The sequence below is a fragment of the Amedibacillus sp. YH-ame6 genome, from assembly GCF_053848845.1.
Genome location: NZ_JBSPEZ010000019.1, coordinates 1 through 57,671, shown reverse-complemented (window position 1 = coordinate 57,671; position 57,671 = coordinate 1). Strand labels below are relative to the sequence as shown.

Below are 57,671 nucleotides of genomic sequence, written 5' to 3'. Positions count from 1 at the left end.
AGTTAAATTTCCCAATTCTGTATTTAAACTCTGTAAATTTGTGATTTCGCTAAGATTAGCATCTAGCTGTTCTTGTTGTTTTGCCTTTAAACTATTTCTAGACTCTATTTCTTTGTTCATTGCTTCCATTGTTTCATTGTGTTTCTTAGTTTCTTCACTTTGGTAATTTGATAACAATGATATTACTCCAATGATTCCTGTGATTGCTACAGTAGCAATTCCAATTGGTCCAGACATTCCCCCTATCGCACTTATTACTGAATTTGTTGAATCATTCATCATGACCATAACATTTTTGTATAATGTCATGGATGAATTTATTGTAGAAATACTTCCTGCTACCTTTGTACTTATAGATTCAAAGCTTTTATCAACATTTAAAGAATTAAGACTTTCATTCATCTGTCCAACTGCTTCACTGACTGTTTTAACAGCTAACATAAGGGTCTTTTCTAAATCAGATATGCCCATATTTAAATCTTGTAAATTGTTCTCCATATAAATTCCTCCTATAAAAAAAGCCATTGCTGGCTTATATTTTTTGTTAAACAATTCTATTTATTTTGTTCTATTTACCAAATAATCGTTGCTTATATTTATCTTCTTTTCCTGATAGAAATTTTTTTATATCTTCTCTTTTATTATTATCTTCATACATAATTAATAAACGCTCTGCCGCTACTGTTGAAACATTAGATAGTGAAGTAGATATAGATAAAATTTCACCTCCACATTCTTGTATACCACACACTATTTCGCTTAATTCATCATTTTTCCATATCCCCTTGTAACTAGAAAACACATCTTTCATATCAATTACCTCCTTATTTTCACTTTGATTTTCCTCAACACTAACATTGGTGGAAATGTTCTTTACATTTTTATTTCCTTCCTCATCAAATACAATTTGTTCTACCACAATTTATCAAAATTAAATATTTCATTTCTTAATAAATTGTCTATTGAATGAAAATTTCCATTATCCTCATACACTACATTAAATACACATGAATGACAAGCACTGTCACATGGTATTAAAAAAAATGTTTAATGGTCCCCCCTCCATCTGAATCTTTTCAATTGCCTCTGCAATTTTTTAATCCAACATTTCTGAGTATTCATGCTTTTCCGTTGGGTATTTTTTACAGGTTATAGCCTTGACATAAGATCTTATCATTTTCTTTCCTCCTGATTTTATATTCAAATCTTAGCATACTACTTCTAATCTTACAATCAATTTATCTTCTTTACTTAATTGTTTATTTTTAAAGAGTTATACCCATCTTTAGGTTATTGCTAATTCTAAATTTATCTGCCACACTTTTATAAAGCTGATTAAGCGCTATTTTATTCATATCACTTAATTCCATCTGCATTTGATTAGCTTTCATTTTATCGATTTTTTCATTGATACTTTTAGAAGATTTATCATACCCTTTTACTACACTATCTTCAATTGTAATCTGTTCTCCTAATGCTTTATTCAGGTTAGATACAATAAAAGTGGCTCTATCTTCATAGCCCGCTTTTACTTTACCATTTGCATCGGTTAAATTTCCCAATTCTGTATTTAAACTCTGTAGATTTGAGATTTCACTTAAATTTCCTTGTAACTGTTCCTCTTGTTTACTTCTTAAATCATTTCGAGCACTAATTTCATTATTCATTGCTTCCATTGTTTCATTGTGCTTCTTAGTTTCTTCACTTTGGTAGTTCGATAATAACGAAATTACACCTATGATTCCTGTAATTGCTAAAGTAGCAATTCCGATTGGTCCTGTAAGTGCACTAAATATAGAACCTAGATTTTCTGTTATTTTAGTTACATCAAATACATTTGTACCTAAATTAAATAAGACTCCAGCTGCTGAACCAACCATACTACTTACATTATTAACTATTGATCCAGTTGAGTTCATTGAGCTATTAAACTCAGCTATTGTGTTATTGACACTTACCAATGATTCTTTAATAACAGATGTCATTTCAACCATTGCTTGTTCTATTTGATCCGTATTTACACTAATATTTATCGTTTCTAAATTTGACATACATGTCTCCTTTCATAAAAAAAGTCTACTTTTCTAAGCAAACTTTTATAATTTCAATTTTTTAAAATTGAAAATTTCCTTTCGCAGGCAATTATCTATAGCTTGATAATTTCCATTATCCTCATATAACACATAAAACTGGTATCCAATCATATCTGCAGTAGGTATCAATGAGGAATTTACAATGCTCCCTCCTTTGTTTTGTATCATTTCTATGGCGTATGCAATTTTTGAATCAAGTAAATCTGAATACTCAACTTTATAAATTGCAATAGCTTGCATATATATAGCTTTAGTAAAAGATCTTATCATTCTCTTTCCTCCTGATTTTATATTCAAATCTTAGCATACTACTTCTAATCTTACAATCAATTTGTTTTCTTAAGTTTATTGTTTATTTTTAAAGAACTAAACACATCTTTGGGTTATTTCTAATTCTAAATTTCTCCACCATATATATATAAAACTGATTAAGTACTATTTTATTCGTATTACTTAATTCCTTCTGCATTTGATTAGCTTTCATTTTATCGATTTTTTCATTGATACTTTTAGAAGATTTATCATACCCTTTTACAACACCATCTTCAATTGTAATCTGTTCCCCTAGTGCTTTATTCAGGGTTGATACAATAAAAGCGGCTCTATCTTCATAGCCCGCTTTTACTTTGCCATTTGCATCGGTTAAATTTCCCAATTCTGTATTTAAACTCTGTAGATTTGTGATTTCGCTTAAATTTCCTTGTAACTGTTCCTCTTGTTTACTTCTTAAATCATTTCGAGCACTAATTTCATTATTCATTGCTTCCATTGTTTCATTGTGCTTCTTAGTTTCTTCACTTTGGTAGTTCGATAATAACGAAATTACACCTATGATTCCTGTAATTGCTAAAGTAGCAATTCCGATTGGTCCTGTAAGTGCACTAAATATAGAACCAAGATTTTCTGTTATTTTAGTTACTTCAAATGAGGCAGTACCTAAATTAAATAAAACTCCAGCTGCTGAACCAACCACGCTACTTACATTACTTACTGTATTCCCTGTTGAGTTCATTGAGTTATTTAACTCAGCAATTGTATTATTGACATCTATCAATGATTCTTTAATAATAGATGTCATTTCAACCATTGCTTGTTCTATTTGATTCGTATTTACACTAATATTTATCGTTTCTAAATTTGACATACATGTCTTTTTTATAAAAAAAAGTCTACTTTTCTAAGCAAACTTTTACAATTTCAATTTTTTAAAATTGAATATTTCCTTTCGCAAGCAATTATCTATAGCTTGATAATTTCCATTATCCTCATATAACACATAAAACTGGTATTCCGCCGTAGTTGCAGTAGGTATCAATGAAGAATTTACAATGCTTCCTCCTTTGTTTTGTATCATTTCTATGGCGTATGCAATTTTTGAATCAAGTAAATCTGAACACTCAACTTTTAAACTTGCATTATCCTGCAGCCTTATAGCTTTAGTAAAAGATCTTATCATTCTCTTTCCTCCTGATTTTATATTCAAATTTTAGCATACTACTTTTAATCTTACAATCAATCTGTCTTCTTTACTTAATTGTTTATTTTTAAAGAGCTATACCCATCTTTAGGTTATTGCTAATTCTAAATTTATCTACCACACATTTATAAAGCTGATTAAGTGCTATTTTATTCATATCACTTGATTCCATCTGCATTTGATTAGCTTTCATTTTATCGATTTTTTCATTGATACTTTTAGAAGATTTATCATACCCTTTTACTAAACTATCTTCAATTGTAATCTGTTCCCCTAATGCTTTATTAAGTGTAGATACAATAAAAACAGCTCTATCTTCATAGCCCGCTTTCACTTTACCATTTGCATCGGTTATATTCCCCAACTCTGTATTTAAACTCTGTAGATTTGTGATTTCACTTAAATTTCCTTGTAACTGTTCTTCTTGTTTACTTCCTAAATCATTTCGAGCACTAATTTCATTATTCATGGCTTCCATTGTTTCATTGTGTTTCTTAGTTTCTTCACTTTGGTAATTCGATAACAATGATATTACTCCAATGATTCCTGTAGTTGCTAGTGTTGCTATTCCTATAGGGCCGGTAAGTGCAGTAAATATATTGCTTAAACTACTCGTTAGGTTAGCTACTTCAAATACATTAGTACCTGAAGAAAATAAAGCTCCAGCCGCTACGCCAACCATCCCACTAACTGTATCAACTGTGGATTCCGTTGAGTTCGATGATTAACTAAACATAGCAATTGTATTATTGATGTCTAACAATGATTCTTTAATAACAGATGTCATTTCAACCATTGCTTGTTCTATTTGATCCGTATTTACACTAATATTTATCGTTTCTAAATTAGACATACATGTCTCCTTTCATAAAAAAAGTCTACTTAAATTCAAGTAAACCTTTACAGATTTATTTTAATTGATCAAAATTAAATATTTCATTTCTTAATAAATTATCAATCGATTGGAAATTACCATTATCCTCATACATTACATTAAATACACAATGCCGACAAATCATGTCACATGGTATTAAAACGAAATGTTTGATGGTTCCCCCCTCCATCTGAATTTTTTCAATTGCCTCTGCAATTTTTAAATCTAATATCTCTGAGTATTCATGCTTAACCGTTGGATCTTTTTTACAAATTATAGCCTTGACATAAGATCTTATCATTCTTTTTCCTCCTGATTTTATATTCAAATTTTAGCATACTACTTCTAATCTTACAATCAATTTGTCTTCTTTACTTTATTGTTTATCTTTAAATAACTAAACTAATCTTTGTATTATTGATAATTTTAAATTTTTCTACCATACATTTGTAAAACTTATTAAGTACTATTTTATTTTTTCATATCACTAATTCTTCCTCTTATTTTCTAACATAACATTAGCGTATTTTGCATATATCTCAATCTCACAGTTTTTTTCAAATCTCTCTCTTATCTCTATATTAAAATAATAAAATCCTAGAAAATTACATTAAAATGAATCCCAATTCAAAACAATATTGTATAATTCTAAAGATTAATCAAAAGGAATATATTTATTAAAATCAAAAACTACATCTCTTAAATACGAATTGATTTCTTCAAAACGCCCGTTATCTTCATACATTACAAAAAAATCAAATTTTAAATCTGAATCACTTATTGGAATACAATTTTGGATAACTCCTCCTCTTTCTTGAATGTACTGCAAAGCTTCATTGATTTTATCATTTCTGAAGTTACTACCTGTTTTTTTATATCTGATTTTTCAAAATAAGCTACTACTCTATAAACTCTAACCATATAATACCCTCCTATTTAACTCTATGATAACATATTAGATACCCTGTTCAATTATATGTATTTATAGCTATGATATCAAATAACCAGACTTTGTAATTTCATACTATCTATCATCATTATTTGAAGTTTGGAAATCGTATTACGGTCAATTTAAATATTTCTTTGAGAAACACATCATCATATGATCATGATGCTTTATCATTCCTTCATTTCATTAGGAAGAATCATACCGTTTGCTAAAATAGCTCCGAAGTTGTTTGCTTTATTCTTTTCATTTTGAGTATTCTTTAAACGATAAATACTCTTCATATCTGCATAGAATTGCTTCTGCTCTTTACTCATATTAGAATTAATATGAATACTTCGATACATCATCACTTTCTTGATTTTCGCTTCATCTGGTAATTCGTTAAATAACTGTTTGAATTTCCACCAATGTAAGTATTCAATTTCATTAAGGTCGATTTGATAATAAAGTAAAAAAGCAGTGTAGATCATATATTGATCCTGCTCATATGAAAAGATTTGTTCATTTGAGCCACTGCTTTTTTTGTTTTCATTGTTTTTAAATGATTCGCCACAATTATAGAACCATAGCACTTGTTCCATTGCCTTCATAATATCCTGTGGATAGATAGGATAATATAAAGCTAAGGATTGTACGATTTTATCCATATCGCTTAATGACGATTGTAGCATCATCATTTCAAATTGTATACCAATACGAAAATCTGTATGGATTACATAATCAACCTCTTGAATACTTACCTTATCAGGAAACCTGTTCAGTAAGATGTTCATGATCTACCTCTGGAAGCGCAACTATTTTCTTTTTTGTAAATTCTGTTATTTCTTGAAAAAGAAATGTGATTAATTTCTGATTCTCCTCAAAATCAATGGTACGTCCATCAAAAATCTTGTCATAGGAACCCTTTCCTAGAATGTAGTTTACGCTCTCTCTAACTAAATCACAACTTTTGTACACTACATCGGCGACCTCTTCTTTTGACATATTACCTTTTTTGATTCGTTTTACTAGAAACTCTTGTCCTTTTACAAACTTTTCACTCGCTTTTTTCACGCTTAATGACATTGGATTGAATGTGAAATTCTTTCCGTTAATTTCCAGTTTCAATAATTCCGGTTTATCTTGTTTCTCAAATACAAATTTTCTCATAATATACTCTCCTTTTCTTAGATTTTTGTGAATGTTTTTGTAGTTGGATTGAACTCTCCTTTTTCAGAATCTCCCTTGTATAAAAGAGCTCCTGCAAGTCCGACTGCTTCTCCTCCAACACCTGAACCACTATTGTCCACTTTAATAGCAATATGTTGGCGGTATGCTAACATAGTTCCTTCAGTAGATCCATTTACCCAAGTGTAGACATTGATAATATCCGTTTCACAAGCAACACCTACTTTACGTTCACGACCGATATTCGCAATATAGGTAGCAACTGGATCTCCTTTATCTAATTCAGCTGCGAATGTAAATGTTGGTGCATAGCCGATGACACTTGATGTACCTGTTTTTTGATGAATATAATGAGAATCTTTAGTAACTGGATTCAACGCTTCTGTTAAATCTGTAAATCCTGCACCAATAAGACTCCATACTGGTGTTTCGACGGTACCAGTATTCATATAAGACAATAACTCCTCACGTGTTGCAATTCCTGCTGCTTGAGGCTGTGCCTCTGCTTTTACAATTAAATCTTCGCTCATGTTGTTTTCCTCCTAATGTACTTTTGACATTTTTTTAAAATCAACAGTGAAGATTGCGATATAGTCTTCACTGCCATCCTGATTAACTTTTTCTAATACGGGGTGTTCATGCATCATCATATTTTGATAAACTGTGTTATTAGGGAATATGGGATAGACACTTGATTGCTCAAGGAATAAATTGATGTCTTCTACTAAACGATACGCAGATGATGCATCCTCATTTGCGTCGATGCGAATAGCAACACCAAACAACATTTCTCCAGTATATTCTCCTAAAATATTTTGATGTTTCTTATGTATCTCTTTTACACCTCGAATACATACAGATGGTAGACTATCTTGAAATCGTTCCAATTTGGCTGGGTTATCAATGAAAACATTTTGATTTAGATAATCCTTTATAGTTTCAAGCATAGTTCGTTCTTCTGTTCCTTCTTTTTCATTGCTCATGTTCAGTCCTCCGATGAAAGAATATTGCATATACGATTATGATGGTTCTGTTCATGTTTATACATGGGATTTTGAATATTTTTTATATTCCTCTGGGTTAAAACTCATCATTAGTTCATACGCTTTTAAACGTTGTTCTAATATGGATATTCGCATATGCATCTCCATACATGTTTGATCCTTATATTGAAGTTCATCTTTTGTTGTCTTCAACTTGTTATTAAGTGCTAAGTATTTTTGTATTGAGACATAGCCACCTTCACTTAAATTCACAACATTCAATTTTTCTGATTTTGATACACGTTTGTTATAATGTATTACTTCCTCTTCTAATTGAGTAAGTGTTAAAACTCTATTTTGGTAAATTTCTTTTAAAAATGCAAACATGGGATATCCTTTCTGTATATTATTTCTATACCTAGATGACAGTTTATATCTTCTGACAAAGAGGATAATTACATCGATTTTTTTGAAAAGTACTTTCATGAGAAGTACGGAGGTATTTCCCCTAACTTCTACACTATCAGTTTATCTTATTTTTCAATGTACTGAGTGCAATCTCAAACAATCTTACGAATGATAGTATCAACATGGTATTTTAAATTGCGTTCGCTCATAAACATCTTCATTGACATTTTTGCATAAGATTGTTTATGTACATAAATATCTAGCAATAGCCTCCGATCATTATCACTTTCGATACACTCAAGTCGATTCCCAATATGTACTATAAGTTGTTCATACAAAAACAGTTCTCTCTTTAATCCATCCTCTTTCTCCATCAATTCAATGTAATTAAACTTTCCTTTTCCCAGTTCAAAATTATATCGATTAGACTTTGCTTCGTGCATACTTCGATCTAATTCCAATAACTTATCAGATACCTCACTACGTTTCAATTTGTAATAATTCAGTGATTTTAAATCTCTTTTGAATTGTTCAACAGCTTCTTTTTTTCTTAGCATACATTTTCCTCCATATATCTCTAAGTTGCAATTTTGTCAACGCAAAAAGCATAAACTACATATGCTTAAGGAAGACAAAATTATATAAGATGATAGTTTTACCAGCAATCATCTCCCCATACTCATCTTACGGTCGAGTAATTCTTTTGTCAATCATAAAGTTGCCAAATATACAATATATGTATATTACGTTGCATTCCTGCAACATGCATGCTAAAATAATAGTAAATAAGGAGGGTGTACATGAGTGATGTTAATTTTGGAAAACTCTTCAATGAACTTTGTGATTCATCAGGTAAAACGAATGCAGATATTGCTAGAGGTTTAGGCGTAGATAAAGCCACAGTCGGAAGATGGCGTTCAGGTGAACGTATGCCAAAACTCTCTGCTTTACCTGATATAGCTGATTACTTTAATGTTGATATTCACATGTTTTCAAAAAGTAAATCATCGGAAAATCCCTCTTATACATTTGATAATGCACAAGATGCAGCCTTATTCATATTGAAGAATCCTGTCATGATGAATTATGGAGGTTATAGCATCGATCGAATGAGTGATGAGGAATTGTTAGAGACTGCACAGCAAATTGCAGACTATATGGCATTTGTTGTGCATCAAAAATTGAAAGATAAATAAATTTTATTATTACATCTATCATGTCACAATATGAGATATAATAAATATATACATATTGGAGGTTCTTATGACATTAGATAAAGTATTGAATGTCTATCGACAAATGGAAAATAGGGGTGATGTGTATCAGTTTTTAAAAGACGAGAATATTGATTTGTTGTATCAAGATATGAAAGAACCTAGTAAGTTATTTATGTTTCAGATGCATGCTTTAATCCTGATTAGGAACGGACTTGAACAAGAAGAATATTATATATTACATGAGCTTGGTCATTATCTGATGCATAAAGATATTGTTGGTAGTGCCTATGGGTATGGAAGAGCTGAACTTGAGGCAAATATGTTTGCTTGCATTTATCTTCTACAAGGTAATCTACTTAATGAAAATAGTAGAAGTTCTTTACTGGCTAAAGGAGTACCGCCAAAGGACATCACGATATTTATGGATTCTTTATATCAATACGTATTAATTCATCATGAAGATGATCTTCAAAACATTAAAATGCGAAAAGCATGGAGGGAAAAATGAAAAAGTTATTAACAGCGTGTTTGTGTGCAACTATGTTGCTAGGAGTCGTTGGTTGCGGTGGTAGTGATAAAGAAGAATCTGCCAAGAAAGAATATGTTGCAGAAGCAGATATTAAAAAAGTATATTCAGCACCTGAAGATTATAAAGGAAAATATATCAAGCTAACTGGGCTAATGCTTGGTGGAGTAGAAGAAAGTGAAGATGGCTTTGCTTTCCAAATGTGGCAAGACACTGAAAATTATAAAAACAATACTGTCGTTTATTTAAAAGAAGACCCTAAATTATCAGATAAAGATTATGTTATACTAGAAGGTAAAATTCTAGGAGAATTTGAAGGTGAAAATGCATTTGGATCAGCAGTAACTGCACCTGCAATTCAAGCAGTTTCTGTAAAAAAAGGAGATTATAAATCAGTTATAGCACCAACATTAAAAGAGGTCGCTTTAGAAAATGTATCCTCTACTCAAAACGATGTTACTATCAGTATTAGCAAAGTTGAGTTTGCAAAGAATGAGACAAGAGTTTATATGAAAATTGTAAATAATTCTGGTGCTCAATTTAATTTCTATTCCTTCAACACAAACGCTATCCAAGGTACAAAACAATATGAACATGAACTTAATTTCAAAGCGGATTATCCAGAAATACAATCCGATATTCGCTCTGGAGTTACAGAAGAAGGAGTCTTAGTTTACCCAGTAATGGAACAAACTGATTTCAAAGTTATCGCAAGTGGTTCTAGTGATAATTACGATTTAGACTTCACTGATTTTGAATTCAATGTTACAGTAAAATAACATAGAGGCATTACTTCTTCATGGAGTAATGCTTTTATATTCCTCCGCCACGCTTGTAGAGCATCCTTGGATTCTCATCCTTTCCCCGCATTATACGCAAAGGACAGAAAAAAACCTGTCATTTGACAGGTTGTTTTGTAAATGGTGGTTCCACCAGGAATTGAACCAGGGACACAAGGATTTTCAGTCCTTTGCTCTACCAACTGAGCTATGGAACCATTTGGTTGCGGGGGAAGGATTTGAACCAACGACCTCCGGGTTATGAGCCCGACGAGCTACCAGACTGCTCTACCCCGCGATGTTTGAGAAATTCGATTTTTTTTAAAGAATGGCGGAGGAACTGGGATTCGAACCCAGGCGCCAGTTTCCCGACCTACCGGTTTTCAAGACCGGACCCTTCAACCACTTGGGTATTCCTCCATATTGATTCATAAATGGTGGACCCTGTAGGACTCGAACCTACGACCCACCGGTTATGAGCCGGATGCTCTAACCAACTGAGCTAAGGGTCCAACTTGCGCAAAATTGGTGGCGGGGGCGAGACTCGAACTCGCGACCTTCCGGGTATGAACCGGATGCTCTAGCCAACTAAGCTACCCAGCCGAATGTAAATTTTTTAAATAATAATGGTCGGGATGACAGGATTTGAACCTGCGACCCCTTGATCCCAAATCAAGTGCACTACCAAGCTGTGCTACATCCCGATTTATTATTTCCATGAAACTATAATATGGCGCGCCCAGTAGGAATCGAACCCGCAACCTTTTGATCCGTAGTCAAACGCTCTATCCAGTTGAGCTATGGGCGCATTTACATGCGTTGCACGTTTCATCAGTGCCTTAATATAATACCAAATAATTGTATCTTATGCAAGCCTTTTTTTCTATTTTTTTTAAATAACTTTAATCTTCTTGTTTTTGCTTTATTTCTGCCCTAAAAAGAGCCAGAGAGACAGGAACGCTACATGCGTTCCTGTGCTGTCTGTCGGTCTTTATTTGTCTTAATAACCTTCTGACGTGAGAATTCTTCTCTCTCCTTTTCTTCTAATGCATCGGTAATAAACTTAATGTTGTGTTCAAAATCAGGAATTACGATATTCTTTAAGGCATTTGCACGTTTCTGTGCTTTTCGTATAGCATTTGCCAAACGATACACACTATTCTCTACTTCAGCCAAAATAATTGTCATTTCCTTTACCTTGTAAAAACAACGATACGCATAGTCAAGCTTTGAATTTGCATGTTCTAAACCATACGTTAGTTTTAGTTCTGGTTTATCATAATGAAGTTTTGGTATTTCTACTCCCATAACACTACGATAGCTAATATGAACCCCTGTATCAATAGGAACAGCCTCAACTAAATCACTTACTACTCCTAAGGACATATTTGCCTGTTGTAAGGCATAATACGCTCTTTCATAAGTATGTGTTATTTCATCACGAAGTAATTTAACATCATCTAATAAGCTCATCATTTCGCGTGTTAAGATGTTGCGTTTACGATCCATCAACTCATATCCCATACGGGCTAAATCATTGGACTTCTTTGTCGCAATTAAATTCCCCTTTGTAGGAAACACTTGTTTGTTAGCCATACTTATTTACCTTCTAGGGATAATTCTTTGATAATTGGTCCTGTTTTTAATTGAAAGCGTTCAACTGCTTTTTCATGATCATAGTAAATATTCAACACTTCATCATCCACACGGTCCAACTCACCCTTTGGTAGTACGGATAATAAGTTCCATCCTAAATCCAATGTCTCTTCAATACTTCTATTCACATCCATACCTTGATTTAGGTAATGTTGTTCAAATAAAGATCCAAAAGACATGTATTTCTTATCGATATCACTTAATTCATCTTCCCCAATAACAGAAGCTAAACTTCTTGCGTCTTGCACTTTCGCATAAGCCGCAAACAACTGGTTGGATACATCGTTGTGATCTTTTCTTGTATACCCTTCCCCAATTCCATCTTTCATCAAACGTGATAAGGAAGGAAGAATACCAACTGGAGGATACACCCCCATTTGATTTAAATTACGATCCAATACAATCTGTCCTTCTGTAATATATCCAGTTAAGTCAGGAATTGGATGTGTAATATCATCATTGGGCATCGTTAAGATAGGAATCTGTGTAACGGAACCCTGTGCACTCTTAATAATTCCTGCTCTTTCGTACAAAGAAGCCAAGTCAGAGTACAAATATCCTGGATATCCTTTACGTCCTGGAATCTCTCCCTTACTACTAGAGAACTCACGAAGAGCCTCACAATAGGAAGTAATATCGGTTAAAATAACCAATACGTGCATATCATGTTCATATGCTAGATATTCTGCTGCAGTAAGTGCACAACGTGGTGTTAATGTACGTTCGATAATTGGGTCATTGGAAAGATTTACAAACATCACAACCTTTTCCATAACACCTGCTTCTTCAAAAGAACGCTTGAAGTAATCCGCAACGTCATTTTTAACACCCATAGCCGCAAATACAATACAGAAGTTCTTACCATCTCCATCAGAGATTTTTGCTTGTTTTACAAGTTGTACAGCCAATTCGTTATGAGGCATCCCACTACCAGAGAAAATTGGAAGTTTCTGTCCACGAATCAACGTAGTTAAGGCATCAATACTAGATACCCCAGTATTGATATAGTTTCTTGGATATACACGAGAAACAGGATTCAATGGTTGCCCATTGATATCCGCACTCTTTTCTGCATAAATTTGTCCCAATCCATCGATTGGTTTTCCGCTACCATTAAAGGTACGTCCTAACAATTCTTTGGATAAAGGAAGTTCCATTGGTTTCCCAGTGAATTTTGTTTTCGTATTTTTTAATGAAATACCATTGGTACCTTCAAACACCTGAATGGCAGCTTTATTTCCTTCAAGCTGTACAACTCTACCTAAGCGAGTTGTCCCATCACCGCATTTGATTTCCACCATTTCTTCATAGCTAGCGTTTTCGACGTTATCAAGAAATACTAGAGGTCCATTGATTTCACTCAATCCTAAATATTGAAGACTCATATGTCTACCTCCTTATTCTATCCTGTTAACGGCTTCATCAATTATTGCATAATACGTATCTAGTATTTCTACATGATCGTTTGGCACATCATATTTCATCTTAGTAATTTTATCGAACAATCCCAATTGACTTACTTGGCTCAAAGGTTTCCCCTGTGCCACTAATTCTTTACAACGTTTGTATAGATATAAGATAACATCCATCATCTTCAGTTGTTTATCAAGTGGAACATACGTATCTTCCGCATGGAAAGCATTTTGTTGAAGATATCCAACACGAATGACTTTACTCACTTCAATGACCAATTTTTGATCTTCAGGAAGTACATCACTACCAATCAGTTTTACAATCTCCATTAATTTTGCTTCTTCTGCTAAAAGACTCATAATTTCTTGACGATTACGAAGGAATCGCATATCGACATTCTTGTTGTACCATTTTGTTAAATCCGTAACATATTCTGAATAACTCTCTGTCCAGTTAATCGCGAAGTAATGTCTTGCATACGCAAGAGATTTATCCAACGCCCAAAAACAACGTACGAAACGTTTTGTGTTTTGTGTTACTGGTTCGGAGAAGTCAGATCCCTGTGGCGATACCGCCCCAATGATCGTTACAGATCCAATTTGATCATTTAATGTTTTCATATATCCCGCACGTTCATAGAACTGTGAAATACGAGAAGGCAAATATGCTGGGAACCCTTCTTCCGCTGGCATTTCTTCTAGTCGTCCACTAATTTCACGAAGTGCTTCTGCCCAACGTGAAGTAGAGTCCGCCATAATAGCTACGTTATATCCCATATCACGATAATATTCCGCAAGTGTAAGCCCAGTATAGATACTAGCTTCACGTGCCGCAACTGGCATATTTGAGGTATTGGCAATCAATACCGTACGATCTGTTAAAGGACGATTAGATTTCGGGTCAATCAGTTCTGAAAATTCTTCAAGAACTTGTGTCATCTCATTCCCACGTTCACCACAACCTACGTATACGATAATATCCGCATCACACCATTTCGCTAACTGGTGCTGTGTCATTGTTTTTCCAGTACCAAATCCTCCTGGAATTGCGGCAGTACCTCCCTTTGCGATTGGAAATAGTGTATCGAAGATACGCTGTCCAGTAATCAAAGGTACACTAATTGGTAAACGTTGTGCAACTGGACGTGCCTGTTTGATTGGCCACTTTTGTGTTAGCGTCAATTCATGCACTTCCTCATTGGCATCTTTTACTTTTATAATGCATTGGTTGATATTGTATGTTCCATCTTTTACAACTTCCACTACAACACCTGTTAGCGTTGGTGGAATCATACAACGATGTTCAATCAAATCTGTTTCTGGAAGTGTCGCAAAGATCTGCCCTGGAATCACTTCATCCCCAAGGGATACTTTAACACTCACATTCCATAATACTTCTTCATCTAAAGGCGCAACATCACTTCCGGTCGCAATAAATGCTCCAGAGTGTTTTGCAATTTCTTTTAATGGACGTTCAATTCCATCAAATATATTTCTTAATATTCCTGGCCCTAATGTTACAGAAATCGGTTTCCCTGTAGGTTCTACAGGTTCTCCTGGTTTCAATCCTGTCGTAGATTCATATACCTGAATGGTAGTTGCCTCTTTACTAATGGAAATTACTTCCCCCATCAGTCTTTGTTTTCCAACGAACACTTTCTCTAACATCGAAAAGTCTACTGCATGTTTGACTTTCACAACCGGACCATTAATGGAATAGATTACATTTTCACTCACATTATCACCTCTTGTCATGTGTTCTTATAGAACCACATGCTTTGTTGTTATTTAATAAATAATCCGGAGTTCGTATAGAACCACTCGCTTTGTTCATCGATACCAGTATCAAATGTCTCATCCACAACGATGCCTTTTTCCATACATTCCATACGTAAGCCACCAATGGTGATGGTAGGATCTACTTCCCCACTACATTTTCCATATGCCTTACAAATGTCACTTAGAAATTTTTCATCCGTTTTGGATACATAGAAGACAACTTCTCCATAGCCTTTATCAGCCAAATCTTTTGTCTTTTTGATCAGATAGTCTTTGTATTTTTCATTCTGCGTAAATGCTTTTACTTTCGCAACTGCCTCTTCAAATACTTGATCGGCTAACTCACGGCGTTTTGCCATGAGTAGTCGATTGGTCTCTTCATGAAGTTTGCTTAAAGCAATCGCATGATCACTTAGCATTTCTTTCAACAGTTGTTCACGTTCCATACCCGCTTCATGTTGTGCTTCACTTTCCATTCCTTGAATAGAACGTTCACGCACTTCTTCAATTTCATTTTCTATCTGTTTGATTTCGATGTTGCTAACCCGGTCAATTTCATCCTTAAAATAATCTTCAAGTTTTATTTTTTCATCTAGCATCGCAAACACCTCATAGTTTCACGCCAATTGCTTCAGATACATAACGGTCAATGGTTTCTCCTATTTTAGCAGAACCATGACGATCTGGTATCTCTACAATCAGTGGCTTTTTCTGTTTTAGTTTTAATTCTGAGATAACATCTGGACAAGTTTCAATCAACTTTGTAGTAATCAAAACAATGCCAACATCTTCCATATGCATAGCCTTTTCGAGTGCTTCTAGTACTTCGTGGCGTTCATGAACGACCACCCCTTCAATACCCGCAAGACGCATCCCCATTTTTGTATCAATGTTATCACTCAGCAGGAAAAATTTCATAAGAAATCTCCTTTCTTTCTTTTTATAATTTCATCAATACGATAATAATAGAAATCAATAGACCATAGATAGCAACACCTTCACCCATGGCAACGAAAATCATAGACTTACCAAAGTTTTTCTCATTTTCAGAGAATGCACCAATTGCTGCAGGAGCAGCAGCCGCAACGGCAATACCTGCACCCAAAGCTGATAAGCCAGTAGCTAAAGCCGCAGCGATATAACCAAGACCAGCACCTAATGAAATTTCAGTTCCAACATCACTTGCCGCATATGCTTTTTGAGCAGTAAACAATACAGTTCCTAATACAATCGCAAAGAAGAAACAAACATGTGTAATCATACGACGTTTCGCAACACTTACGCTCTTCTTTCCTCTAAAGACATTCACTAATGGTAATGAAATTAATACAATAAGCACCATTGGCAATAATATTTCAAATACGTTTAACATAAATTTCCTCCTCAATCTTTCATTGCACTAAAGGCAATTCCTCTTCCCTCGAAATAGCGAGAGAACATTTCATAGAATTCAAGACGCAATACCTGAATTCCTACAATCAAACCTTCCAAACACATAACAAATATATTTCCAAAGATGGCTACTATAATACCGGCATTGCCTGCCATACTCATCAACAGAGTAACTGCCATCATCATTCCTGCATGGGACAATACAAAGCCTCCAACACGCAAATAAGAAATAGAATTGGTAATGTAAGAAAGACAAATTTCAAATAATTCAAAGAAACTTTCGGTAAAGTATGCTCCAAATCCATTTGGGAACATCTCTCCATGTGCCATTTTATGAATCAATCCTTCTTTTAAGAAGATCAATAAAAGTGGCAATAGAATAAGCACAATTAGATAGATTGGATTGGACAATGTCGCAATTCCAAAGGCAACTTGTACGCCTCCACCAATCACTAGAGATGCATAGAATACAAATCCTGCAACTCCATTGTGTGAAAACCACATTTCTCCAATATGCCCATTCTTTTTCTGTAAATAAATATTCATACACATACTGATTAACATAAGACAAGCACCAAGACAAATGGATAATATCAATAAGATTGGAATAAACTCACTTGTCATAATTTCAATCGGTTTCTCATGCATACCAAATACAGTTTGATATAATGGATTTAATAATGTTTCATTTCCAAATACAGAACCAAATATTGTCCCAAAGATACAAGACATAATACCGATTCGCATTCCAATTTCTCCAAGTTTCATATGTTTCCACTTATAGAATAAATACCCTATAAGAATGAGCACCGCTCCTTGACCCAAATCTCCAAACATAATTCCAAATAATAAGGAATACGTAAATGCTACAAAGGGAGTAGGATCAAACGCTTCGTACTCAGGAACACCATACATTTCTACAAACATCGAGAAGGGCCTGGCAAACCACCCATTCTTGATTTTTGTTGGAGGCGAAAGACGCTTGTCACTATGGGCAGGTCGTACTTCGATATCCACCTCCTTCAAATCAAAGAATGTTTCCTTCAATTTCATCACATCTTCTTCAGCCACAAAACCAGTAATAGAGAATCGTTCTCCAAGTCCTACTACATATTTTCTAGCTTCAAAGGTGTGGTTTATAAATTCCAGTTCCGCTTTGATATCTGTAAAATTGTCAAAGCATTCTTGTTTTAATTGTTCAATTACTTCATTTACATGTTGAAGCTGTTTGTAGTCGTTATCAATTTCTTCTTGTAGATTATCTTTGGCAGAGCCTGGAGTTCCATGAACGAATTCTGGAATACGGATTCTTTCAAAGTATAGTGAAGAGAAGATATTATCCACATCGCCCTCATATTTTGAAGTCGTGATGTATAAGCACCAGCTGTACGTATCATCACTGTTAAAAGATTTAAATACAAATGGACGATTGCGATAGTATTGTAGTTTTTCTACACTATCTAAAGGTAAACGTCCAAAACGAATTTTAATATATTTGCATTCAAACAAATCATCTAAATTCAAATCAATACTTTCTATATTTTGCACTTGTGTAAGTGCATCCTTGTTTTCCTGAATGACTGTTTCTAATTCTTTACGAACTTCAGCCCCCTGTAAATATCGATCATGTATCTTATCGATATAGGCTTTTATAGCATTCAAGTCATAATCACGGTTTCTAACATCTTTGGCTGGCACATCCAAATTCATATCATTTGCGACTTCACTAAAATGGCTTAAAACTTCTGTAATTGGATTTTCATCATTCATTGTTGTTAAACCATGCACACTGTCTACAAACTTACTGGCAGGTTCTGGATGAAAACAATCCAAAGCAACGAAACGCAATAATACATCATCAAGATATTCGTTGTCCCCAGTGATGTTAATCAATTTCATTTTTGAAATTGCCATGAACATTCTCCTTTCTAAACTAGTAAATCAGTTCTTTTTGAATATCTTCTGCCGCAACCTGATAACGTACACCTTCTATAATATTGATGATGTTTTCAAGTTCTTGTTCCAGCAGTGTCACATAGCTATTGAAAACCAATGGCGCTGACTGTGAATAACAGAAGTTATTTTTTGCTATTGAGAACATGATTTTATTTGTATAATGTTCGATATATTCATCTTCTTTAAGGGAAGTTTCGATATGGTACTTTCCATGTTGTAAACGTTTCAGTACCTCTTCCGCACTCTTTTGTGCTATCAATTCTTCCATGTTAGAATATGCATTATATCCTTCTACAAATAATAATGATTCTCGAATCACATCTTCTCTTGCATTGAAATACTTCTTCAAACGATAAATTTTCGTAAGATTAGAAAGATCTAGCTCAATTGCAAAGAATTCTTTCATATTCTTTTTATGTTTCCCCTTCATCTTATGTTCGATTGTATCAAACACATAGGTGTAATAGAGTTTGTGAAGTTGTGTTTCAATAGCCGTATAATCGATGTTATCTTCTTTCCCTTTCGCTACACGATATGGTAACAATGCTTCATAATATTCCGTCTTCTTAACGACATCCAATAGTTCATCATAGCTACGAACATTTCCCAGTCCTAACAATGAAAATCTAGTGTACTCCTTAAGGAAGAGTGGAAGTTCTGCAATTGCGTCTTCATAATTTTGCGAAATAAGAACGCGTATGCGTGATAGAAGCAGTTCAATCTCAATCTGTTCTAAATGAAAACGATAAATTGCCTGCTGCGAAGAATCCGCATAACGATATAGCTTTAGAGTTTTCCAGAACATATCTCTACGTAAGATATCTTCCAACTGACCGCGGTGTATATTGTTTTCACGCACATCTTTTAGTGCACTCGCAAAATAGGTTTCATTCTTCAAATACCCTGCGATTTCAGAAACACTACGTTTACGAAGCAGTTCATCATACTGGTCCTTACGCAAAGCTCCTCCATGCATGGCTTTTGCTTTCGCAACAATGACACCCGATGCTTTACTCATGTATGCATCACCTCCTCAAACACTTGACGTGATCAAAGGCCTAAGCAACGATCAAAGATTTCCTTGACCCATACTTCTTTGTGGTCTTCATAATGCTTTGTCAAGTTTGCGATAGCTTCTTCATAATTCTTTTTCTCTTCTTGTTGTTGAGAACTCAATTCCTGATCCAGATCCGCTCGCTTCTTTTCATACAGTGCTTTGCTTTCTTCCTGATACTTTGCTTTGATATCCTCTTTTTGTTTTTGTATCAGATTCTGGATGTCGCGACTCTCTTGTTGTTTCTTGTCAACACGATGTCTTGCCTCTTTATCAGCATCAACGATTTCTCTAATGATTTCTTCCAAAAACGATACCTCCTTTTTATCATTATACCACTTCATAGTTTGATTGTTTATCAAAACTATTCTACAAGTATAAACCTTTTCATTTCCACTTGCAAGTTGCTTTTTCACAAAATTTTTTCTTTTTTTACAATGCATTATATTTGTCTAATTCGTATCATCTCTATCTACGTATACGCCTTTATATATCGCTTCATTCTATATTTTTGTAAAACATTTCCAACGTAAACAAAACATTAAAAAGAGACATTATAATGACACATTTTGCAAACTTGTTTACAAATTTCAAACAATGAAAAATGACAGTGTGAACCCCACTGTCATCTCGTTTCATATTGTGCTACAAATCGCTTTTGCATGTCCTCATCTTGAAGCGTAAAAATACGATTGTTTAAATATCCTAATGTACTTTCTTCTCCACAATGAAATTCTACTTTATATGCACATAACTCCTGATATGTTTTCTTTCCATCCTGATTTGCACCATACTTTACATCACCCACCAAAGGATGATGAAGATGTGCCATCATCGCTCGTATTTGATGACTTTTACCACTCAAGAGTTCCACCTCTAACAAAGAATAGTGTTTCCCTCTCTTCAACACACGATAGATACTTTCCATTTCTTTATACCCCTCACATGGAGACGTACGAATATCTGCCTTATTTCCTTCCATCTTTTTATGATACAACAACACACGTTCTTCCCTATTTTCTACAACACCTTCTACAATGCATATATACTTCTTTGTAATACGACGTTCCTTAATTAACATATTTACTTCACGCAACGCCATCGCACTCTTAGCCGCAATCACAACTCCTCTTGTATTACGATCAATACGGTGACATAATGCCGGCGTAAAACTTAATTCCATCTTAGGATCATATTCTTTTTTATCATATAGATAATGCAAGATACGATCTGCAAGATTATCTTGTACGCCTACTTCATCACGATGTGCCAACAAACCCTTTTCTTTATCCACAATTAACACATGCTCATCTTCATAAATAACATTTATTTTCGCAGGCACTTGTAAAAACTCCAAAGTGTTTGTATCTTCAAAGAACTCTTCCGCAATGTAACACTGCATCGTATCCCCCACAAGAAGTCGCTGTGAGATAACACATCGTTTATTATTCACTTTGATTTTCTTATTTCTTATATATTTATACATCAGACTTTTTGGCATCGTCTTCATGCTCTTTTGTATGAACTTATCTACTCTTTGATCACTATCATTTTCCTTAATCACAAACTCTCGCAAGACACATCCCTCTTTTCATTTCTTAATTATACCTTACTATTTCTTATTTTGCGTTGTATATTTGCAAAAAAACAAATAAAATAGACATACAGAGAAAAAGGAGGGGTATTATGTATTCATGTAAAATGTCCGTACGTTCCCTTGTGGAATACTTGTACCAATCTGGCGATTTAATATCCTCCTCATCTTCTATTGAACGTGCAAACTTAGGTAGTCGCATTCATCGAGAATTACAATCTAGTGCTCAAGGCAATTACGAAAGTGAAGTATATCTCAAACATAGCACAGAATATGAAGGGATTACCTTTGAAATTGAAGGAAGAGCCGATGGTATCCTTACACAAGAAGATGGCGTTATCATTGAAGAGATTAAAACCACTGCCATCCCTTATGATGATATCCAAGACACCCATTTTGTACATTTTGCCCAAGCCTATTGTTATGGTTATTTTTATATGTTCGATCATCAACTTCCAACCATTACCATCCGCTTAACCTATTACCAAATCGAAACCCATCAAATAAAGAATTTCGATCAATCAAAAACCTTTGAGGAATTAAAAACATTCTATTATGATACCTTAAAAGCCTACCTAAAATGGGCGAACTTATCCAAAGATATCCAAAAGAAGAGTGAGACCTCTTTAAAAGCCATGGAATTCCCTTTCCCACAATATCGAAAAGGACAAAGAGACTTTGCAATCGCCGTATATAAAACAATCTTAGATAAAGATATCTTGTTTGCTCAAGCACCTACCGGTATTGGGAAAACCATATCTACCCTGTTTCCATCCCTCAAAGCGATTGGAGAAGGAAAAGCCGAGAAGATTTTTTATGTATGTGCTAAAAATATCACTGCAAATGTCGCCTATGATACGATACAAATGCTCTATCAAAATCAAATCCGTTTCAAAACGGTTGGTATTTGTGCAAAAGACAAAATTTGTCTTTTGGAAGAGCGCAACTGTGACCCTACTGTATGTCCTTATGCAAAAGGATATTATGATCGATGCAATGATGCTTTATATGAAGTATTAACAAGTCTTGACTTCATTGTCAAAGATACCATCATTCCCATTGCTATCCGCCATCGTGTATGCCCTTTTGAATTAAGTTTAGATGCTTCCTTACATGCAGATGTCATCGTTGGAGATTACAATTATATCTTCGATCCTCGCGTATATTTAAAACGCTTCTTCATGGAAAAAGGAAACTACATTTTCTTAGTAGATGAAGCCCACAATTTAGTTGATCGTGCTAGAGAAATGTACAGTGCTGAACTTTTAAAATCAGATTTTTTACACATAAAAGCTCTCATCTCAAAAGATCGCAAAGTATTACAAAGTGCTATCTCCAAAGTAAACAAGGAACTTCTTCGTTTACGTCAACTTTGCGAGTCTCAACAACAAGACTTTCTAACACAAAAAGAACCCATTTTGATCATTCGACAATACCTTGTAAGTTTTATCGAACATATGGACGCATACTTACAAAGCGAACATAATGAAGAACACGATGAAGCTTTAAAAGATGTTTATTTTAAGGCTATCAACTTCAATAAAATCGCAGATTTTTATGATGAACATTTTGTAACGTGTCTACTGAAAAATGGAAATGATCTGTTATTACGTCAGTATTGTATGAATCCTCGCAATCCTCTTGTTGAAATCTTGCGCAAAGGAAGATCTACAATCTTCTTTTCAGCCACCTTATCCCCCATCGACTACTATCTAGATTTACTAGGTGGAAATGAGGAAACCAAACGCCTTTCTTTGCCTTCCCCTTTCCCCAAAGAACATGTACAAGTGATGATTGCCAATCAAATCTCTACACGTTATCGAAACCGTGCCAGTTCATTATCGGATATCAGTGCTATGATCTTTGCATGCACGTCCTCAAAAAAAGGAAATTATATCGTCTTTTCTCCTAGTTATGCATATATGAAACAAATCGTAGAACAATTTCAAAACGATTACCCAGAGATAGACACCATCCTACAAAGTGGAGATATGAATGAAGAAGAACGAAACTCATTCCTAAAACAATTTGATCAACACGATCATTTGAAAGTCTACTTCTGCGTGGTGGGAGGTATGTTTTCAGAAGGCATCGATTTAAAGGGAGATAAACTCATAGGTGCCATTATTGTGGGTGTTGGACTTCCACAATTGAATCCATGGCAAGATTTAATAAAAGAACATTTTGATGAAACGAAACAAATGGGCTATGCCTATGCTTACCAATTCCCTGGTATGAACAAAGTTCTACAATCCGCTGGAAGAGTCATTCGCTCCTCTCAAGACAAAGGAATTATATTTCTTATCGATGAAAGATATACTTCCTATGCATATAAACATTTATTACCACAGCATTTAAGACAGTATACCATGGTACATACACCCCAAGATGTAAAAGAAACTTGCGATCAGTTTTGGAAAGGAGAACTATGAGAAAGAAAATCCATCACATTCTAGATATTATAAGCATTGTTATTGGTATCCTTTGTATCTTATATTTCTTATATTTAAGCTTTGTTTATGGGTTCTTTGTAATCTCATTCTCTTGGATATTTCTTCTTGTAGGAAGTATTCTAACTGCTTATTCAGCTTATGAATTATATAAAAAACAATATATCCTTCATTTCTTCCCAATATGGATACAACGTTGTATCCTCACTTTACTCACCTTTTCCATTTTGTTTTTTGTAAGTATAGAAGGTTACATCCTTTATCAAGGACAACAACAAGATACAACTTCTCAAAGCACTGCGATTGTATTAGGTGCACAACTGAATGGAAAAAGTATTTCTCGCTTATTGCGTTATCGATTGGATGCTGCTGTAGAGTTTGCGAATATAAACCCAAAGTCCTATATTATTGTGAGTGGAGGTAAAGGAGCAGGAGAAGAGATAAGTGAAGCAAGTGCAATGCGTACCTATCTTATAGAGCATGGGGTAGCACAAGAGCGCATCTTAGTAGAAGATAAGTCTACCAATACCCTTGAAAACATTCAGTATTCTACTCGCATCCTTGAACAACATGAAGAACTAAAAAACAATCAGGAAATAACGATTATATCGAATAGTTTCCATTTAGCAAGAGCAAAACTCATTGCACAACGTTCCGACGTTGCGAAAAAATGCTACACCTATCGCGCAAAAACAGATTTAGATTTAGCTCCTGTATTTTATGTTCGAGAATTCTTTGGCTTTTGTAAAGACTTCTTACTCCAATAAAATTGATATAAAAAAGAACCGACAATCACAAGGACACCCTCACTGATTATTGGTTCTTTTTCTTCTTATTCGCTTGCATTCACTAGTTAACACGTTTTTTCATCCTGCTAATACATCCAAATCCAAGCATTCGATTTATCATGCTGTTATGTTGGTCGTATTCTTTGAAACCTAAATACTCATATAGTCGCTTAGCTACCGTATTATTGACATCCACATCTATAAAGCACTCTTTATCGCACAAATTTACACAAGCATATTCTATTAACTTTGACGCAATTCCCTTTCCTCGATAAGCTTCGCGTGTTGCCAAATAATCAATTCCAATATCCGTTTCATTCTCCAAGTTAGGTCTTCCTAAAATAAATTTCATCTCATGGTAGGTAATAACACCCATTACCTTACCTAGCACATTGATACACTTTGACTTATCGAATTTTAAGCTACGTTCTTTTCCATTTGAAATCGCTAAGAAACCGATGATTTTCTTATCTATAACAGCGGCATAGGTCAAATTGAAATCAAATGCATCCATAAAGAAATCACTTAACGTTTTCTTGTTTTTACTAATTCGATTATATACTGGGAAACAGTCTGTGTATACTTGGATAGCTTCAGCTTTTGCCAGATCATCCAAGTCAGAAAGTTTTATGATTGATAAATTTAGACCATCCATGTTTTTTCTCCTTTTTGTATATTCCTACACTATTTCGTTCATATTCTTAATAAAATCTTGAAACCAATTTATTTCAAACTTTATTTTAGCAATTGATAAATCAAGCATTGCACATTGAAAAAAAGCAATCTCTTGTACATTAGTAAGTGTGAAATTTTCCATTGCTCCGTTCTCTTTTAACGTTGATAGATAAGCATCGTCAAAACTAGAAATAGCATTTGTTGCGGCCTTTACTTGTTCAAGTTTATGTACTTCATTTTCCAATTCCCTAATATAAGTTTCAAGTAATGACAAGCGTTTGTTTTTATCGACAAACCCCATAAACAGAAACTTCCCTAGCTCCATACTCTTTTCTTTATACGTCATAGGCTGTGAAATACTCTCTTGAAAATAAGACTTTCCTTCTTCCGTGATGCTATACACCTTTTTGTTCACACTGTTTTCCACATACTCGTTAAATTGAATTAGATTCTTATCCAATAGTTTTTTAATCGCTGCTTGTATGCTTCCAACACTACTACTGCTGATATTGGTAAGGTTAGTTTCGATTGCTTTTCTCATCTCATAAATAGTTGAAGGTTTCATCATGAGAAGTCCTAATATGATAATATCCATTTGAATCCCCCTCTCTCTATAATACTATTAGTAATATATCTAATAGTATATATGAGTTAGCTGTAATTGTCAATGATATATAAAAAACATTCCGTACTCCTATATTATCAGTACGATAAATCATAGTATGAATCACTACAAAAAAAGACGATACCTTCCTTTCATGGAGAGTATCGACCTTTTATAGTTTACTTTAAGAACTCTAAATAGCTTGTACCAATGGTACCCTCTGGCATAGCAACACCAAAGTTTTCCGCAATCGTTGCGCCGATCATCGCAAAACTATCACTCATTGGTAATAAACCATGTCCCTTCATAGATGGGGCATAAGCAATAAATGGTACCATTTCTTTGGTATGGTCACTTCCCTTATAGGTTGGATCATTCCCATGATCTGCCGTAATGATTAACAAATCATCTTCTTTTAATTTATCAAGCACATCACCAAGCAATGCATCAAAGCGTTCTAATTCTTCACCATATCCAATTGGATTACGACGATGACCCCACAATGCATCAAAGTCTACTAAATTCACAAAGCAAAGTCCTTTGAAATCTTTATCCATCAATTCAATGGTTTGTTCCATACCATGTACACTGCTCTTTGATTTATGAGATTCACTAATGCCCTCTCCTACAAAGATATCATTGATTTTCCCAACACTAATAACCTCATATCCAGCATCCTTTAAAGCATTTAACGTTGTTTGTCCATAAGGTTTTAAGGCATAATCATGTCGATTGCTTGTACGTTTAAACTCGTCTTTTTTCATACCTGTATAAGGACGAGCAATCACACGTCCTACAATCCACTCTGGACGCATTGTCAATTCACGTGCTATTTCACAATAACGATATAAATTATCAAGACCCATGACATCTTCATTTCCACAAATCTGTAATACAGAATCTGCTGAAGTATACACAATCATGTCTCCATTTTCAATTTCTTGTTGCGCCAGTTCATCTAAAATATCAGTTCCACTTGCGGATTTATTCCCAATGACACGACGTCCACAACGTGCTTCTAATTCATCGATCAATTCCTTAGGGAATCCTGTTTCTGTAAAGGTTTGAAATGGGGTTTCAATATGAAGTCCCATCATTTCCCAATGACCTGTCATAGTATCTTTACCAACACTAGCTTCTAACATCTTTGTATAATAGCCAAGTGGTTCAGGTTGTGCACTAACATGTTTTAATGGATGTAAATTGGCAAGACCTAACTTTTGTAAATTTGGTATTTTAAAGTTTGGCATATGTTCATCAATATGTCCTAATGTATCTGTTCCTTCATCATCATACTCTTTCGCATTTGGCATAGCGCCAACACCAAGGGAGTCTACAACAATGGTAAACACTCTTTTATATTTCATGGTTTTCTCCTATAGACGAGTTGCGCTTTCTAACGCAACTTCCATCATGTTGTTAAATGAAGTTTGGCGTTCTTCTGCTGTTGTTGCAGCATGTGTCACCAAAGAATCCGAAATTGTTAATAAGCAAGCTGCTTTTTTTCCTAATACAGCTGCATTGTGGAACAATGCATAACTTTCCATCTCTACACAAACACAATTATGTTTTGCGTAGAATTCATTATGTCCATCGACATTGCTTTCATGATAGAAAACATCACTAGAGTGAATGCGTGCAGTGGTTACATGTTTGTTAATAGCATTTGCACTTTCTTCAATTACTTTATTTAAATCAGCACTTGGATATTGAATATCTCCATCTACATCTGATTGTGCTTTAGCAAATGTGGATTCACTCCATGCACTATCTGCCAATACTAAATCAAACAGTTCCAATGTATCCGTATATGCTCCAGCACTTCCAATACGAATAATATTTTCTACTCCATAAAATGCATATAATTCATATGAGTAAATTCCAATACTTGGCATTCCCATACCAGATCCCATAACGGATATTTGATGTCCCTTATACGTTCCTGTGTATCCAAACATATTACGTACAGTATTAAATTGTACAGGATTTTCTAAATACGTTTCAGCAATAAATTTTGCACGTAGTGGATCCCCTGGCATTAAAACTGTTTTTGCGATATCTCCTTTATTTGCGGCATTGTGTGGTGTTGACATAGTAATTCCTCCTTTATAGTAGTATGTACAAGGAAGCATTCGTAAACAAACGAAATACTTGCACTTTTTACATCTTTATCATACACTATGTATAAGAAGTAAAAAAAGGACATTTGTCCTCTTTTTGATAAGAAGGTGCAGAAAATGACAATTCCAAAACATATCCAAGAAGTGTTTCCAAAACAACACCAAGCATTCCTTACAACTTTTTTCCAACATTGCCCTACGCCTATCCTAGAACGTATCCTAATACAGCACTTTCCAAAGCACTATTCGCTCATTGACGCAAGTGATGATAATACGTATGTGTTTATCTTGTTAAGCGGAAAATTACAAGCCATTGAAGAACGTGTTGTCAATATTCCCTATCAGTTTTTAGAAGTGACGCCCCTTGATATCGTTGGAGATTATGAAGTGTTTTCTCAAACACAAGGACATTATGTTACATTAAAAACCACCATGCCTTCCACATGTCTACAAATCCGTTCTAATGATTATTTAGCTTGGATGCGACAAGATGTTCATGCTCTTTTTCTTCGTACGCAAATGCTTGTACAAGTACTCTCTACTCAAACCCAACAACAACGTCAGTTTCTATTTATGGATACTACTCAAAGACTTGCCATTTTTCTCGTGGATAAAGCCAAACAACAAAGTCTTCCTTTTCGTTTGGTCGAAACCAGAGAACAGATCGCCTCTCAAATTGGATGTAGTGTTCGTCAACTCAATCGTATTATAAAAGAACTACAAGAACAAACTATATGTTCTCTACATCATGGAAAACTTATCGTTTCCAAACATGGTTTACAATTACTAGAAGAAAAAGCAGATCATGAGATTTAATACCTCAACATCTGCTTTATTTCATTTATAGAATCAACAACTGGAAATCCTGTGGTAAGCAATTTATCTTTATGCTCATGACCATTCGCAATCAAAATACAATGACATCCAGCCCCTTTCGCAACTTCACTATCATGTACACTATCTCCGATAAAGACAACTTCTTCTTTATCAAATTTCATAACCTCTACAAATTCTTTTGCCAGTTCTGCCTTAGAGTGAGCATGAATATTATCCAATCCACATATTCGATCAAAATAAGGTGCGATATCATATACTGCAATTTGTTCTCTTAAGAATTCTAAATTGGATGCGGAAAGCACATATTGATGAATACCAAGTTTTTTCCCATAAGCAAGTACTTCTCTTACGCCTTCATGAAGGTGACAGTGTAAACTATGTGGTTGATAATAGTTCATATATTCTTGCGCTAATTCACTAAAAGGGGTATTTTCAAAATCAAATCCTACTTTTTTATAATACTCAATTACAGGGAATTGAAAATAACGACGATATTCTTCTTTATCAAGAACGAGTGGAAGTTTTTCTTTTTTCAACAAAACATTTAACGCATCCATACTTACATCGATATCATCTAATAATGTTCCATTCCAATCCCAAATTACATGTTTTATTTGCATGATATACCTCCATCTATTACGAGATATTATAACGGATATCTCTACGATTGCAAGTATATGCACTTTTTTATGATATATGAATTATTTTATTCGTTTGTTTAATGGCATCCTTTGCAGCTGCCACAAGCACAACTACAAGCATGACCTTTACGCTTTTTCAGCATGTATCTAGCTATTACACCGATACCAATCAGTAGTAATACTCCTATTATAATCGTAGACATCGTATGTCCTCCTTTATTTTGTTTGCACCGCTAATGTACTCGATGCTTTTTCTTGATATGGTTTACGTATTAGTAAATATAGAAGTCCTATCGCTAAGATAAGCGCAACAAGTGTCCATAAACCAAATCCTTGACCTGTAAAGAACAATCCAAATTGATAAACAATCAATGCGATTACATACGCAAATACACATAGATACCCAACAGCAAATACCGTCCATAACCCATTGTTCATTTCTCTTTTGATAGCACCCATTGCCGCAAAACACGGAGCACACAATAGATTAAAGATTAAGAAACTAAATGCGGATAGAGTTGTAAAGTGAACAGCAATTGCGGATAAACCACCATACGCGCCGCTCTCTACTAATTCTAATGCATCTCCACTCACTCCAAATAAAACACCAAATACACCCACAACTTCTTCTTTTGCGACTAGACCCATAATGGTCGCAACACTGGATTGCCAATTTCCGAATCCAAGTGGCGCAAACAATGGAGCAATCCAATTTCCTAGTACTGCTAGAATACTGTGATCCATATCTTCTACCATGAGCAAGCTTCCATTCACAAACCCAAAGCCTGATAAAAACCAAATCATAACACTCGCTAGTAAAATAACAGTACCAGCACGTCGAATAAAGGACCATCCTCTCTCCCACGTACTACGTAAGATGTTGCTTGCTACTGGTCTATGATAGCTTGGTAGTTCCATTACAAAGGGTGCAGGGTCTCCTTGAAACATTCTTGTTTTCTTTAATAAAATTCCAGAAATGATAATAGCAAATACACCTATGAAATACGCCGAAGGCGCAACCCACCAAGCACCCGCAAATAACGCTCCTGCAATCAATCCAACAATTGGCATCTTCGCACCACATGGTACAAATGATGTCGTCATAATGGTCATCCTACGATCTCTTTCTTGTTCAATCGTACGAGATGCCATAATCCCAGGAACACTACATCCAGAACCAATGAGCATCGGAATAAAGCTTTTTCCAGATAACCCGAAACGACGAAAGATACGATCCATTATAAAGGCAACACGAGACATATAACCACAATCTTCTAACAAGGATAACATCAAGAATAGAATAAGCATTTGTGGCACAAAGCCTAACACTGCACCCACTCCATTTACAATTCCATCACTTATCAAAGACAATAACCATGGCTCTACGTTCATGGAAGAAAGAAAGTCATGAACAGCAGGAATAATCCACTCTCCAAATAAAACATCATTGGTAAAGTCCGTTAATGTAGCACCCAGGGTTGTGATTGAAATATAATATATAACAATCATAACACATGCAAAGATTGGAAGAGCTAGTATACGATTGGTCACAATGCGGTCAATCTTATCCGACATTCTTAAGTTATCTTTTGTGAGTGCTCTCTTCATAACTTTATCTATCATACTTCCGATATATGCATAACGTTGATTGGTCACAATGCTTTCAGCATCGTCTTCCAATTCTTCAACACATTGCACTATATGTGCCTCAATGTGTTCTAAAACTTCTGGTTTCAATTGTAAGGATTCTCTTACTTTTTCATCACGTTCTAATAACTTAACTGCATACCAACGCAACATTCTTTGTGGAACATTTCCTTCCAATGATTCTTCAATGTGCGCGATGGCATGTTCCAAGGCTCCATTAAAGAAGCATGGAACTGGTGCACTATATGCACTGGTTGCTTCATCAATCGCACATTTTGCCGCTTCCATGATGCCTTCTCCTTTTAATGCGGACATTTCTACAACTTTACAATGTAGTTCATGTTGTAATTTTTCAAGATGTATACGATCTCCTCGTTTCTTAACAACATCCATCATATTGATTGCGACAACAACTGGAATACCAAGTTCAATCAGTTGTGTTGTTAAATATAAATTACGTTCAATGTTACTACCATCCAAAATATTCAAGATGACATCTGGCTGTTCATTTACTAAATATTCTCTTGTCACAACCTCTTCCAAAGTATAAGGGGATAAAGAGTATATCCCTGGTAAATCTTGAATAAATACATTCTTATGTCCTTTTAGTTTTCCCTCTTTTTTTTCAACGGTAACTCCAGGCCAGTTCCCTACGTATTGTGAGCTTCCTGTCAATGCATTAAAAACCGTTGTTTTTCCACAGTTAGGATTCCCTGCTAATGCTATCTTTATATCTTTCATAGTGTTCTCCTTCTGATAATGTTTGCTCCGTCTAACTTGTTGCTTAAAAAAATTTATTGACTTTGTACTTCAATCATTTTTGCATCATCTTTACGTATCGTTAATTCATATCCACGTACAAATAATTCCATTGGGTCACCAAGAGGTGCAATCTTGCGAATCATCAAAGTAGTTCCTTTCGTAAGACCCATATCCATGATACGTCTTCTTACTGCCCCTTCTCCTTGTAATTTCACAACGGTTGCCTCTGTCCCTATTGCTAGTTCATCTAATGTCATTTTATTGTTCCTTCCTTATCTTACGAAAATTTTGTTTGCCATGGTTTTATCCAATGCAATGCGTCCATCACGAATACCTACAATCACATTGTCTTGTAGTTTTGAAACAATGCAAATTTGGGTTCCTACTACAAATCCAAGCTCTGCAAGATGTTGTCTTTGCGAATCCTGTCCTGAAATACGTTGTATCTCAAATCGTTCATTTACACTACACATCGTTATTGGTATCATATGCGTTGCCTCCACTTCATTGTTAGCCACAGCTAATTCTACAAAATGTTACCATAGTTTAACTTTTATGTCAATGGTCTAAAAAAAAGATATGCTTTTATGTACATATCTTTCTAAATATTCATTAACAACAGAAATAGCGACCACCAAAACACCCATTAAAACACATACTACAGACAATTAAACGACAACATAAGTCGCTTCCACCCATAGAGAATGGTTGTTGCATATTTTGGTATCGATTACGTCCTCCCTGCATTTGTGCAAATAGTTGACGGTATTGTTGATTGCTAGGATCCATTTGGCACGCTTTCTCCGCAAAATCCATAGCCGCAATTTGATTGCCCATTCCATATTGCGCAATCGCAGATAAGTAGTACCAATCTGCACCACGATCTTGAATTTGTTGCAAAATGTTATATGCTTCCATATAACGTTGCGCATTCAAATAATTCACAACATTTTGATAATCGTTATTTCCTGATGCACCACCATAGCTACTTTGTCCATACCCTTGAAACCCTCCATAACTATTTTGTTGCCAGAAATTTCCGGTATCTCCACGTTTTTTCGCATCCATAATTTCTTGGTACGCATTTTGAATCTCGATAAATCGATCTTCTGCACCTGGATCTTTGTTCACGTCAGGATGATATTTTTTAGCGAGAACACGATACGCTTTTTTCACTTCATCTTCACTTGCGTTTGGAGAAATACCTAATATACTATACGGATTTTGCATCTTCTTCACCCGACCTTTTCTTTCGAACTGTTTCATATTTTGCCCAAATACCAGAATACATAATATTGCGTAGAATATCTACATGTTCTAATATTGGTAACATTTCAAATGCATCTGCACTACTTGCAATCATAAGCTCTAATATCATCTTTACTCGTTCATCAAAATTTTCATTTTGCAAATCTTGTTGAAACGGATTGAAGCTTCCTTTTTTTATATCTTCTTCTACATCATCGTAAGCATCCATAATATAAATAAATCGTCCTAAATAATCACCTATGGTATACAGCGAAGACTTCCATACATCCTCTTGATAGGCAAGTATTTCTCCCATCACGATTCCAAAGGTTGCACTAATCTTATCCAAATCGCTTGAACCTTGTTCTTCTAGGTCATGAATGTGATGCAACGCTGTTTCAATACGAGATATCTTTTCTGGATATTTCTTCTTAATGGAAAGATAGCGGTTCTTTAACATGGACATAAATGCCTTACTACGATATCGATGTTCATCTTTCCAATCATCTTCACATTTCAAATAGGTAAGAACAACTGTCATTTCTGCAGCATACTCAATATATGTATTTTGTAATTTCGTATGTTTTCCTAAAGGATGAATCACACATCTCTCTTGTATAATCTGTGTATCTGGTTCATATAATCCTGTTAATAAAATTGCTAAAAATGTCAAATCATAATTCAACGCCACTTGGGCACTTCTACCAAACATTCGATGAAGACTTCTACATAAACCGCAATAAAAAGATTTGTACACATCAAAATCTTTTATCTTTAGTTCTGGTTTATTAACGACAACATATCCAAACATGTAAATCTCCTTAGAAAGCTTATAAAAAGGCATTCATGTCATATAGTTTATAATGAACACAAGAAAAATTCAAGTAAACTATGACATATAACATAATAACACAAAATTCAGACAATCAAAACAATATAAAGAAAGGACCAATTACTTGATCCTTAACGATGTTCTTCCATGAATTTTATAAATGCTTCTTTAGCGATTGGCTTTGCATAATAATACCCTTGAATCAAACTACAACCGCACTCCTCCACAAAGTCACTTTGTTCTAGAGTCTCAACACCCTCTGCTAAAACTACAAATCCTAAATCTTTAAATGTTCTAGATAGATTTCTAACAACCATCGCAGAACGGTCATTTTTCATTGCGGACCAAATCAAGCTCTTATCCAATTTAATGGTATCGATTGGAAATGTAAGTACACTTGTAGTATTGGAGTAGCCAGTCCCAAAATCATCCAAGCTAAAGCGTATTCCATTGGTATTCATCATGAGAGCATATTCCATCATCGCATCTGCATTTTCTGATAATGTACTTTCTGTAATTTCTATCTTGATCATAGAACCATCGATATCATGTTCTTTTAAAATAGAAATAACACGATCCATTAAATCAGGTTGTAAAAACTGTGATGTAGAAAAATTCACACTTATAGATTCCAGTGGTATTTGTAATTCTTTTATATGCTGTAAAATATGGCATACTTCATCCAATACATAGTATGTAATATCGATAAGCAGACCACTTTCTTCCGCTACAGGGATAAATTCATCAGGATAGATTGGCCCAATCATTGAATTTGGTATTCTTAGCAATGCTTCTGCACTCGAAAATTTTTTCGTATCCAGTGAATAGATTGGTTGATAATGAACAGCAAAGCTTCTCTTTTTCAAGCATTCATGTAACGCTTCACTTACTTGTTGGCGACGTTTTACTTTATTCAAAACATCTTGTGTACAATAACATATATGATGCGCTGCTGTATCTTTCTTCGCTACATTAATAGAGAACTCAATACCATTGATAATCTCTTCTTTGGTATCAGCACAGGAAGGATATTGTACAACACCCAAAGCAACATACAATACACAATTATAGGAATCCAAGTTCCATGGTGACATCATACGTTTTGAAATACGTTGTAAGATATCTTCGATGTATGCAGGATTTGCATCTTCGATTAAAATGGCAAACTCATCTCCACTATAACGAAATAACTGTCTACGATTTAAGGAAAACTCTTTTTTTAAATACTCTCCAATTGCTTGTAGGAAAGCATCCCCTGCATATTGTCCATAAACATCATTAATCCTTTTAAATTCACGTAAGGACACAATCACAATCGAAAAAGAATCTACTTTCGTTTGTATACTCCAATCAATCAAATTCAAAAATTCTTGTCGATTGGGTAGCTTCGTAAGATAATCGATTGCTATCTGTTTATTTTGCATATACAAATATATCATTAAAAGTGCTATTGTTGCGGCAGAACCCGATAATATAACCTCAGGAAAAGCCTGTTGAAATAAAATCACAATTGCCGCAATCAATGGAAATGAAAACAAAATAGTACGTACGGTTTTTTCTACATACTTCCCTTTCCAAATCACCGCTATCACTGCTATCATACAGTACAAATAAAATATAATATAGGTAGAAGCTATCCAAGTACCTGTTTGATACCCATTTTCTAATGTAAGGCTATAAATTGCGTGTGTCCAAGGATTTACAATCACCACCCCAATATAAATAAAAGCTGGAATCAACATGATAAAGAGTGTTCCTTTTGGTACTCCTCGATGATCATATAAATTAGCCATAACATATAAATAGTAAATCATTCCCATAAGAGGAGTTGTAATAAAGTATATGGTATTCGTGATCCATGCTAGTACAAGTGTGTATTTGCTTAAATTATAGATTAGCAAAGTAGACACTATATTGGTCGTCATTGCTAAAAAGGTAACTAAAAAACACAGTTGAAATAACTTGTTTTTTAAACTAGGCGCAATGCTACCTTTTCTTGAATAAATCCAGATAATGCTAAGGACAACAGTTGAGATACATTCTGGTGCAATATTCCAAACCATATGACACCCCCAATCTTTACCTCTATTATAATAAATTGTACAACATAAGTCCATGAACAAAGCCACTTTTCATACCGTTAAGCTTACCTAAAAAGGGAATGACTTATTTGTCATTCCCATCTTGATGAATAATTCCTACTTTAAACCCTTGATTTTCTATTCGTAAATGAATGGTATCTTCTTTGGAAGCATTCCCTTCCAACATCGCTCTTGCGATACAAGTTTCAATATTGCGTTGAATATAGCGTTTCATTGGACGTGCTCCATAAACTGGATCTACACCAAAAGTCGCAATATTTTTAAATACTTCATCATCCACTTGCAAATGAATATCTTTATGCGCAAGACGTGCACTTAATTCATTCATAAATTTATGCGCAATCTTTTCTAACATATCATCGTTTAATGCATTAAACACAATGATTTCATCAATTCGATTGATAAATTCAGGTTTGAAGTACTTTTTAACCTCACTCATATACAAGGCTTCTTTATCTCCCGATTCAAAGGCAAATTGACTTCCTAAATTACTTGTCATAATCAACAATGTATTTTTAAAATCTACTGTAACCCCTTTGGAATCCGTTATACGCCCATCATCTAGTATTTGAAGTAACACATTGAATACATCCGGATGTGCTTTTTCGACTTCGTCAAATAAGATAATAGAGTATGGATTACGACGAACTGCCTCTGATAATTGTCCACCTTCATCATAGCCTACATATCCTGGAGGAGCACCAATCAAACGTGATACACTATGTTTCTCCATATATTCACTCATATCAATACGTACAATATGACTTTCACTATCAAACAATTGTTGTGCTAGGGCTTTTGCGACTTCCGTCTTCCCTACTCCTGTTGGTCCCAAAAACAAGAAACTTCCGATTGGACGATGTTCATCTTGAATTTGTGCCTTACTACGCATGATAGCGTCACTTACAAGTTCCAATGCTTGATCTTGCCCTATCACACGTTTTTGTAGAGAGGCTTTTAACTGTAATAATTTCGTACGTTCACTTTCTACTAAACGCGTTACTTCAACACCTGTCCATCGAGATACAATTTTTGCGATAAGTTCCTCGTTTACTATTTCTTGAATCAAAGCATCCTCTTTTTCTTTGGCGCCTTGTTCCTGTATTAATTTCTCCAAGTGAGGAATTGTTGCATATTGTAGTTTTGCAGCGTCTTCATATCGTGCTTCATTTTGCGCTTGTTCCAAATCTAAACGTGCTCTTTCTAGACGTACTTTTGCATCCTTACTTTCTTCAAGGATTGCTTTTTCATCTTCCCATTTCGTATACAATTCATCTTTTTTTAACTGTAAGCCTTTTAGCTCTTCACTAATTTCATGACATCGTTCTTTAGATTTTTTATCTTCTTCTTTTTTCAATGCAGTTTCCTCGATTTGTAACTGCATGATTCTTCGTTGTAATTCATCTAATTCTTGTGGCATGGATTCCATCTCAACACGCAAAGTAGCACAAGCTTCATCAATTAAATCAATCGCTTTATCAGGTAAAAATCGATCGGTGATATAACGATTGGACATCATCGCAGCTGCCAAGATTGCTTCATCTAGTATTTTTACCCCATGATAGGATTCAAAGCGATCTTTCAAACCACGTAAGATACTAATCGTATCTTCTACTGTAGGTTCTTGTACAAGCACCTTTTGAAAACGACGCTCCAATGCTGCATCTTTTTCAATATATTGGCGATATTCACGGAAGGTGGTCGCTCCTATACAGCGAAGTTCTCCTCTCGCTAACATCGGTTTCAACATATTTCCAGCATCCATACTACCTTCTGTTTTTCCAGCGCCTACAAGATTGTGAATTTCATCGATGAATAAAACGATATTTCCTTGTGCCTGTTTTACTTCTTCTAGAATTGCTTTTAATCGTTCCTCAAATTCTCCACGGTATTTCGCACCCGCTATTAAAGAACCCATATCTAGTTCAATCAACTTTTTATCTTTCAAAGAAGAAGGTACATCCCCCTTCATAATACGCCAAGCAATTCCCTCTACAACAGCCGTCTTACCTACACCCGGTTCTCCAATCAGGACCGGATTATTCTTAGTCTTACGTGATAAAATCTGTATTACACGGCGAATTTCATCATCGCGACCGATAATAGGATCAATCTTTCCATTCTTCACATCTTCAACTAAATCACGTCCATATTTATTTAAGGCTTCCAAATTACTTTCTGCATTTGGAGTATCCATGGTTTTTCCACCTCTGCGCAAGAGTTCTTCTTCTTTACATTTCTTTTCATCCAAATGAAATTCCTTAACGATCTGTTTAGAAATATAGGATTTATTGAAAAGAAGAGCAATAAAAACACTCGCAACACTTAAATATGATTCATGAACGGATTCACTCCATTGTGTGGCTTTTTGAAACGACTGCATCACTTCACTTGAAAATTGTGGATTCACATTCGTAGCACTTGCGACCCTTTCCATTTCTTGGTCAATTAGCTCTAATGCTTTTCCTTTATCTATTTGTAGTCGTTTACACAAACCATCCAATACATCATTTTCTAAAATCGCCTTTACCATCTGTATCGTATCTATCGTTGCATGTTGATAGCTTTTACAGATTTCAACGGCATGCATAATGACTTCCTGTAACTTCTCTGACATTTTTTCAAAGTTCATAACATCACTCCTTTAGCACTCTTATTACTCGATTGCTAAATATATTATAGCACGTCTTTTAGCACTGTCAATACTAGAGTGCTAATTTCTTTTCACTCCTGGCTTTAACCAATCGTATCTTATTATACACTCCCTTCTGATGCTTATTTCAAAGAAAAAAGACGATAGTTCCTATATCGTCTCGTTGATATAAATTATGCAGTATACGCACGATCAAAAGTAATCACTAAATAAAACTGTTTTCCTTTTTTGCTTACTTTTGCCTCTAACGCTCTTTGAATATCCAAGTTCTTCAGTTTTATATGATATGGTACGACCACATCGAATATCATATTGGTATGGGTTTCTCCTGGTACAATACGGAAGTCATGAATGGATAAATCTTGATCAAGTTCCTTAACTGCACTACGCATAAAATCTCTAAGTTCATTTGTCAAAGGATCATCGATTACGATTGGATCCATATGGATTACCATTTCTAATCCCATATTCTCTTTAAAGTCACGTTCCATATTGTCGATCATATCATGAGATTTCAAAATATCAACACGATAATCTACTTCCACATGAACACTAGCAAACAATCGTCTTGGTCCATAATCATGCACAATCAAATCATGCATCCCAAGTACCCCCGGAGTTCCCTCAATTCGTTTCGCAATTTCGCTTACCAATTCTTCCTTAGGAGCTTGTCCTAATATCTCATTTAGAGCATCTCGGATAATCCCATACCCTGCATAGATGATGAAACATGCAACAACCACGCCCATATATCCATCCAAATTGAAATGAATCAAAGGAGAAAGCATAGAAGAAACTAAAACCGCACTCGTTGCCATAACATCAGATATAGAATCAGCAGCCGTTGCTTGCATAATACTAGAATCAATCAGTTTTCCATATTTCTTATTATAGAAATACATCCAAAGCTTAATACCGATGGAAAAGCCTAAAATTGCAATACTCAACCAATGAAACGTAATAGTTTGAGGATGAAGAATCTTATCAAAACTTGTTTTGATAAGCTCTGCCCCTAATATCAAAATCAAACAAGCAACAATCATGGACGCGATACATTCATAACGTGCATGACCAAACGGGTGTTCTTCATCTGCAGGTTTGCTAGAAAGTCGAAAACTTACCAAAGAGATTACAGAGCTCCCAGCATCCGATAAATTGTTAATCGCATCTGCGGTTATCGAGACACTTTGTGCCAATGTTCCCGCTACAAATTTAATAAGACACAACACGATATTGTTTACAATTCCTACGATACTTGCCAAATTTCCATAGGCTTGTCGTACAGCGTCTTTTTCAATTTGATCCTTATGTCGTATGAATTTATGAATTAACCATGCAAACATGTTTCCACCATCTTTCATTAAGGAAAAGTTTAACATAATTTTATCGTTTCGTGAAGAACTTCATAATCTTTTCATCACAACATACAATATAGTGGTGAAGATTATGAAATATATTAAGGATATATTTTTATGTATGATTTTAATTCTAGTTTTATGGTTCGCAAAAGATACCTTACAGTATACAAAGGAAGCTTTAACTTTGTGGTTTGAAAAACTTGTCCCTTCCATGTTTGTAACCCTTGTTTGTATTCGTATCATCTATCATCGCCGTATCTTAGAGTATATTCGCATTCCTTTTATCTCACGCTTATTTCACATTGATCAAGGAACTTTATCGCTCATTTTATGTACTATGTTTTTAGGGTTTCCTAATGGAGCGTTATTTGTCGATGAGGCGTATCATTCGGGTACCTTAGATGAAGCTGGTGCAAAAAGAGTTTTGTATACGTGTAGTTTTGCAGCTCCAGGATTTGTTGTTATGACATGTGGTGCTTTATTGTTTCAAAGTGTTCGTATTGGTGTTTATCTTTTTGTAGCACAAATTTTGAGTGGAATGGTGTTATTGTTGGTAACGAGAAAACACCCTATCTATTCCAATTCCTCTACCTCACCATCCATTCCCTTATCCAAATCTATTACAACCTCCATTTTAGAAAGTGGAAAAGCCCTTTATATGATTGGTGGTTATATGATGTTGTTTATGAGTATTAGTGGAGTTCTGTTGCACTTTCTCCCTAGTTTTTTAGCACTTCCATTGCGTATCATCAGTGAATTTTCAAGTGGAGTTGTACTATTGCAGAAACTTCCCTTATCTACTATAACCCTACAACTACTCACTTGTATGTTGTTAAGTTTTGGAGGACTATGCGTGCATATGCAAGTGAAGTCAATTGCAGAACATATTCCCTTTTCCTATTTCAAATACTTAAGTTATCGTATCGTACAAAGCATACTTTCAATGCTGATTTTTTCCTTATTTCTGTTATAATTAAGAAAAAAAGAAAGAAGGATATTGAATGAAGATTGCTTGGATTGGTACAGGGGTTATGGGAAAAGCTATGTTGTTACATTTGGCAAATGCTGGGCATAGTGTGTGTGCGTATAATCGTACATATGAAAAAGCAATAGACTTAAAAGAGCAAGGAATACAAGTATATGAAACCATAAAAGCTTGTGTTGAGCATGCTGAAGTCGTATTTACTATGGTGGGGTATCCAAAAGATGTATATGAAGTTTATATGGGAGATACTGGAATATTTGCAAATGTGAAAGAAGGTTGTATCTTGGTTGATATGACAACTTCCTCTCCTCAAATGGCATCTACCTTATATGAAGAGGCTAAAAAACGTAATTTATGTATGTTGGATGCTCCTGTATCAGGTGGAGATAGTGGTGCACGTAACGCCACTTTATCTATTATGTGTGGAGGAGAAAAAGAAATATTTGAGAGATGTGTTCCCCTATTCTCTTGCATGGGAAAGAGTTTAAATTATATGGGACCAGCAGGAAATGGTCAACATACAAAAGCTTGTAATCAAATTGCCGTTGCTGGAGCTGTTGCGGCAATGAGTGAAGCCATCGTATATGCAAGAAATGCAGGGCTTTGTGAAAAAGAAATGTTGCAAGCCATCAAAGGTGGAGCTGCTGGAAGTTGGCAAATTGAAAATACAGCTCCTCGTGTCTTAAAGGAAGATTTTGAACCTGGCTTTTATATCAAACATTTTATTAAAGATATGCATATCGTACAGGATGAAATGAAACAAAGAAATATAAATTTTCAAATGTTAAATGCAGTCTGTGAAATGTACGAAAAACTCGCTGAAGATGGCGATGAAAATAACGGTACGCAAGCGTTATTACATTATTATAAATAAATACAGCCCCTACTTAATCATACGGTAGGGGCTTTGTTATATCGCCTGTAAAATCGTGGTAATATGAAGGCTATCTATTTCTAATATATTCATTGCAATTTGAAAAATCTGACGACTTTGCTGTTCGTAGAGTGCATGTATTAAATCTTCACGCAATTGATTCTGTTCATCATTTTCAACAAACATATTTACAAAGATAACCCAGTCTAGAGTTTTATACAATTCATAAAAAATAGTATTTAAACAAGCATTGGTTTTTGAGAATACATACTTTGATAAAGATCCCAATGTTTTTGAAGTAGTTCCTTCCATTTGCTTTGCAATCTCTATCATCTCTTCTTTCGTTGCATCCTTTATAATAGAAGGCATGATAGCTTTACATATAGATACAAAAACTTGCAAAGCATCGTCACATGCGTACAGATTTGCTTTCACTTTTTCATCTTTTAAAATATCATCGCTGCTCATAAAAGTTGTTTTTATAATTCTTGACCCTATTCCATTCACGGTTTCAATCACTTGATAATGACGAAGAATTTCCAATGCTTTTCGAGTTGTACGATCAGATACATCATACTGCTTTGAAAGTGCAGAAATAGATGGTAATACATCTTGTAGGTTGTATGTTTTATCCGCAATACTCACTAAAATATCCAAGGCTACTTTAGCATATAAATATTCTTGATCACGGTTGCATACCCAAACAAAGTGAACACTTTGTTGTGGAGTTAAGTCATGGCACAACTCATCGATATAACGTAATGAATTTACACCATGCATATTTACCATCTTACGAATCATATGCTTTACAATATTGTCTTGTTTTGCTTGTACAAATTTTAACGCGATTTGCGTTGCTTTTCGTATACCATTTACACTACGTTTTAAATTCGTATAAGATTGCCTTTCTGGAATCAATGGTTGATATGCATAAAAAAGTAATGTTGAAAATAAATCTAAGAGTATGGTATTATCACTTGCGTGAAAAATATATAAATAAATATCATACATCCTTTTTATTAACTGTGCTTCATTCTTAATATTATCTAAGGTAAATTCCTTCACCAGTTCTTTCATTTCATCCAATTTCATACCTTTGCTATGAAAACAATCCATAAATAAATCGGGTATTATCAAATCCATAGTTTCATATACATCTTTGGTCATTTCTCGTCCGTCAATCAAGGCTTGACGATACTGAATATTCCCTTGCAAGTCTTCTACATCAAATAAAACACTTGCCTGCACCCCTTTTTGTAGAGATACATAACCATCTTTTTGTAATTCGCTTAATGCACTACGTACAGTATTTCTACCAACATTGTATTGCTTGCATAATTCAGGGAGTATGGGTAATCTCTCATGACACGCATATGTACCATTATAGATACACGTTAAAATCATACGATATACATACATATATAAGTTTTTTTCTCGTTCCATATGGGCACTCCCTTTCTACATGTAAAGTATATCTTTTTTTCAATTAAATCGCAAAAGAAATATCACATTTTTGTTAGAGAAAAAAAGCCTTGCAAATTGCAGGCTCTTATATGCTTAAATTTCGATATCTGTTTTCCACAAACCGTGTAAATTACAATATTCATATACATGAATTTTGCCTTTATAGTCTCCAATAGAGATAGTTGCTTCTGGTTTATCACCTGGATTTAACATTACACGTCCAATGCGATTGTCAAATTCTACAAAGATATTTGTAATATAATGTTCTGGAAGCATAGGATGTTCCATAGAACCTACCTTAACATACAAATTTCCATCTACTACTTCTGCTACAGGCACATGTTTTTCTAGTGCACCATCTGTTGTATTAGCTTTTACTTCTTCCATTGCTTTTCCGCAACACATAATAGGGATATTTTTATCCTCTACCACTTCGACGACATTTCCACAAACTGAACATTTTAATAATTTCATATTTCATTCCTCCTTGTTTTATGGTATTCTTCATAGTAGCTGTTATGCTACTTACTACATACATAGTATAGCATTACCTGAACCTTAAATGATATGCAAATGCTCAAAAATTTATGAGGAATTTATATGAAAATGAAATGGAATCATGATACTTTGGAAATTACGTGTGAACAAACCACCTATAGCGATGATATTTTCGCCTCTTTACACATCAGTAAAAAGACTCGATATGTATATTATCAAGGTGCGTCTGTATACATCAACCATCTATGTATCAAACAAAATACAGAAATACACAAAGGAGATACTCTTTTCTTGCGTTGTCTTTATGAAGAAGATAAAGAAATGATTTCTCCATGTTTTGATGATCTTTCGCTTCTCTATGAAGATGAACTTTTTTTAATCGCAAATAAACCTTCTAACATGCTTGTCCATAGTGATGGCGTAAGTCAAGAGACTACGTTATATGATCTAGTGAAAGGCTATTATTTACTTCATAACATCTTGTGTCCTGTACGAGCAATACATCGTTTAGATAAAGAAACAAGTGGTGCTGTTATATTTTGCAAAATACCTCTTTTACAGCCTTTATTAGATTATATGTTACAAGAAAAGCAGATTGAAAGACGCTACTGTGCTATCTGTAGTGGTACCCTTTTAGGAAAACATCGTCAAGTTTGTAGTCCGATTGGAAGAGATCGTCACCAATCCAATAAAATGCGTATTTCAAAAACAGGAAAAGAAGCAAGGACTGATATTTCCATTATAAAGCGTTATCCGACATACACTCATGTAGAATGTAAGCTACACCAAGGAAGAACTCATCAAATACGAGTACATCTTTCTTCCATAGACCACCCAATCCTACACGATACACTCTATGGTACAGAAGATCCTCACATATCTCGCCTTGCCCTTCATGCACAAGAGGTCGTTTTATTTCATCCTCTCCTACAAAAACAATTGATCATCCATTGTCCAATACCCAACGACATAAAAAGCCTTCTCAAATGAGGAGGCTTTAGTTTAGTATACAGACTTTATTTCTTCCTGCAAGCTTCGCTTTATAGAGGCTGCGATCAGCGCGTTTCATCGCATAGCTATGATCTACATCCGATTTATAGAATACTGCGGCACCAATGGATATTGTAACTTGTAATTTTGTACCATTAAATTCAAATAGAGATTGTTCAATCGTTTTCCGCAAACGATCAATATATCCATAAATGTTTTCTTTTGCAATGCCTCTACAAATCAATAAGAATTCATCTCCACCCCAACGAAACATCATATCATTACTTCGAATTTCTTTACTAATGTGTCCACAAACACTTTTTAATATATAGTCTCCCATATCATGACCATATCGATCATTCACAGTTTTAAATTTATCCACATCAAAGAAGATAATGGTATACGTTTCATCATTGTCAACATAGTTTTTAAAACTCAAATCCAATGTCACATCAGCCATATTTCTATTAAAACACCCCGTTAAGGTATCTTTAGATGCCATGGTTTTTAACATTTCATGTTCTGTGATATCTATCATGATTCCTAACAATAATGCATAATCCCCAAAACCATCATTCACTTCCTTGAAATTCGTTTCAAAAATGAACTCAAATCCTGTCTCTACTTGTTGAATGTGCACAACAGCTTTATCTTGTACATTTTTTTGTTCAACCCATTCCAAAAAAGAATTCATTTCTGGAATACGAATGAGTACATCCAGTTCTTCTAAAGTATACGGTTTTTCTTCTAACCCTAACTTTTCACATAGACTATGATTAGCACTAAATATTTTCCTCTTTACATCAAATTCCCAAATATACATATTTGATAAACTCAACAATTGTTCATATTTTCGTTGTGCTTGTTGTACTTCATCCATCGTACGTTGTATGCTACCAATTACTTTTGTAGTTCCAATCACACGATATTGGTTATTCACTTCCCATGCATGTGCATGGATTTCATATATAGTGGTTTGTTCGCCATGAACATCCATGTATTCAAATGATTCCTCTGTGCTTTCCTTATGAACGATACGACGAAAAGCAGCAACTGCTTTGCAACGATGTTCATCATCCATTCCACTCTGTAACGCACTTAATGATCGCGTTGTTTTTACTTCTTTTTTTGTCGCTTCATCGTACTGAAAAATTTCTACAGCATGGATTATTGGATCATAAATCCAATATCGATTACAACTCATTTGTAACAGCTTTTTGAGAAGTTGTACTTCATCATCCGCATTTCCAATTATTTGTGTATTCTCTGAGTTTGCATCCAATTGATCAAGTAATACTCTTACTTGTTGTAGAATTGCTTTGTTTTGAGCGTCTTTCATCAATTTACACCACCCTTAAAATAATTTATATAACAGAGTGTCATATAAATGTCTCATTTAGTATAGCACATTTTTAGACACTTCCAACATGAAAGTGGTTACTTTAAAAAAATAAAATGACATAATTCGACACGATTATACATGATTTGCATTTTTGAACAGATTATTTATACAAACTAGTAACTACGTGGCTATTCATTTACCAAAGCAATTGAAACGTGTTATAATTTCAACAGATATAAGGAGGATGTTTATATGCCACAAGCAAATCCATTGAAACAAATTGTTAGAAAACAGAAAAAGGGTCAACCAGTTGGAATTTATTCATGTTGTAGTGCAAATGATTACGTAATTGAAGCTGCATTAGCACGTGCAAAACGCGATCATTCATGCGTACTAATCGAAGCAACTGCGAACCAAGTAGACCAAAACGGTGGATACACAGGAATGACACCTATGGATTTCCGTAACTTCGTTATGGAAAAAGCCAAAGCAATCGACTTCGATGAAAGTAGAGTATTCCTTGGTGGAGATCATTTAGGACCACTTACGTTTGCCTCTAACGATGAAGAAGAAGCTATGAAGCTTTCTGAAGAGTTGGTGCGTTGTTATGTTGCAGCTGGTTTTACAAAAATACATATTGATACAAGCATGAAGGTAAACAGCGATGATCCAGAAGTTCGTTTAAGTGATGAAATCATCGCAGCACGTGGTGCTCGTTTAGTTCGTGTATGTGAAGAAACTTTCCAAGAATTATGTAAAACACAACCTGATGCAATACGCCCTGTATACATCGTTGGCAGTGAAGTGCCAATTCCTGGAGGCGCACAAGAAGAAAATGCTGGTATGCAAGTAACACGTGTAGAAGATTTTAAGGCAACTGTTACAGCTTTCGAAAAAGCATTCGCAAATGAAAATCTTCAAGATGTTTGGAACGATGTTATTGCTGTTGTAGTACAGCCTGGTGTAGAAGAAAAAGATGCTGGTTGTACAGAATATGATCGTGAAAAAGCAAAAGATTTAATGGCAAGTATCAAAGACTTCCCTAATCTTGTATTTGAAGGACATTCTACAGATTATCAAACAAAATACAAACTGCGTGAATTAGTAGAAGATGGCGTAGGAATCTTAAAAGTTGGTCCTGGATTAACCTATGGAATGCGTGAAGCATTATTCTCCTTATCTTACATAGAAGAAATGATGATGCACGGAAGTAATAAACCAACATCAAACTTTGTGAACGTGCTAGAAGAAGCAATGTTAGCAGAACCTAAAAACTGGGCAAAACACTATCATGGAAATGATCAGGAACAATGGTTCAAACGTAAATTCTCATTCTCCGATCGTTCTCGTTACTATATGCCAAATCCAAATGTTGTTGCAGCGAAAGAATTATTAATCAAAAACCTTCGTGAGACAGGTATTTCACTTGCGGCCCTTTCTCAGTTTATGCCTATTCAGTACACTAGAGTACGTGAAGGTATCATTGAAAACGATCCTGAAGCATTGATTCGTGATCGTATCGAAAATACAATTGATGAATATTGCTTCGCTTCTCATCAAGACGAATTATTTAACTAATATATAAAAAGAAGATTGCCATGATCTTCTTTTTATATAGGGTTTATTTCCACGTTTTATAAGTTTCTTCCATGCGGCGTAAAGCTTCTTGTAAGATTGCTTTTTGAGTACCTACATTCAAACGTACCCATCCATATCCATCTTTTACAAAATAGCTACCAACGACCATTGATACATTTGCTTTGATGAAGAAGTTCCTCATCTCATCTTCATCTTTAAATACTTCACGCATATCAATCCACGCTAAGAAAGAAGAGTCAGCTTTCATAACCTTTGCGTTTGGCATATGTTGCGCAAACCATGCATATAAAATTTCAAAGTTTTCATAAATGTACTGAGATAATTCATCTAACCAATCTTCTGATTCATTGTAAGCTGCAACGATTGCAGGTATTGCAAATACGTGTGGACTAGTTACATAAACACGTTGTAGATACTTCCATAAACGTTCCCGTATATCATTGTTTTCTATCATAACATAGGAAGATTTTAAACCACCTAAGTTGAATCCTTTGTTAGGTGATACACACATAATGGAATGATGGATGCTTTCTGGATCTGCCTTCCATAACGTAGTGAATGCCTCTTTATTGAATAATACATCACGATGAATTTCATCACACACCAACAATACGTTATGTTTGATACAAAGTTGTGATACTTTTTGCAATTCTTCTTTTGTCCAAATTCGTCCACTTGGATTTTGAGGAGAACAAAAGATAAACAATTTTACTTGTTCTTCAATCATTTGTTTTTCCATCGTTTCAAAGTCTAAATAATAACGCATATTTTCTAGTTTTAAGGAATTGCATACAAGACGACAATCACCACGTTCTACTGCTTCCGCAAATGGATCGTAGGCAGGTGTATTGATCATGACAGCATCCCCTGGTTGACAGAAACATTGCACAATATAATGTAATGTTCCACACGTTCCAAAGGTCAATTTCACCCATTCTTTTTCAATATCCACATGATAGCGACGTTTGTTCCAATGAATCAATGCATCATAGTATTCATCATATGTATACGTATATCCATAGTCACCCAATTCTGCACGTTCTACCATCGCTTTTTTGATAGCCGGAGCACATTCAAAATCTAAATCAGCTAAGTCCATTGGAATCGCGTCTTCATTCAATCCAAATTTATTCTTTAGGATGCCATTATCCCATTTTCTACACTTTGATAATTTGCGATTGATTTGATGATCGAAATCATACTTCATATGATTTCACCTCCAAACAAATTAATTCTTTTGGGGTATGATTTAAAGCAACCCCTTTTCCATTTACAATAAGTACATCATCTTCGATACGTACTCCACCAACACCTGGTACATAAATACCCGGTTCACAAGACATAATCATCCCATTTTCTAGTACGGTATCACTAACTTGATTTAGTATAGGAAGTTCTCCATCTCCCATACCCATACCATGTCCAAGTCCGTGTGTGAAGTATTCACCATACCCTGCATCGCTAATAATTCCACGTACATGCGCATCTACTTCTTTTCCAGTAACACCTGCTTTGATAAAGTCTACTCCAGCACATTGTGCTTTTAAGACGATATCATAAATTTCTTTTACTTTTGGATCTGGTGTACCAATACAAATGGTACGTGTCATATCGGATTGATAGCCTTGGTATGTAATCCCAAAATCAATGGTGATAAATTCATGTTCTTGGAAGGTTTTATCCGTTGGACGACCATGTGGCATAGAACCTCTTGTACCACTAGCGACAATGGTATCAAATGCCATTGCACTTGCGCCATTTTTGATCGCTAGATATTGTAATAATGCAGATAATTCATATTCTTTCATCCCCACTTTTACCGTTGATATAGCTTCCATAAAGATACGATCTGTAATCTCACATGCCTTTTTAACAAGAGCGATTTCTTCTTCATCTTTTATTTTTCTAGCAACTTCTAATTCGTTTTCTAATAATACAAGTTGAAAACCAATTTCGTTTAGTTTTACATATTCTTTTACTAAGGTTTGTGATGCCTCGATTGCCAGCTTTCCGTTAGCACCAATGATGTTCTTGATTTCTGCTAGATTGCTGCTTCCTTGTTGGAAAACAATATTTTCAAATCCAGTTGTTGAAGCTTGTGCTTCATTCATATAGCGACCATCCATGATTTGATATACCTGTTCTTTCGTAACCAAAACACTAACTCCACTACCCACTAATGCGCCTAAATAACGTTTGTTGGATTTGCTTTTCACAAGGATGGCATCCACTTCTTTATCGATGAGAATCTGACGTACTGCCTGTATTCTATTTTCTTTCATAATCTTACCTCACATATAGAAGCACTCTGAACCTATCAGAGTGCTTTATTTTTTTATTTAGAAATCCAGATCCATATCATTCAAGAGAGCATCATCATCACTTGAGAAGATATTCTTAACTGGTCCATTAGCGTTTGGTGCAGCACCTTCACCTTCGGCCGCGATACGTGCTTCTTCTTCACGTAATTCCTGACGTTCCATAATCTTAAAGAACGGCCAGTATAACAGAATTGCTAGTACTAATTGTAATCCATTCCAAATTAGAATTTTCCAATCACCATTCGTTAAGAATGCCTCTAGGAATACCCCTACATATGGAGGATCGAATACTGGTTTTGCTAACCAACCATAATGCATCGCAAACATTGGAAGTGTACCGATGATGGCTCCACCAAATACGAATGGAATGAACATGATTGGGTTTAGAATAATTGGTGCACCAAATAGAATCGGTTCATTGATACCGAATAAAGATGGGAATAATGATACTTTACCAATCTTTTTATAACGCTGAGATTTTGACATCATACAAGCAACAACACAACCAATCGTAATACCAGCTCCTGTAAATCCAAAGAATGCACTGGATGTACCTGCTGTATAGAAGTGTGGAATTGGCTGATGAGCTGCATTAGCAGCGATGTTTTCAGCGATGAATGTTAACATAATTGGACGAGTGATTGGTCCAAATACAGAAGAGTGAATACCAAAGAAGAAAATCAAACAAATACAGAAGTTTAAGAATAACACACTCCAAGGATTGTCCATAGAACCAACAAGTGGAGATAAGAACTGTGTTAAAATCTGTGGAGGAAGTACTCCAAATACCTCAATTGATGCCCAACGAATAAGGATAAATACAGCTGCGACAAGAATGGTTGTTGGAATCAATTCGAATGATTTCGAAACGAAATCAGGAACACCCTCAGGCATACGGATCGTTAAGTTTTTCACTTTACAGAAGCGATATACTTCAACAGCAAGCATACCTACTAACATTGCACAGAACAAACCTTTTGCTCCAAAGTTTGAAATAGAAATACCACCTTCTACATTTTCTGCCGCAACGAATAAGAATGCGAATGTAGATAATGTAATACAACCTGGAATGTATAACTTATAGTGATTCCCCAAATTATAAGCGATACACATAACCACGTATACACTCATCATTCCAATCGATAACGTAACAGGTAATCCTAGCAATTCTTCATTGGCAATGATGAAATCACACATTGGTCCAAAGAAGTTACGTACTCCCTCTGCTGGAATCTTTTCAATCATGTTTGGTAAAGCTGGAATGATTGCGAAGAAACTACCTAGAATTGTAAATGGTGTCATCGCAACCATAGATGCCTTTACGGCACTTAAATGTCTTTGTTTATCTACTTTATGCGCTAATGGCATTAAGTACTTGTTCATAAAACCTTCAAATATAGCGAACATAATGCTCTCCTCTCATATACTATTCTTTTATTTTGCGTTTTGTAATTGATGTTTCTTGTATGTTACTAAAGCAAGTTTTAATACAGTAGCTCCATCCATTGAACCATATACATCTTTATCGATTACCGTATATGGAATGTTTTTTGGTTCACAGATAGCTGCAATGAAATCTGTTTTGTGAGATACTTGTGGTCCAACCAATACGATATCCCAGTTATCGATTTCTGATTCTAATGAATCTGCAGGAATAGCAGTGAAATCGAAATCTTCTTCCTTCAATTTTTCACTATCCTTAATTACCTTTTTCATGTTTTGCATCAACATATTTGTGGAGAATCCTCCAGCACAGCATAATAAGATTTTCATTTTATTTTCCTCCTTCTTTTGCTTCAAATACTTCTACTAATGCTTCTATCACATCACGAGCTAGCTGCGCAGTCATGTAATGATCTTGTGCATGTACCATCAACAGACTAATTGGTGTCTTATCTGCATCAGGATCCATTTCAGATTGAATCAATTTTGTTTGAATCTTGTGTGCTTCTAAATCGATTTTACGAGATTCTTCTAAAAGCTCTTTTGCCCCAGCATAATCGCCTTCTTTTACTTTCTTTAATGCTGCAAAAGCTTTTCCCTTACTGTCCCCAGCGGTTGATATAATACCAACGATTTGCATTTCTAACTCTGTCATTTTCCTTTTCCTCCTAGAAATTGAATGCTATCTTCATATGTTTTATCATCGAAATTTTTGATAATTTCTACAAAAATTTCAATGGCATCCTCGATGTCTTGTTTATGTGCAATAGAAAATGCACAATGTCCATAACGTACTGGCAAACAACTTACAACGGTTGGTTTTCCATCACGACTCTTATGAACTTCTCCTCCATCCGTTCCTCCAGCATTGAACATATCCAACTGTAATGGTTTATGTAATTTCTTTGCTGTATCACGAACTAAAGATACTAGTTTTCGATTTGGTGCAAGTGTACGATCGAAATTTGTTTGCATCATACCCTTTCCAATCTGACGTTGATTGGTATGATTTCGTACAAACTCATCATTGAAACAAGCAACATCAATTGGGAATACGACATCTGGATTTACTTTGTATACTGCTGTTTTTGCACCACGTATTCCAACTTCTTCACTTGATGTACCTACCATATAAACTGTATTTGGATGATCGATGTCTTTTAAACGTTTTAAGACTTCTCCAAAGATGTAACACCCTAAGCGATCATCGAATGCTTTTCCAGTTACAATGCCTTGTATATCCATCTCTTCAAAGGAAGTTGTATAGGTTACCATATCTCCTACCTGAATTCCTAAATCGTATACTTCCTGTGCGCTTTGAGCACCTAAATCTACATACATTTTCTCTGCACGTCCATCCACATAAGACGATTGAATGATTCCATGAATTTTTTTACCATCTTCTGTTGTGATACGTACCCGTTGCATGAACTGTGCGAGTGGTTTTACTCCCCCGACGCTCATTAACATAACTTGCCCTTGTTCACTAATGCTACGAACAATAAAGCCAACTTCATCAATATGTGCACAAATCATAATCTTAGGACCTTTGTTTCCTTTTTTGAAAATGATACTTCCCATATTGTCACTATCTACTTCATCTGCATAATCACGCAATTCATTAAGTAATACATCACGTACTTCTTGTTCATTGGACGCAATTCCATCCGCATTGGATAATGCTTCTAAAAATTTTATATTCATAAGTTCCTCCTTTAAAAGTCTAACTTACTTATATTCTTCATAAAGTCTTCATAAGATGAAGAATTACGAATCTTATCAACGAGTCGTTCATCCTGCATTACTTCAAAGAGAACTCTCGATATATTTTGATGTATTTCCAAGTTCCCCTTTTGCAAGTTTACTAAGAAGATAACTTTCACTACCTTGTTTTCTTCTTTTAAATCGTGTTTCACGATTCCTACAGCCAACATATTATGATCAGAACACATTTCAATTGGATGTGGAATCGCAATTCCATTGCTATACACCGTAGACAATACGTCTTCTCTTTGCAATACATATTCGCTATACCCTGCTTGTGCATAACCATTCAACACTAGCGAAGATGACATAGTTTTGATAATCTCTTTATAACTTCCTTCATCTAACATCCAGAAAGCATCTTTGCGAAATAAAGAATGAAAGGTATCTAACTTCAGTTCTTTCTTCCTTTCAATGCCACAGAATTCAAACATATGTTTTATTTTTTGAATATCTTCATCATTTAGCAATTCTTTAATGAGTACCACTGGGACATTGAAGCTATCTTGAAGTTCTTTTATGGTGAAGATGATATCTGGTGAATATCGATGTAAATCTTCCATTTCCATGAAAGAGAACGTAGCGACATCGGCATCGCTAAATAAGGATTCGATTTTTAATTTGATGAGGAAGGCACTTCCTCCTCCAGAGGAACAAACAATAGCAATTTTATTAAAAGAGCGAAGTTTATTGCGATATTCTTTTTCCATATGCGCTGCGAAATGCGTAGCGATAAATCCAATTTCATCTTGTGTAGCCTTTACTTTGTAACGACTCTCTAGCATATTTGCGAACTTAATGGAGATATTAAATATCTCTGGATATTTTGCGCTAATCTCTTGTACCAAAGGATTATCGAAAGAAATACTTTGATGCAAACGATCCACCAATAAGGATACATGGGCAAACAAACTTTGTATAAAATCACGATCTTTTAGAAATGCAGTTTCATATTGTGCATCCGCTTCTTCTAAGAATTTCAAGATATCTTCTTTTAATTCATCATCATAATTTAAGGTCACTGTTTTAGGTTTGGTTTTCATACGCAAGTATTCTGCGATATCCGCAACTTCCCCACGATTGATATCAAGACTACTAATACGTTCTATTTCCTCTTTTAAACTCATGGCAATATCAATATATTGCGAATTATTAAGGGATACTTGTTCATCATTTACAAATCCATTTTTACATAACGCAATTGTAATTTTTAAATAACGATCCAGTTTCATCATCTCTGCGTAATTGGTACTAAGATCATAAGTACGTAATAGTTCAATCAATTTCTTATCGATCAACTTCATTTTTTCTTTATCAATAAGTTCATCGATTTTTTCTTCCACATAGTCATCTTGATCCATCAAGTCCATCAATAAGGCTTTGCGGTTATGATAATCGCCTTCTACACAGATTCCAAAATGTGCTTTGCGATTCAAACATAATTCATATTGTGCTAATCGCTCTTCTACTTTGTTCATATCGAGTTTGATCATGGATCTACTAATTTGTAAGTCATCTGCTAAATCATCTTGTTTTTGATAAGATGGTTGTGATAACAATCGAGTCAAAATCACAAGGATTCGATCTTTGATAGGACTTGTTTGAATATCTTCATCTTGTAGAAAATCAAGCAACTTTTCTTTATCTACAATTTTTAAATAATATCCTTCTTTACGCTTCAATAATATTTCAAATCCATTTTTCTTTGAGATTTGGGTTAAATACTTTATATCATTACTAATGGTTCTCGCACTTACTTGATAACGTTGTGCTAAGTAATCCAAGCTACAATATGCTTTGCTATCCATTAAATCTCTTACAATATTCTTTTCTCTCATAGTTCCTCCTTTCTGTCTATGTGTAAGCGTTAACAGCTTTACATGGACAGTATACCTTGATATTGAAAAATCGAAAAGATTAACAATTTCCATTAAAACATGAAATCATTATCTATATATTTGACATGATTGTATGTACTGCATTCGCAACAATAGATTAGAAAAAGGATACAAAGAGTATCCTTCCTCTAATCTATTCAAATTGAAATCCTTGTTTTATTGCATATAATGCATATGCTTTTAAGAAAGCGTCGGGAAACATTGCACATAACAATTCTGTTTCGCGACTTTGATCACTGGTTGCTTTTGTTACATAATGGTAAATGTAACTTAACAATCCTTGAGAAGATTCTCCTTTTAAGCTTTCCAATGATTCTTTAATAACAAGTTTACTATGTTCATCTCGATGAAAAGTAGTAACGTTATGATCTGCGATTTGTAAGACTTCTTCAACGAGTTCATTGAAGTTTCTTATTTCTAAATCATCAATTTCAAAATCAAACGCGATACGCTCTATTAGTGCTAAAAACGGATGTTCATAGGTTTGATAATCTTCCAACGCATGTTTGATTTCATGATCTACCACTTTCTTCGTTAGTAGTTTCATTTTATCTCTAACCAAAATAACATCTATGTTAAAGAATGCATCTTCCATCTTATCTTCAAAATCTGAAATACATTCTGTTTCCGTAAGAGGAAATGTATAAATGTATCCCCAATATTTACCAAACGCTTTCATCGCATCTTGATACCCTAATTTCATATTGCGCTCAATGCGATCTTTTTCAAACAATAGAAAGCTTCCTAATGGTACATAAGGTTCAATATAAATCGTATCTGGTTGTGGTTTGTGTACTTGATATTTTCCAATACTCTTCAAATCCACCGCAACAATTTCTTCAGCACCCATAGCACGTGCCAATTCAATTGGTACATTATCATGGTATCCACCATCAATGAATTTTTCATCGTTGATGATTTTCATAGGAAATGCTGGGAAACAAGAAGCACTTGCGATAATATAATCTACTACATCTGTTTCACTCATATCTTTTTTTAACATAGGTTGTGCACAGTGTTTTGAAAAATTAACAGTCATACAACCATAATCCAATTTGCTTTCAAAAAACTTCTTAGGATTGTACATATTTTTTACAATTTCTACAAACGGAGATATATCTGCCCCTTTATGATGCAGATAACTTGATAAAAAATCGATATACTTTCCTTTTTGTGACATGATAAGTTCGATATCCATATCCATATTTACACCATTGACCATGACATCCTCTACACTTAAATGTTCCCATAACTGAAGTGCTTTTTCATAATCATTTTGTACAACAAGCACTCCAATAAGTGCACCAATACTTGTACCAGTGACAATATCAAACTTCATGTCCAATTCATTTAAAGCTTTCCAAACACCTATTTCATAGGCCCCCTTGCTACCGCCGCCCCCTAGTACCAATGCCTTTTTCATACGTCTTCCTCCATATCACATAAGGTTAATGAACTTGTTGTAATCGCAGACATACCACTTTGAAGGCAAGTAGCCACATCTTCTTTGGTTTTGATAAGACCACCTGCAATCAGTGGTACATCACAATACTTTTGCATCATAGCTTTCGCATTAGGAATAATTCCAGGGAGTATTTCTACATAATCTGGTTTTAATGTTTCTGCCAACTGTGCACTCTTTAGTAAAGAGCGAGAATCGATAAGAAACACCCTTAAAATAGAAACCGCATGATTCGCTTTTGCGGCTTCGATTGCTTTAGGTTTTGTAGATATAATTCCATCTGCTCGTAACTTTTGACACATATATTGTGTTCCAAAGGTATCATTTTGGACTCCTTTAATCAAGTCCATGTGTACAATCCCCTTTTTATCATGTGCATGTAATTTCATAAAGAGTTCTTCCATAAAGTTGATATGAAAATCCATAAGAATACACCAACAATGTTTTCCAACTAAGAACTTTTCAAATGTTTTCCAATCCGATATCACAGGGATTATCTTTTGATCAATCAAGTTATTTCCTCATTTCCATTGATCTAGAAGCTAGTAAATCCGCACCACTGTCTGCGATATTTTTCACAAGAATATCACCTACTTGAATAGGAGCTTTCACCTCTAGTGTTTTGCATACATTCATTATATCAAAAATTTTACTTTTTGGGATATTTTGTGAACTAATAACTGGTAATAATGGATGTAAACCATCATGAATTCTTACGGTAGTGGTAATCATTCGCATAGGACAGCTTAATTCGCTAATCGCAAATGCTTTTCCTCTTGGACAAGTATTCCCCGTAACAGAAACAACTTCTTCATTATCAAGCTCAATTTCTAAATGACAACTCATCGGACATACGATGCAATCAAGTTCTTTTCTCATAATTTCCTCCATTCCTCCGCGCTTCGCACGCGGGCACAAATATTTTATGAAACTACTACAATTCCAAGTGCTGTTATGCTACCATATAAGAGAGGTAGTATACTACAGAGCACGTGGAG

63 protein-coding genes and 7 tRNA genes (1 of these 70 running past the window's edge) are annotated in these 57,671 nt (G+C 34.8%); 10 read left to right on the top strand and 60 right to left on the bottom strand.

Features of this window, described 5'->3' with window-relative positions; genetic code table 11:
• From ACWG0P_RS12150 to ACWG0P_RS12075, 16 genes are all read right to left on the bottom strand, one after another.
• Positions 1-498: the 5' end (the start) of a hypothetical protein gene (locus tag ACWG0P_RS12150; RefSeq protein ID WP_455801931.1), read on the bottom strand. The gene continues 1,770 nt to the left of window position 1, outside the view; only the first 498 of its 2,268 coding nucleotides appear in the window; its start codon is at positions 496-498; the stop codon falls past the left edge of the window.
• A gap of 70 nt (positions 499-568) precedes the next feature.
• A complete protein-coding gene (locus ACWG0P_RS12145) occupies positions 569-811 on the bottom strand; it encodes a hypothetical protein (RefSeq protein ID WP_455789423.1) in 243 nt (80 codons plus the stop codon).
• A 454-nt stretch (positions 812-1,265) separates the two neighbouring features.
• Positions 1,266-2,051: a hypothetical protein gene (locus ACWG0P_RS12140; protein ID WP_455789424.1), complete on the bottom strand. Its 786-nt coding sequence runs from the start codon at positions 2,049-2,051 to the stop codon at positions 1,266-1,268.
• Positions 2,052-2,096: 45 nt separating this feature from the next.
• Positions 2,097-2,363 (bottom strand): hypothetical protein, encoded by a 267-nt coding sequence (locus tag ACWG0P_RS12135; protein ID WP_455801930.1) that lies wholly within the window; start codon positions 2,361-2,363, stop codon positions 2,097-2,099.
• 88 nt (positions 2,364-2,451) lie between these two features.
• Entirely contained in the window at positions 2,452-3,237 is a 786-nt protein-coding gene (locus ACWG0P_RS12130) for a hypothetical protein (RefSeq protein WP_455801929.1), read from the bottom strand.
• 45 nt (positions 3,238-3,282) lie between these two features.
• Positions 3,283-3,549: a hypothetical protein gene (locus tag ACWG0P_RS12125; RefSeq protein ID WP_455789425.1), complete on the bottom strand. Its 267-nt coding sequence runs from the start codon at positions 3,547-3,549 to the stop codon at positions 3,283-3,285.
• Between the two features lie 88 nt (positions 3,550-3,637).
• Entirely contained in the window at positions 3,638-4,252 is a 615-nt protein-coding gene (locus ACWG0P_RS12120) for a hypothetical protein (RefSeq protein WP_455801928.1), read from the bottom strand.
• Positions 4,253-4,294: 42 nt separating this feature from the next.
• Entirely contained in the window at positions 4,295-4,423 is a 129-nt protein-coding gene (locus ACWG0P_RS12115) for a hypothetical protein (protein ID WP_455801927.1), read from the bottom strand.
• A 55-nt stretch (positions 4,424-4,478) separates the two neighbouring features.
• Positions 4,479-4,745, bottom strand: a complete 267-nt coding sequence (locus ACWG0P_RS12110) for a hypothetical protein (RefSeq protein ID WP_455789429.1) — start codon at positions 4,743-4,745, stop codon at positions 4,479-4,481.
• Between the two features lie 476 nt (positions 4,746-5,221).
• Positions 5,222-5,365: a hypothetical protein gene (locus ACWG0P_RS12105; RefSeq protein WP_455801926.1), complete on the bottom strand. Its 144-nt coding sequence runs from the start codon at positions 5,363-5,365 to the stop codon at positions 5,222-5,224.
• A gap of 198 nt (positions 5,366-5,563) precedes the next feature.
• The gene (locus ACWG0P_RS12100) at positions 5,564-6,166 is read right to left on the bottom strand and encodes a bacteriophage Gp15 family protein (RefSeq protein ID WP_455801925.1); all 603 of its coding nucleotides are present in this window, start codon (positions 6,164-6,166) and stop codon (positions 5,564-5,566) included.
• On the bottom strand, positions 6,138-6,542 hold the full coding sequence (locus tag ACWG0P_RS12095; protein ID WP_455801924.1) for a hypothetical protein: 405 nt from the start codon (positions 6,540-6,542) through the stop codon (positions 6,138-6,140). Before ACWG0P_RS12095 ends, ACWG0P_RS12100 begins: the two co-directional genes overlap by 29 nt.
• Positions 6,543-6,559: 17 nt before the next feature.
• Positions 6,560-7,090, bottom strand: coding sequence for a phage tail tube protein (locus ACWG0P_RS12090; protein WP_455801923.1), 531 nt, complete (start codon positions 7,088-7,090; stop codon positions 6,560-6,562).
• Positions 7,091-7,102: 12 nt separating this feature from the next.
• Positions 7,103-7,543 (bottom strand): hypothetical protein, encoded by a 441-nt coding sequence (locus ACWG0P_RS12085; protein ID WP_455801922.1) that lies wholly within the window; start codon positions 7,541-7,543, stop codon positions 7,103-7,105.
• A gap of 57 nt (positions 7,544-7,600) precedes the next feature.
• The gene (locus ACWG0P_RS12080; RefSeq protein ID WP_455801921.1) at positions 7,601-7,930 is read right to left on the bottom strand and encodes a hypothetical protein; all 330 of its coding nucleotides are present in this window, start codon (positions 7,928-7,930) and stop codon (positions 7,601-7,603) included.
• A 173-nt stretch (positions 7,931-8,103) separates the two neighbouring features.
• Positions 8,104-8,508 (bottom strand): hypothetical protein, encoded by a 405-nt coding sequence (locus ACWG0P_RS12075; protein ID WP_455801920.1) that lies wholly within the window; start codon positions 8,506-8,508, stop codon positions 8,104-8,106.
• Between the two features lie 243 nt (positions 8,509-8,751).
• Here ACWG0P_RS12075 and ACWG0P_RS12070 point away from each other — a divergent pair, with 243 nt between their 5' ends.
• From ACWG0P_RS12070 to ACWG0P_RS12060, 3 genes are all read left to right on the top strand, one after another.
• The gene (locus ACWG0P_RS12070) at positions 8,752-9,147 is read left to right on the top strand and encodes a helix-turn-helix domain-containing protein (protein ID WP_455801919.1); all 396 of its coding nucleotides are present in this window, start codon (positions 8,752-8,754) and stop codon (positions 9,145-9,147) included.
• Positions 9,148-9,214: 67 nt separating this feature from the next.
• Positions 9,215-9,676 (top strand): ImmA/IrrE family metallo-endopeptidase, encoded by a 462-nt coding sequence (locus ACWG0P_RS12065; RefSeq protein WP_455801918.1) that lies wholly within the window; start codon positions 9,215-9,217, stop codon positions 9,674-9,676.
• Positions 9,673-10,473: a hypothetical protein gene (locus tag ACWG0P_RS12060; protein WP_455801917.1), complete on the top strand. Its 801-nt coding sequence runs from the start codon at positions 9,673-9,675 to the stop codon at positions 10,471-10,473. The genes ACWG0P_RS12065 and ACWG0P_RS12060 overlap by 4 nt, the downstream gene beginning before the upstream one ends.
• Before the next feature lie 142 nt (positions 10,474-10,615).
• Here the strand turns inward: ACWG0P_RS12060 and ACWG0P_RS12055 are convergent.
• The 17 genes from ACWG0P_RS12055 to ACWG0P_RS11975 form a co-directional block, all read right to left on the bottom strand.
• Positions 10,616-10,691: transfer RNA gene (locus ACWG0P_RS12055), tRNA-Phe, on the bottom strand.
• 3 nt (positions 10,692-10,694) lie between these two features.
• Positions 10,695-10,771: transfer RNA gene (locus tag ACWG0P_RS12050), tRNA-Met, on the bottom strand.
• Between the two features lie 31 nt (positions 10,772-10,802).
• Positions 10,803-10,893: transfer RNA gene (locus tag ACWG0P_RS12045), tRNA-Ser, on the bottom strand.
• A gap of 15 nt (positions 10,894-10,908) precedes the next feature.
• A tRNA-Ile gene (locus ACWG0P_RS12040) sits at positions 10,909-10,985 on the bottom strand.
• Positions 10,986-10,999: 14 nt separating this feature from the next.
• Positions 11,000-11,076 (bottom strand) — tRNA-Met (locus tag ACWG0P_RS12035).
• 24 nt (positions 11,077-11,100) lie between these two features.
• A tRNA-Pro gene (locus tag ACWG0P_RS12030) sits at positions 11,101-11,177 on the bottom strand.
• A gap of 27 nt (positions 11,178-11,204) precedes the next feature.
• Positions 11,205-11,281: transfer RNA gene (locus ACWG0P_RS12025), tRNA-Arg, on the bottom strand.
• Between the two features lie 152 nt (positions 11,282-11,433).
• On the bottom strand, positions 11,434-12,069 hold the full coding sequence (locus tag ACWG0P_RS12020; protein WP_455801916.1) for a V-type ATP synthase subunit D: 636 nt from the start codon (positions 12,067-12,069) through the stop codon (positions 11,434-11,436).
• Positions 12,070-12,071: 2 nt separating this feature from the next.
• Positions 12,072-13,514: a V-type ATP synthase subunit B gene (locus ACWG0P_RS12015; protein ID WP_455789434.1), complete on the bottom strand. Its 1,443-nt coding sequence runs from the start codon at positions 13,512-13,514 to the stop codon at positions 12,072-12,074.
• Positions 13,515-13,526: 12 nt separating this feature from the next.
• Positions 13,527-15,278 (bottom strand): V-type ATP synthase subunit A, encoded by a 1,752-nt coding sequence (locus ACWG0P_RS12010; RefSeq protein ID WP_455801915.1) that lies wholly within the window; start codon positions 15,276-15,278, stop codon positions 13,527-13,529.
• Positions 15,279-15,325: 47 nt separating this feature from the next.
• The gene (locus tag ACWG0P_RS12005) at positions 15,326-15,919 is read right to left on the bottom strand and encodes a V-type ATP synthase subunit E (RefSeq protein WP_455789437.1); all 594 of its coding nucleotides are present in this window, start codon (positions 15,917-15,919) and stop codon (positions 15,326-15,328) included.
• A 10-nt stretch (positions 15,920-15,929) separates the two neighbouring features.
• Complete coding sequence (locus ACWG0P_RS12000) at positions 15,930-16,238, bottom strand: V-type ATP synthase subunit F (RefSeq protein ID WP_455801914.1); 309 nt, start codon at positions 16,236-16,238, stop codon at positions 15,930-15,932.
• Between the two features lie 22 nt (positions 16,239-16,260).
• Positions 16,261-16,692, bottom strand: a complete 432-nt coding sequence (locus ACWG0P_RS11995; RefSeq protein WP_455801913.1) for an ATP synthase subunit C — start codon at positions 16,690-16,692, stop codon at positions 16,261-16,263.
• Between the two features lie 11 nt (positions 16,693-16,703).
• On the bottom strand, positions 16,704-18,626 hold the full coding sequence (locus ACWG0P_RS11990; protein ID WP_455801912.1) for a V-type ATP synthase subunit I: 1,923 nt from the start codon (positions 18,624-18,626) through the stop codon (positions 16,704-16,706).
• A gap of 19 nt (positions 18,627-18,645) precedes the next feature.
• Positions 18,646-19,686, bottom strand: coding sequence for a V0D/AC39 family V-type ATPase subunit (locus tag ACWG0P_RS11985; protein WP_455801911.1), 1,041 nt, complete (start codon positions 19,684-19,686; stop codon positions 18,646-18,648).
• Between the two features lie 32 nt (positions 19,687-19,718).
• Positions 19,719-20,030, bottom strand: coding sequence for a stress protein (locus ACWG0P_RS11980; RefSeq protein WP_455789444.1), 312 nt, complete (start codon positions 20,028-20,030; stop codon positions 19,719-19,721).
• Between the two features lie 317 nt (positions 20,031-20,347).
• Positions 20,348-21,286, bottom strand: a complete 939-nt coding sequence (locus tag ACWG0P_RS11975) for an RluA family pseudouridine synthase (protein ID WP_455801910.1) — start codon at positions 21,284-21,286, stop codon at positions 20,348-20,350.
• A gap of 122 nt (positions 21,287-21,408) precedes the next feature.
• Between ACWG0P_RS11975 and ACWG0P_RS11970 the strand changes: the two genes are divergently transcribed.
• Both ACWG0P_RS11970 and ACWG0P_RS11965 read left to right on the top strand, forming a co-directional pair.
• The gene (locus tag ACWG0P_RS11970; RefSeq protein WP_455801909.1) at positions 21,409-23,748 is read left to right on the top strand and encodes an ATP-dependent DNA helicase; all 2,340 of its coding nucleotides are present in this window, start codon (positions 21,409-21,411) and stop codon (positions 23,746-23,748) included.
• Positions 23,745-24,533, top strand: coding sequence for a YdcF family protein (locus ACWG0P_RS11965; RefSeq protein WP_455801908.1), 789 nt, complete (start codon positions 23,745-23,747; stop codon positions 24,531-24,533). Before ACWG0P_RS11970 ends, ACWG0P_RS11965 begins: the two co-directional genes overlap by 4 nt.
• An 82-nt stretch (positions 24,534-24,615) precedes the next feature.
• On the opposite strand, the gene ACWG0P_RS11960 is transcribed toward ACWG0P_RS11965, so the two are convergent.
• The 4 genes from ACWG0P_RS11960 to deoD all read right to left on the bottom strand — a co-directional run bounded on the left by ACWG0P_RS11960 (position 24,616) and on the right by deoD (position 27,926).
• The gene (locus ACWG0P_RS11960; protein WP_455801907.1) at positions 24,616-25,209 is read right to left on the bottom strand and encodes a GNAT family N-acetyltransferase; all 594 of its coding nucleotides are present in this window, start codon (positions 25,207-25,209) and stop codon (positions 24,616-24,618) included.
• A 24-nt stretch (positions 25,210-25,233) separates the two neighbouring features.
• Positions 25,234-25,824: a PadR family transcriptional regulator gene (locus tag ACWG0P_RS11955; protein WP_455801906.1), complete on the bottom strand. Its 591-nt coding sequence runs from the start codon at positions 25,822-25,824 to the stop codon at positions 25,234-25,236.
• A 188-nt stretch (positions 25,825-26,012) separates the two neighbouring features.
• Positions 26,013-27,200: a phosphopentomutase gene (locus ACWG0P_RS11950; protein ID WP_455801905.1), complete on the bottom strand. Its 1,188-nt coding sequence runs from the start codon at positions 27,198-27,200 to the stop codon at positions 26,013-26,015.
• A gap of 9 nt (positions 27,201-27,209) precedes the next feature.
• The gene (deoD, locus tag ACWG0P_RS11945; protein ID WP_455789451.1) at positions 27,210-27,926 is read right to left on the bottom strand and encodes a purine-nucleoside phosphorylase; all 717 of its coding nucleotides are present in this window, start codon (positions 27,924-27,926) and stop codon (positions 27,210-27,212) included.
• Positions 27,927-28,070: 144 nt separating this feature from the next.
• Between deoD and ACWG0P_RS11940 the strand changes: the two genes are divergently transcribed.
• Positions 28,071-28,769 carry a Crp/Fnr family transcriptional regulator gene (locus ACWG0P_RS11940; protein ID WP_455801904.1) on the top strand — a complete coding sequence of 233 codons (699 nt, stop codon included), beginning with the start codon at positions 28,071-28,073 and terminating at the stop codon, positions 28,767-28,769.
• On the opposite strand, the gene ACWG0P_RS11935 is transcribed toward ACWG0P_RS11940, so the two are convergent.
• From ACWG0P_RS11935 to ACWG0P_RS11890, 10 genes are all read right to left on the bottom strand, one after another.
• A complete protein-coding gene (locus tag ACWG0P_RS11935) occupies positions 28,766-29,410 on the bottom strand; it encodes an HAD family hydrolase (RefSeq protein WP_455801903.1) in 645 nt (214 codons plus the stop codon). The genes ACWG0P_RS11940 and ACWG0P_RS11935 overlap by 4 nt on opposite strands.
• 98 nt (positions 29,411-29,508) lie before the next feature.
• Complete coding sequence (locus ACWG0P_RS11930) at positions 29,509-29,634, bottom strand: FeoB-associated Cys-rich membrane protein (RefSeq protein ID WP_455789456.1); 126 nt, start codon at positions 29,632-29,634, stop codon at positions 29,509-29,511.
• Positions 29,635-29,647: 13 nt separating this feature from the next.
• Positions 29,648-31,819 (bottom strand): ferrous iron transport protein B, encoded by a 2,172-nt coding sequence (gene feoB / locus ACWG0P_RS11925; protein WP_455801902.1) that lies wholly within the window; start codon positions 31,817-31,819, stop codon positions 29,648-29,650.
• Between the two features lie 53 nt (positions 31,820-31,872).
• On the bottom strand, positions 31,873-32,097 hold the full coding sequence (locus ACWG0P_RS11920) for a FeoA family protein (RefSeq protein ID WP_455801901.1): 225 nt from the start codon (positions 32,095-32,097) through the stop codon (positions 31,873-31,875).
• Positions 32,098-32,112: 15 nt separating this feature from the next.
• Complete coding sequence (locus tag ACWG0P_RS11915) at positions 32,113-32,328, bottom strand: FeoA family protein (protein ID WP_455801900.1); 216 nt, start codon at positions 32,326-32,328, stop codon at positions 32,113-32,115.
• Positions 32,329-32,452: 124 nt separating this feature from the next.
• Complete coding sequence (locus tag ACWG0P_RS11910) at positions 32,453-33,070, bottom strand: DnaJ domain-containing protein (protein ID WP_455801899.1); 618 nt, start codon at positions 33,068-33,070, stop codon at positions 32,453-32,455.
• Positions 33,054-33,899 (bottom strand): DUF5685 family protein, encoded by an 846-nt coding sequence (locus tag ACWG0P_RS11905; RefSeq protein WP_455801898.1) that lies wholly within the window; start codon positions 33,897-33,899, stop codon positions 33,054-33,056. The genes ACWG0P_RS11910 and ACWG0P_RS11905 overlap by 17 nt, the downstream gene beginning before the upstream one ends.
• Before the next feature lie 152 nt (positions 33,900-34,051).
• Positions 34,052-35,983 carry an EAL domain-containing protein gene (locus ACWG0P_RS11900; protein WP_455801897.1) on the bottom strand — a complete coding sequence of 644 codons (1,932 nt, stop codon included), beginning with the start codon at positions 35,981-35,983 and terminating at the stop codon, positions 34,052-34,054.
• Positions 35,984-36,086: 103 nt separating this feature from the next.
• Entirely contained in the window at positions 36,087-38,654 is a 2,568-nt protein-coding gene (locus ACWG0P_RS11895; protein ID WP_455801896.1) for an ATP-dependent Clp protease ATP-binding subunit, read from the bottom strand.
• A gap of 194 nt (positions 38,655-38,848) precedes the next feature.
• Positions 38,849-40,054: a cation diffusion facilitator family transporter gene (locus ACWG0P_RS11890; protein WP_455801895.1), complete on the bottom strand. Its 1,206-nt coding sequence runs from the start codon at positions 40,052-40,054 to the stop codon at positions 38,849-38,851.
• Positions 40,055-40,121: 67 nt separating this feature from the next.
• Here ACWG0P_RS11890 and ACWG0P_RS11885 point away from each other — a divergent pair, with 67 nt between their 5' ends.
• Together ACWG0P_RS11885 and ACWG0P_RS11880 are read left to right on the top strand one after the other, a co-directional pair.
• The gene (locus ACWG0P_RS11885) at positions 40,122-41,006 is read left to right on the top strand and encodes a hypothetical protein (protein WP_455801894.1); all 885 of its coding nucleotides are present in this window, start codon (positions 40,122-40,124) and stop codon (positions 41,004-41,006) included.
• A gap of 28 nt (positions 41,007-41,034) precedes the next feature.
• A complete protein-coding gene (locus tag ACWG0P_RS11880) occupies positions 41,035-41,892 on the top strand; it encodes an NAD(P)-dependent oxidoreductase (protein ID WP_455801893.1) in 858 nt (285 codons plus the stop codon).
• A 36-nt stretch (positions 41,893-41,928) separates the two neighbouring features.
• On the opposite strand, the gene ACWG0P_RS11875 is transcribed toward ACWG0P_RS11880, so the two are convergent.
• Together ACWG0P_RS11875 and ACWG0P_RS11870 are read right to left on the bottom strand one after the other, a co-directional pair.
• Positions 41,929-43,335 carry a GntR family transcriptional regulator gene (locus ACWG0P_RS11875; RefSeq protein WP_455801892.1) on the bottom strand — a complete coding sequence of 469 codons (1,407 nt, stop codon included), beginning with the start codon at positions 43,333-43,335 and terminating at the stop codon, positions 41,929-41,931.
• A 114-nt stretch (positions 43,336-43,449) separates the two neighbouring features.
• The gene (locus tag ACWG0P_RS11870; RefSeq protein WP_455801891.1) at positions 43,450-43,830 is read right to left on the bottom strand and encodes a desulfoferrodoxin family protein; all 381 of its coding nucleotides are present in this window, start codon (positions 43,828-43,830) and stop codon (positions 43,450-43,452) included.
• Between the two features lie 126 nt (positions 43,831-43,956).
• Here ACWG0P_RS11870 and ACWG0P_RS11865 point away from each other — a divergent pair, with 126 nt between their 5' ends.
• Positions 43,957-44,844, top strand: coding sequence for an RluA family pseudouridine synthase (locus ACWG0P_RS11865; protein ID WP_455801890.1), 888 nt, complete (start codon positions 43,957-43,959; stop codon positions 44,842-44,844).
• 7 nt (positions 44,845-44,851) lie between these two features.
• On the opposite strand, the gene ACWG0P_RS11860 is transcribed toward ACWG0P_RS11865, so the two are convergent.
• The gene (locus tag ACWG0P_RS11860; RefSeq protein WP_455801889.1) at positions 44,852-46,183 is read right to left on the bottom strand and encodes a diguanylate cyclase; all 1,332 of its coding nucleotides are present in this window, start codon (positions 46,181-46,183) and stop codon (positions 44,852-44,854) included.
• A gap of 255 nt (positions 46,184-46,438) precedes the next feature.
• On the opposite strand from ACWG0P_RS11860, the gene ACWG0P_RS11855 reads away from it, so the two are divergent.
• Positions 46,439-47,764 (top strand): class II D-tagatose-bisphosphate aldolase, non-catalytic subunit, encoded by a 1,326-nt coding sequence (locus ACWG0P_RS11855; protein ID WP_455801888.1) that lies wholly within the window; start codon positions 46,439-46,441, stop codon positions 47,762-47,764.
• Between the two features lie 43 nt (positions 47,765-47,807).
• On the opposite strand, the gene ACWG0P_RS11850 is transcribed toward ACWG0P_RS11855, so the two are convergent.
• The 10 genes from ACWG0P_RS11850 to ACWG0P_RS11805 all read right to left on the bottom strand — a co-directional run bounded on the left by ACWG0P_RS11850 (position 47,808) and on the right by ACWG0P_RS11805 (position 57,552).
• Positions 47,808-48,992 (bottom strand): MalY/PatB family protein, encoded by a 1,185-nt coding sequence (locus tag ACWG0P_RS11850; protein ID WP_455801887.1) that lies wholly within the window; start codon positions 48,990-48,992, stop codon positions 47,808-47,810.
• Positions 48,982-50,067: an aminopeptidase P family protein gene (locus ACWG0P_RS11845; RefSeq protein WP_455801886.1), complete on the bottom strand. Its 1,086-nt coding sequence runs from the start codon at positions 50,065-50,067 to the stop codon at positions 48,982-48,984. Before ACWG0P_RS11845 ends, ACWG0P_RS11850 begins: the two co-directional genes overlap by 11 nt.
• Positions 50,068-50,124: 57 nt before the next feature.
• Entirely contained in the window at positions 50,125-51,513 is a 1,389-nt protein-coding gene (locus ACWG0P_RS11840) for a PTS sugar transporter subunit IIC (protein ID WP_455801885.1), read from the bottom strand.
• Positions 51,514-51,540: 27 nt separating this feature from the next.
• Complete coding sequence (locus tag ACWG0P_RS11835; RefSeq protein WP_455789478.1) at positions 51,541-51,879, bottom strand: PTS sugar transporter subunit IIB; 339 nt, start codon at positions 51,877-51,879, stop codon at positions 51,541-51,543.
• A 1-nt stretch (position 51,880) separates the two neighbouring features.
• A complete protein-coding gene (locus tag ACWG0P_RS11830; RefSeq protein ID WP_455789479.1) occupies positions 51,881-52,204 on the bottom strand; it encodes a PTS lactose/cellobiose transporter subunit IIA in 324 nt (107 codons plus the stop codon).
• Positions 52,201-53,253, bottom strand: a complete 1,053-nt coding sequence (gene ypdE, locus ACWG0P_RS11825; protein WP_455801884.1) for an aminopeptidase — start codon at positions 53,251-53,253, stop codon at positions 52,201-52,203. Before ypdE ends, ACWG0P_RS11830 begins: the two co-directional genes overlap by 4 nt.
• An 11-nt stretch (positions 53,254-53,264) precedes the next feature.
• Positions 53,265-55,151, bottom strand: a complete 1,887-nt coding sequence (locus ACWG0P_RS11820) for a BglG family transcription antiterminator (protein WP_455801883.1) — start codon at positions 55,149-55,151, stop codon at positions 53,265-53,267.
• Between the two features lie 193 nt (positions 55,152-55,344).
• Positions 55,345-56,634 (bottom strand): patatin-like phospholipase family protein, encoded by a 1,290-nt coding sequence (locus ACWG0P_RS11815; RefSeq protein WP_455801882.1) that lies wholly within the window; start codon positions 56,632-56,634, stop codon positions 55,345-55,347.
• A complete protein-coding gene (locus ACWG0P_RS11810; RefSeq protein ID WP_455789485.1) occupies positions 56,631-57,185 on the bottom strand; it encodes a glycerol-3-phosphate responsive antiterminator in 555 nt (184 codons plus the stop codon). The genes ACWG0P_RS11815 and ACWG0P_RS11810 overlap by 4 nt, the downstream gene beginning before the upstream one ends.
• 1 nt (position 57,186) lies before the next feature.
• A complete protein-coding gene (locus ACWG0P_RS11805) occupies positions 57,187-57,552 on the bottom strand; it encodes a DUF1667 domain-containing protein (RefSeq protein ID WP_455789486.1) in 366 nt (121 codons plus the stop codon).
• Between the last annotated feature and the right edge of the window lie 119 nt (positions 57,553-57,671).

Coding starts and splice junctions, on each gene's coding strand:
- ACWG0P_RS12145 (WP_455789423.1), bottom strand. CDS start 811: ATGAAAGATGTGTTTTCTAGTTACAAGGGGATATGGAAAAATGATGAA.
- ACWG0P_RS12140 (WP_455789424.1), bottom strand. CDS start 2,051: ATGTCAAATTTAGAAACGATAAATATTAGTGTAAATACGGATCAAATA.
- ACWG0P_RS12135 (WP_455801930.1), bottom strand. CDS start 2,363: ATGATAAGATCTTTTACTAAAGCTATATATATGCAAGCTATTGCAATT.
- ACWG0P_RS12130 (WP_455801929.1), bottom strand. CDS start 3,237: ATGTCAAATTTAGAAACGATAAATATTAGTGTAAATACGAATCAAATA.
- ACWG0P_RS12125 (WP_455789425.1), bottom strand. CDS start 3,549: ATGATAAGATCTTTTACTAAAGCTATAAGGCTGCAGGATAATGCAAGT.
- ACWG0P_RS12120 (WP_455801928.1), bottom strand. CDS start 4,252: ATGGTTGGCGTAGCGGCTGGAGCTTTATTTTCTTCAGGTACTAATGTA.
- ACWG0P_RS12115 (WP_455801927.1), bottom strand. CDS start 4,423: ATGTCTAATTTAGAAACGATAAATATTAGTGTAAATACGGATCAAATA.
- ACWG0P_RS12110 (WP_455789429.1), bottom strand. CDS start 4,745: ATGATAAGATCTTATGTCAAGGCTATAATTTGTAAAAAAGATCCAACG.
- ACWG0P_RS12105 (WP_455801926.1), bottom strand. CDS start 5,365: ATGGTTAGAGTTTATAGAGTAGTAGCTTATTTTGAAAAATCAGATATA.
- ACWG0P_RS12100 (WP_455801925.1), bottom strand. CDS start 6,166: ATGAACATCTTACTGAACAGGTTTCCTGATAAGGTAAGTATTCAAGAG.
- ACWG0P_RS12095 (WP_455801924.1), bottom strand. CDS start 6,542: ATGAGAAAATTTGTATTTGAGAAACAAGATAAACCGGAATTATTGAAA.
- ACWG0P_RS12090 (WP_455801923.1), bottom strand. CDS start 7,090: ATGAGCGAAGATTTAATTGTAAAAGCAGAGGCACAGCCTCAAGCAGCA.
- ACWG0P_RS12085 (WP_455801922.1), bottom strand. CDS start 7,543: ATGAGCAATGAAAAAGAAGGAACAGAAGAACGAACTATGCTTGAAACT.
- ACWG0P_RS12080 (WP_455801921.1), bottom strand. CDS start 7,930: ATGTTTGCATTTTTAAAAGAAATTTACCAAAATAGAGTTTTAACACTT.
- ACWG0P_RS12075 (WP_455801920.1), bottom strand. CDS start 8,508: ATGCTAAGAAAAAAAGAAGCTGTTGAACAATTCAAAAGAGATTTAAAA.
- ACWG0P_RS12070 (WP_455801919.1), top strand. CDS start 8,752: ATGAGTGATGTTAATTTTGGAAAACTCTTCAATGAACTTTGTGATTCA.
- ACWG0P_RS12065 (WP_455801918.1), top strand. CDS start 9,215: ATGACATTAGATAAAGTATTGAATGTCTATCGACAAATGGAAAATAGG.
- ACWG0P_RS12060 (WP_455801917.1), top strand. CDS start 9,673: ATGAAAAAGTTATTAACAGCGTGTTTGTGTGCAACTATGTTGCTAGGA.
- ACWG0P_RS12020 (WP_455801916.1), bottom strand. CDS start 12,069: ATGGCTAACAAACAAGTGTTTCCTACAAAGGGGAATTTAATTGCGACA.
- ACWG0P_RS12015 (WP_455789434.1), bottom strand. CDS start 13,514: ATGAGTCTTCAATATTTAGGATTGAGTGAAATCAATGGACCTCTAGTA.
- ACWG0P_RS12005 (WP_455789437.1), bottom strand. CDS start 15,919: ATGCTAGATGAAAAAATAAAACTTGAAGATTATTTTAAGGATGAAATT.
- ACWG0P_RS12000 (WP_455801914.1), bottom strand. CDS start 16,238: ATGAAATTTTTCCTGCTGAGTGATAACATTGATACAAAAATGGGGATG.
- ACWG0P_RS11995 (WP_455801913.1), bottom strand. CDS start 16,692: ATGTTAAACGTATTTGAAATATTATTGCCAATGGTGCTTATTGTATTA.
- ACWG0P_RS11990 (WP_455801912.1), bottom strand. CDS start 18,626: ATGGCAATTTCAAAAATGAAATTGATTAACATCACTGGGGACAACGAA.
- ACWG0P_RS11985 (WP_455801911.1), bottom strand. CDS start 19,686: ATGAGTAAAGCATCGGGTGTCATTGTTGCGAAAGCAAAAGCCATGCAT.
- ACWG0P_RS11970 (WP_455801909.1), top strand. CDS start 21,409: ATGTATTCATGTAAAATGTCCGTACGTTCCCTTGTGGAATACTTGTAC.
- ACWG0P_RS11965 (WP_455801908.1), top strand. CDS start 23,745: ATGAGAAAGAAAATCCATCACATTCTAGATATTATAAGCATTGTTATT.
- ACWG0P_RS11960 (WP_455801907.1), bottom strand. CDS start 25,209: ATGGATGGTCTAAATTTATCAATCATAAAACTTTCTGACTTGGATGAT.
- ACWG0P_RS11955 (WP_455801906.1), bottom strand. CDS start 25,824: ATGGATATTATCATATTAGGACTTCTCATGATGAAACCTTCAACTATT.
- ACWG0P_RS11950 (WP_455801905.1), bottom strand. CDS start 27,200: ATGAAATATAAAAGAGTGTTTACCATTGTTGTAGACTCCCTTGGTGTT.
- deoD (WP_455789451.1), bottom strand. CDS start 27,926: ATGTCAACACCACACAATGCCGCAAATAAAGGAGATATCGCAAAAACA.
- ACWG0P_RS11940 (WP_455801904.1), top strand. CDS start 28,071: ATGACAATTCCAAAACATATCCAAGAAGTGTTTCCAAAACAACACCAA.
- ACWG0P_RS11935 (WP_455801903.1), bottom strand. CDS start 29,410: ATGCAAATAAAACATGTAATTTGGGATTGGAATGGAACATTATTAGAT.
- ACWG0P_RS11930 (WP_455789456.1), bottom strand. CDS start 29,634: ATGTCTACGATTATAATAGGAGTATTACTACTGATTGGTATCGGTGTA.
- feoB (WP_455801902.1), bottom strand. CDS start 31,819: ATGAAAGATATAAAGATAGCATTAGCAGGGAATCCTAACTGTGGAAAA.
- ACWG0P_RS11920 (WP_455801901.1), bottom strand. CDS start 32,097: ATGACATTAGATGAACTAGCAATAGGGACAGAGGCAACCGTTGTGAAA.
- ACWG0P_RS11915 (WP_455801900.1), bottom strand. CDS start 32,328: ATGATACCAATAACGATGTGTAGTGTAAATGAACGATTTGAGATACAA.
- ACWG0P_RS11910 (WP_455801899.1), bottom strand. CDS start 33,070: ATGCAAAATCCGTATAGTATATTAGGTATTTCTCCAAACGCAAGTGAA.
- ACWG0P_RS11905 (WP_455801898.1), bottom strand. CDS start 33,899: ATGTTTGGATATGTTGTCGTTAATAAACCAGAACTAAAGATAAAAGAT.
- ACWG0P_RS11900 (WP_455801897.1), bottom strand. CDS start 35,983: ATGGTTTGGAATATTGCACCAGAATGTATCTCAACTGTTGTCCTTAGC.
- ACWG0P_RS11895 (WP_455801896.1), bottom strand. CDS start 38,654: ATGAACTTTGAAAAAATGTCAGAGAAGTTACAGGAAGTCATTATGCAT.
- ACWG0P_RS11890 (WP_455801895.1), bottom strand. CDS start 40,054: ATGTTAAACTTTTCCTTAATGAAAGATGGTGGAAACATGTTTGCATGG.
- ACWG0P_RS11885 (WP_455801894.1), top strand. CDS start 40,122: ATGAAATATATTAAGGATATATTTTTATGTATGATTTTAATTCTAGTT.
- ACWG0P_RS11880 (WP_455801893.1), top strand. CDS start 41,035: ATGAAGATTGCTTGGATTGGTACAGGGGTTATGGGAAAAGCTATGTTG.
- ACWG0P_RS11875 (WP_455801892.1), bottom strand. CDS start 43,335: ATGGAACGAGAAAAAAACTTATATATGTATGTATATCGTATGATTTTA.
- ACWG0P_RS11870 (WP_455801891.1), bottom strand. CDS start 43,830: ATGAAATTATTAAAATGTTCAGTTTGTGGAAATGTCGTCGAAGTGGTA.
- ACWG0P_RS11865 (WP_455801890.1), top strand. CDS start 43,957: ATGAAAATGAAATGGAATCATGATACTTTGGAAATTACGTGTGAACAA.
- ACWG0P_RS11860 (WP_455801889.1), bottom strand. CDS start 46,183: ATGAAAGACGCTCAAAACAAAGCAATTCTACAACAAGTAAGAGTATTA.
- ACWG0P_RS11855 (WP_455801888.1), top strand. CDS start 46,439: ATGCCACAAGCAAATCCATTGAAACAAATTGTTAGAAAACAGAAAAAG.
- ACWG0P_RS11850 (WP_455801887.1), bottom strand. CDS start 48,992: ATGAAGTATGATTTCGATCATCAAATCAATCGCAAATTATCAAAGTGT.
- ACWG0P_RS11845 (WP_455801886.1), bottom strand. CDS start 50,067: ATGAAAGAAAATAGAATACAGGCAGTACGTCAGATTCTCATCGATAAA.
- ACWG0P_RS11840 (WP_455801885.1), bottom strand. CDS start 51,513: ATGTTCGCTATATTTGAAGGTTTTATGAACAAGTACTTAATGCCATTA.
- ACWG0P_RS11835 (WP_455789478.1), bottom strand. CDS start 51,879: ATGAAAATCTTATTATGCTGTGCTGGAGGATTCTCCACAAATATGTTG.
- ACWG0P_RS11830 (WP_455789479.1), bottom strand. CDS start 52,204: ATGACAGAGTTAGAAATGCAAATCGTTGGTATTATATCAACCGCTGGG.
- ypdE (WP_455801884.1), bottom strand. CDS start 53,253: ATGAATATAAAATTTTTAGAAGCATTATCCAATGCGGATGGAATTGCG.
- ACWG0P_RS11820 (WP_455801883.1), bottom strand. CDS start 55,151: ATGAGAGAAAAGAATATTGTAAGAGATTTAATGGATAGCAAAGCATAT.
- ACWG0P_RS11815 (WP_455801882.1), bottom strand. CDS start 56,634: ATGAAAAAGGCATTGGTACTAGGGGGCGGCGGTAGCAAGGGGGCCTAT.
- ACWG0P_RS11805 (WP_455789486.1), bottom strand. CDS start 57,552: ATGAGAAAAGAACTTGATTGCATCGTATGTCCGATGAGTTGTCATTTA.